The sequence below is a fragment of the Flavobacterium frigoris genome, assembly GCF_900111075.1.
GTDB lineage: Bacteria > Bacteroidota > Bacteroidia > Flavobacteriales > Flavobacteriaceae > Flavobacterium > Flavobacterium frigoris.
Genome location: NZ_FOFZ01000003.1, coordinates 1 through 57,671, shown reverse-complemented (window position 1 = coordinate 57,671; position 57,671 = coordinate 1). Strand labels below are relative to the sequence as shown.

Below are 57,671 nucleotides of genomic sequence, written 5' to 3'. Positions count from 1 at the left end.
TTTCCTGAAGTGGAATAGGAGAATTTTCCTGGGCTAATGCAGTGTTAGGAAGCGCTACAAGCATCATTATAAATAGTCCTTTTAAGAGAATATTTATAATGCAAATTCGATTTTTATATGCTGTTTGTGACTTCATAACTATAATTCAACCCAGGAAATTATCCTGATATTTTTGTTTAAGACCAACTAGCAATCTGCCTAGAAAAAGCAGTTCCGTTTTTGCCATCTTGATCCGTTGCGTTTCCGCTGCAAGTAACTTGACCGCTGTCAAATCCAAATTGAGCTCTAAAACTAATAATGTCAATTTGCAATGTTTGTAATCCTGCTTTAAATTCTACATTTGAAGCGGTTGGCTGCACTGGGGAAAGTGTGATTGACCCAAAATTTCCTGCAGGCGAAGTAAAAGTCGTAACCGATACTTGCATTCCTGAAATAATAGAAACTACAGTTGTTGATGTAATGCTGTTCACTAACATTGCATTTTGAGAATAAGGATAAGTTGCCATAATTCGTTTGTTTGTTTTCCTACTCATAAGGCTTTTCGGAATCCGCCCCGTTTTTTTTAATGGGTTCTGGCTCCACTTTTTTAATCTATTGTTTAACTAAAACATTTCAATAAACAAAGTTTTATAAATCCTGTAAGCAAATGCAGGTTATGTTATGAGAAACTAATTAGTTACAAATTTTGAAAATAATTTTACTAGTTTTTGTTTTCAAGACTAAAACTAAAAATAAGAATAAAGCCTTTCGTAAAAAATGTCACAAGGCTAGAAATCTCTGTCATGAAGCAGTCAAAAGAGGTGTGCGAAAAAGGATGATGGTGAAGTAAATTTTAAAAACCTCTCTATTAGAATTCCTTTGATTCGTAAGATTTGTAGTGCTCCGTTAGAAATGCTGAGCATTTCTCTTACTTCGGTGGATTTAAGCCACTTTTTTACTGGGATTGCTTTGGTGTTAAAGATTTCTTCTAAATCATTTAAAAGGAACAAACGAAACCCGATTAAATCATCTTGGGTAACCACTTGCGTTAGGTCCTTCCTTGTTTGTGAGTCCTATACCGTTTCCATTGGTAACTCGTTACCCTAAGTACTATGACTTCTACTGACTTCTTTACTTAACCAACTCGTGGATGTGAAGTCCTCCCTCGATAAGCACTTTCTCTTTCCGTCTATCCCCGACGCATCTAGTAAATAAACCAGTTGTCTTAAGGCTTTGCATTGCAGTGCATGCTTACCCAATTTAGCTAGCCTCTTATGCGCTTTGTGTTCCTCGGTACAGACAAAAATTAAGGAAGGTACTGCTTTCGTAATAATCTTTACTGCATGGATCACTCCAAACCAGCTTGTCACTTGCTAATCAGCTCAATATTAAACAACAACTTGTCGATAAGGGACTTGCACCCTATCGGTAAAATTGCTGCTTTTGAGGAGTTAGAAGTGCATGCAAGACACACACAGCACCTACAAAAATTGGCGGTTTAGTTGTTAAATGAAGCTTGGTACTTCGTATCAAGTTCAGTGGTGGCAGACAGCTTAGTGCTTCGAAATCGCCAACTTATTGTAGCTGAAAACCGTAAGGCTGTGAAAAAACCTCCTTTTATCATAATTTCACAAATAATACATCCTGATAAACGGCAATATAGTCGTTCTACCGCAAGCGCAGGCTGGCACAAGCGTCTCGCTTGTGCCCACAAAAAAAATCAATTAAGAAAATAATCCCAATGGTGCGGAATGGTATTCACTGTTATGATAGTTCTATTTATAAATTTTTGAACTATTTTACTTTTGTACCTCTGACCACCTTTTTTTTTGAGTATCTGAACTGAAAAACACCCTTTATCAAATCTATAGATTCTACAAAACCGTCTATAAACCGAACTTGATTGTCCGGAGGTATTGCGTCTTCTAAACTTGAAAAGCGAATTTGCTAACGGGAAATTTTAGTGATGTATTGCATTCTTAAAAATAAGAATAGAAAAAGAATTTAACTTGAATCATTTTTCGCTTTTATGACGATTTTTTGCTCAACATTTGGGCAAAATTTAAGTGTAGAATTAGGCAAATAAATTGCTCATTAACCGATGAAAGTGAAGTAAATAAAACAAACTTATTTACTATATTAAGGAAATTGATATAAAAACAAGTTCATTTAGTATCGTAATAATTACGTAGTAAACTACTAGATTTGGCTGTTTTAATCAAGATTTTTGAATTCAAATAAAAAAAAAGGTAATTTAAACTCAATATATAATAGTAGAAATAGAATCATATCGGAAATCGCAATACGCGATATGGGTATATCGACTCCTATTTAAGATTATTTAAACCAGTATAATCGGAAGTTATTTATTTAGAAAAAATAGTTGTTCAACAAAAGATCAAAATGCTTTAGTTCTAAGTAGCTTCCTAACTTCACATTTGTAAATTAAGTTCTCAATTTATTTACAGTATTAATTACTTCTTTTATGTTGATGGATTTATATGCTGCTGCTTCAAGGAATATTGTATTTTAAGGATCACTTTTCTTTTTTGACCAACTGATTATGGCTTGAGCTATCTTAGAGATAGGTAATATCTGAAGTGTTTTTCTAATTTCTCCAAAGATTACTTTGATTTTTTTATCAGGCATGATCCAAAATAGGATAACCATCGCTGGAATAAAAATAAAAATTTGTGTTGTAATTGTTATCATAACTATTTGCTTTATGGTTATACTGATGATTCATTAAAAAGTTGAGTTGCAATTAGATGCTTTTTCAGTTAATATGCTGTGACATGAAAGGTGCTATTGTTTGCAAGGTATTTAGATGGTATGAAATATAAAAGGACATGAAAAATCAGGGTTTAAAAACACCTTTAGATGTTAGATAGGGGTGAAGGGAAGAGGTTAATAGTTTTTAGGACTGATACTATAAGGAGGAATAAGGTACAAAAAAGAAAAAATTTGCAAATACAGTCGATTATATAGTGTTATTAAATGCACTATATCATGAATTTATTGCTAAAAATTATTAAAAAACACAAATTAGTGCTTTTTAATGCTCTTTTTGATATAATTAATATTATTTTTTATATATTTGTATAAAAAAGAGCCGTATAATGCACTTCGAAGAGTTAATAAAGTCTATAAAAGAGCGGAGGGAGGAACTCCAGGTCACGCAGGAAACTTTGGCAGAACTATCTGGTGTAGGCTTAAGAACGCTTAAACAGTTTGAAAGTGGAAAAGGAAATCCTACACTACTTACTTTATCAAAGTTAGCAGATGTCCTAGGTATGGAGGTTGGTCTTCAAGTTAAAAATTTATCCCGTAACGAATGAGAAAAGCAAAAATACTGTTTAAAGACGAAGAAGCGGGTTTATTGACACAACACGATAATGGATCGTTTACATTCCGCTATCATGATTCTTGGATAGCAGACAGTACTAAGCCAGGAATCAGCCTTACTTTGCCTAAAAAGGAACAAGAGTTTCATTCAGAATTCTTATTTCCATTTTTTTATAATATGTTACCAGAGGGACCTAACAAACAAGTTGTGTGTAAATACAATAGAATTGATCTAGACGATTATTTTGGACTACTGATGATTACCGCAAAAAACGACAGCATCGGTGCTGTTAGAGTTATTAAAATAGAAGATTTATGAGTCTACCTGAAATAAAATATTGTCCAGGTACATTGGCAGAAGGTTTTGATACGTATAGTAGAACCTGTTTGAACAGAGTGTTTCATGGTAAAAAAGTAAATCACGTATTGCCTTACGATTCTCCGGGATCGAATCCTGAAGCAGCTGCGCTTTTTGAAGAAAACCGCAAGCGTATGTCAATTTCAGGAGTGCAGGAAAAATTTTCTGTAGTGCTTGAAAAAAACAAGTTAAGGCTTATTAATGAAGGAGAACCTGGTACTTATATTCTGAAACCCATTCCCGGTGCGGGTAAAAAACTAGACCAAATGCCCGCTAATGAGCATTTAACTATGCAAATTGCCCGTCAGGTCTATGGAATAGAAACAGCCGAAAATGCATTAATATTTTTTAAGAATGGTTCTCCTGCTTACATAACCAAACGGTTTGATGTAAAAGAAGACGGCACAAAACTGGCTCAAGATGATTTTGCCTCTTTGGCAGGAAGGACACCACAAACCTATGGAGAACATTATAAGTATTTAGGAAGTTATTTAGAGTTATTTCAATTAATGAAGCAATATTTACCTGCATATAAGCTGGAAGCACCAAAGCTGATAAAAATATTGGTATTCAATTACCTGTTTTCAAATGGAGATGCTCATTTTAAAAACTTTTCTTTACTGCAAACCGCTATGGGAGATTATAGACTAAGTCCTGCTTATGACCTGTTGAATAGCCGTATTCACATTGAAGATAAAGAATTTGCGTTGGATGATGGACTATTGCCTAAAAATTTAGCTCAAGGAAAGATAAGGCAACAATTCTTTGTCCTTGCTGAGCAGATAGGGATCAGTGAAAAAAACTTTAATGATATCATGGTGTTAATGTTATCACAGTCAGAACTGGTAGAAAAAATGGTAGTTGCTTCTTTCTTAAACGATGCCACGAAAAGAAATTATTGGCAGTCTTACCAAGGACGTTTAAAACAATTGATGAAAGGATAAGCTTTCTATGTAGTATTATGTACCACAAAAATATAAAAAAGTGCTGCTGGTAGTTTTTGACCTAGGACTTTAAAAATTTAATTTGCATGATAACCCTAAAAACCTCGTTTAAAAGGATTTAAACGAGGTTTTTTTTAGGAAAATATTGTTTTTTTGAATCTTGTACAAAGACTTTTCTAAACTCTTTTAATATTTTCTCAAGCTCTAATGTTGCTTTACGAGCTCTAGGTCCTGCAGCTTTAACCCCTTTTTCTATTAGAGATTGAGATTCTGTTTTAAATGTTTCAAATTCTTCGTTGATTTTTTAGAAGTAGATTAAAAAATATTTTTAAAAGATTATGCTAAACTATTTTAGTTCGTAAGCAGCTTATACGACGTACTCCTACCACTTCCTTCTTGTATCAGGATACCTTTAGCTGTTAAATCTTGTATATCTCTAAGGGATGTATCTGTAGAAACTTTAGTAATTTTGGCCTATTTTGAAACAGTAAGCTTTCCAAAAAAGTCATCAAGAAGAAGATGAAGTATTTTTTGTTGACGTAGGTTAAAATCAGTTGTAAGATGCGTTTCCCAAAATTGTACACGCTTTAAAATTGTGGCAATAGTTTCATCGGTTTGCGCCATCGAATGCAATAAGCACTTCAGAAACCATTTCAAGCAGGTTGTAATATCCAAATTGCCTTTTTGGGGACTTTCTAATATATCATAATTCTGAGTACGTTCTATTTGAATCTGAGCTGACATAGAGTGAAATCTTTGTTTACTTTGATCGGCACGAGCCAGTTGCATATCGGTTATAGCCCTTGTTATACGTCCGTTGCCATCTTCAAATGGATGTATAGTAACAAACCACAAATGAGCAAAAGCTGCTTTTAATACATGGTCAATATCTTGATTGGTATTAAACCAATCTAAAAAAGTATTCATTTCCTGAAGTACTCTATCTGCGCTTGGAGCCTCAAAGTGGATTGTTTCTTTTCCCCATTGGGCCAGAAGTTACTTGTATGGCATCTTCTCGCCAAGCTGTTGTCTTTATTTTGTACATACCACTTCGTCCTGTTGGAAAAAGGACTGCATACCATCCAAACAAACGATCATCAGTTAAAGGTTCATTATATAGTTGAGTAGCATCCAATAGCATTTCGACAACACCTTCAACATTGCGTTCCGCAGGAACAGCACCCGCAATTTCAATACCTAAACGTCTTGCAATGGAAGAGCAAACCTGTTATGGACTTAATTGTTCTTTTTCAATTTCACTGGACTATAGTACATCCAATGTTAGCGTTTTGAGTACTGTTTCCTCTTGCAATCGAAAACCAAGTCCTTGCATCACCCCAAGTATTTTGCCTTGTCTATGCCTAACTTCTCCAAGCAAAGGAGTGATTGCATCTGGATCCCAAGTGAATTTTGGCCAATCTTTTTTTTGATGAATATACATATTTACCGCATATTAAATGATATGCGGTGAATATAAACTTTAATCAGCGCATAATTACAACAAATAGACTATTGAGTTCAAGCAATTCTAAGATCAAACCCTATTGCACATTTTACAGAAAACGATAAATCCTTAAAACGGGTAAGGATATAGGTGAATAAATAGTTACTAAGCCTTTTGAAAAGTAGTACTTTAATTTTGAAAACAAAAAAGACTTATGAAAAAGCCCATTACGAATGGGCTTTGTAATTATAAATTAAATTTATTTTTTGATTCTTCTACAGAAACTTTTCTAAATTCTTTTAATAGTTTCTCTAACTCTAAAGTGGCTTTACGAGCTCTTGCTCCAGCTGCTTTAACACCTTTTTCAGTTAGCGACTCGGATTCAGTTTTAAATGTTGCATACTCGGCATTAATTTTTTGAATAAGATCTTTCATGATTTTTTTTTATTAAGTTTTTACGTAAAAATATTGATTTATGCTGTTGTTTAGAGTATAAAACATGGGTTATTCTCTTGTTTAGAACACCACTTTCTATTCTTCTTTATTAAGTTGTGCTACATAAAAAGCTGCAGGCATATTGGCTCTTGCTTTAAAAGCATTCGCAAATCGTTGGGTAGAACTAAAGCCAATTTCTTCAGCCAGTGCTTTATTTGTATACTGTTGCAGAATTTTACTTTCTTTAAGTGCGTTTATAAGGTAATCTATTTTTAGGTCATTAACTTAGGTAACAAACTTCTTATGGCGGTGATGGTAAACAACAAGAGAAAGATATTTAGTATTAGAGTTAAAAGTAGCGGCTAGTTTTACTAAGGTAATTTCTTTATCTAGGAACTTCTTTCCCTGTTCCCATTTTTCTAATTGCCTAATTAATTCAGTAACCGCTACAGCATTGATGTCAGCTATTCCAGCATGTTGTATTGGGGTGATTTCTTTTATAGGCTGGATGCTTTTATTCATCAGTGCGTCATAATTTTTTTTGTATGTACTTTTGATTTTAAAGTTGCGATAGCTTACGAAAAGAAGAGTCAAGAATATTAGTGTTACAAGGACTATGAAAATTAAGTTGTTGGATTTTTGTCCATTTACTTGCTGCTCCAATTTTTGTTTTTGAATCAAAATGTTCTTATTATCATATTCCTTACTCACTTTGGAGACCAGGTAGCTGTTAGTTTCAAGCAGCAAATGATCTGCAATAAGTAGTTGGTCTATATAATACAAATGTAGCTTATCTTCTTTTTTTGTTTTGTAGTAGTTAATTAATAATGCAAAAGTTTCTAATAAATCTCGTCTTATAAATTGTTTACTGTTTAGAATCTGGTCCACTTTTTTAAAATAGGGGATGGCAGTTTCATGTTTTTTTAGTTCCCAATAACTTTTCCCAATGTAAAAATTCCCTACAGCCTCATTGGCAAAATCATTGTTACTTTCTATTTCAGGCATTGTACTTTTTAAGTTAGTAATAGCCTTTTGATAATTATGTAGAAAATATTGGTTTACACCTTCCGAGTGCTGGAAATAAGCACTCATTTCTGGACTAGCACGCTTTGCGCTTTCTTTGATTCCCTCCTCGTTAGTTATAGAGCATAAGCCGTAGTTCCCCACTTTATTATAAGACAGTCCCAGTGAATGGAGTGAATTCAGATATGCTCTGTCATGATTCTTTTTATAGTAGTTTACACATTCTCTCAATAAAGAGATGGCTTCGTCATAAAACCCCATGCTGTTCTTCAGCTGAGCAATGTTGTATTTTACTTTATAAATCAAGTATTGATCATTTGTTTTAGCTATATATTCGTTAGCAATCAGATAGTCATCTAATGCCTCTTTGTATTTCTTATTGGAAAACAAAACTATTCCTTTGGTTAAGAACGCACTACCTATTGCGGCATTGTCTTTCGCCTTTTTTGCTGCATATACCATGCTGTCAGCGTAAATTATCCGCATCGATGAAGGGGACAAGTGCATTAAGTTTTGATAACCGTTTTTAAGTTCCTGCCAGTTGTGTTCCCTTTTCGCTTTGTTGATATAAGTAAATAAGTATATGGCAGCTCTGGTACTGTCATCTTTAAACTGATCTATTCGGTCTTCCAAATAAACAAAATCTTTATTTTGAATGGAGTCTGGAACTTTGAACGAGGTATTCTGAGATTGTATCCACAGGGGTACAAATAACAGTAGTATAAAAAATCTCTTCATAAACACATCAATTAAATTCGGGGTAGTTGCAAAACACTCGTTGTGTATTAAGATATAGATACTGGAATCTTTTCAACAAAGTGTATTTCAAAAATACTATAATCTGCTGATAAATAGTGTCTTATTGGTTCAAAAAAACTGTATTGATTTCGTGAAAATCGATAGTTAAAATCGTGAAAACCCACCACTATATTGTTGTATAGGTACTTTAGAGCATATAGATTTGTTCCGAATTCAAAAGCAAAAAGTTTAGCATCGTGCTAAATAAAGGTTCTGCTTACCCGGGTAAATGAACGGAGATATGGTTCTCAGTCACATTTTATAACTAATAATTATGAAAAATTTATTTTTAGGTTTGTTTGTTGTTTTAGTAATGATTTCCTGTTCTACGGATGAATATGGAGATGTAGTTGAAGAAGTTAGTAGTGTTTCTGTGCAAGCAAGTACATTGAAACAATTGGGTCCAGCAAATGATGCTAATCCTTACGATGAAGTTGGGAAAAAATATGGTATTTGGCTTTCGGAGTACTATCAGATTCATGGATATTCTAAAACTATTGAAGATTTAGCGACTCAAGTAAATTTTATGGGAGCAAAGTTGAAGGCTCCAGATGTTTTTGGTAAAAGCAATATATTGATTACGGAAGACGGTATTAGTATCAGTATAAATAATCCTGAAACTGTGGTTATATCAACACTAGCTTCAGGTACATTGAGCGAAGCGGCAGAAAGTAGTTTACTCGGTTTTTTTGTATCTCTCATTCAAAATAAGGAAGCAGAGTATAATCTATTGTATGATTTCATTACCACATATGAAGCTGGAATAATGGACTCTTCTGATCTAACAAGCTTCGAATTGGAAACGATTTTAGGAATTACCTCAGTTACCAGATACGCACTTGATGCAGAAGGGGGGCATAAAGATCGAGATTGGGAAATCTCCGTTGGGAACAAAAAAGTAGCATCAGGGTTTCATCCTTTTCAGGCTTCACTCATTTCTGTAATTGCCCATCTGCGTTATTACTTATAATCAGATAATCTTTTTATAACAAAAATTGATCTTGTTACTGATGAAACTACCCATTTACTTTTCTTTAGTGTTGGTCATATTTAACCTTATTAGTCTCTATTTCATTATAGATTTATTAAGCTATGATGAAATAGTTGGCTATTGGTTTAACGGTCGCAAGAAAAATGTGAGTACTCAAACGATGGGGTATTTACTTTTTGTAGCAACCCTGATGAATCTGTATTTCATTTTTTTGATTGTTGTCGAAAAATCAAATAAGAACGATTAGTACGTCTTTAGTTTGCCAGCATTCCTTTTTATTTGAAACGAGTGAATTATGATAATGACTTTACTACATATCGATTTAAATGAACTTCCTGTTAAAGGCTTAGATGTTCAAATTCTAAAAGACTGTCCACTTAAAAAAGAGGGACATGAAGCTTTCCTTATAAGTAATACGGCTGTACTACTTATAAAATCAGGCAGTCTAAGAATTTCTTTTCATGACGTTTTTTTGGAGTTGTTCGCCCATGATTTAGTGGTCCTTTCTAAAGGGGCACCTTTAGTCATTTTAGAGACGGATCCTCAGCTAAAACTATTCTACCTTTCCTTCAGTACAGCCTTTGCGATAGAAAATTGTAACAAGCAAGACCTTCTTGACGCTTTTTATTTTCTTAGTGGTCAGAGTATTGGAAAGTTGAGTTTAGATCTTAAAAGTTATTTAGTGGTATCGCTAATCTATAAGTTGATGTATCAAGTGAACAGTGATAAAGCGATTCGGCATGTATCAACAGAGTTGCAGCGTATTAGTTTTAATCTCTTTTTATATGAACTCCGTTGTATTTATGGGCATTTTGTGAGTGATTACCACTTGAGTTTTACAAGAAATGAAAATTTGACCATTCAATTTTTAAATATTCTTGCCATTCATTTTAAAGAGCAGCACAGCGTGAAATTTTACGCAGGCGTTTTATATGTAACTCCTGGTCATCTGAATAAGGTAGTTAAATATACTACAGGGAAATCAGTAAAAAGAATCCTTGAAGAAACCCTTATCATGGAGGCGAAAAATGCGCTTGAAGACTACCAAATTACAATAAATTTCTTAGCAGAAGATTTGGGATTTAACTGTTCTTCCACTTTTAGCACCTTTTTTAAAAAGCATGTTGGAAAATCACCGACGGTCTACCGAAACAGTTTAAGCAAGTAGATCTATTTCTCCCCTAATCAATTGTTTTTCACAACCAATAAAAACAATTCTATGATACAAAAAAAATACCACTTAGAATGGTTCGATTGTTTAATAGTACAGGAACTTAATGCAAGGAGTGGGGTACTACAATCCATAACTATTGCTGAAAGTAAGGAGCTTGTTGCGCATATTTTAAAAGAATCCCGTAGGATTCAGATCCAGATTAAGGAAGAAATTTTTTCTATTCGAAAAAAGAGGCAATTTCGACATTTGGTTCGAAAATACCATTCCACTTTTATTTATCTTTTAGATTGTAGCATTGAAAATCAGCAGCATGATTTTTTTAAAGAACCCCATCTTCATAATATCGGGACTACAGTTATTGCTGTGTTAGAGGATTTATTATCTTTTGTTGAAAATCGCTTTTACAAGTACCTTAGTTTGGATGAGCGTGTTCCGATCACCTATCAAATAGTTTCCAAAAGAGAAATACTGTCCAAGCTGGATAGTATTAAAAAAAATATTTTGACGTCTTCTGATACACAAGAACCTTTACAACTTGTTATATCAAAACTATATCAAAAAGTGAGATCGGAACACACGCATAAAAGTACCTACAGGGAAATAGTGTATAGAAAGGAATTATTGAATGCCTTAGCTAGTGATGCACTACCAATTGTAAAAAGCACTATATATTCTGTAGCAGATCAAATATTGATAAGTTTTAATTTCAATTGCCAGGAATACAGTGCTTACTTGAAAAATAAGATACTAAACCAACTCGATCACTATGCTACACTTGGAGATAGGTTTGCTGCTATTTTATGTATTTATAAGGAATTTGGGCAGCTCAATTGTAAACCCAAAAGAATGTTTGACCCGCAAGAACCAAATTTGAAAGAGGTTTTATTAACGTGGTTTCAGCATGAAATTCGCTACTTGGAGCAACAAATAAAATCTAGAGAGGAAGAGGTAATTGACTCATCACCTAAAAATGACATAACGGCAATGGAATCCAATTTTAAAATGGAGTGTGATTTGTCGTGCGATCAGATAGCTCTTATTTTGAGAGCTGCAGATGAATCTCGTGTGGTAAAAGCCCGCTCCATGAGTCAAGTATTTAAAAGTATTGTACCTTATTTATCTACTCCATTTAAAAAAGAGCTTTCCTATCAATCTGTAAGAAGTAAGTCTTACAATGCAGAAGACCGTGATAAAGTAGTAGCAATTCGCACGTTAGAGAAGATGATCACAAAAATAAATAGCTATTAAATTTTGTGTAGGAAGCGTGTTATATTGGTCTTTTAATCAGGGGTACTAAAGGGTACAACTTAAAGTTGTACTTGTGAGCAAAGTTAACTAATTGTTCTTTTGACTTATGAAATCAAACATCAATTTTTTTTGTGTTTGAGGAAAAGAAAAAAAGGAAGTTGAACATTTAATTAAGAAACTATGTTTACAAACATTTCATGGGGCAATTACATCTTTGTGATTGTACTGCTATTAGCCAGTTGGTATCTAGTTATTGGATTTAGATATTATTTATTTGACATCACAGAAATTGCGACAGGAAAGCGGAAACTTCGGAATCACAGAATTAAGGATTTAGAAATTGATTATGATGTAGTTCATCCACAAAATTTTACGGATACTTGCAAACAGCCATCATTTGGAGAATCAGAAGAAACTATTGGTGATATAGATGCTTTTGCTGATAAGTTAAAAAATATGGTAAAGGATGCAAGTCAAAGAGAAGTCATCAAATCAGAATTTATTGGACATCTCAGTTCACTACTTACCGAATACTCAAGTATTAAAAAATCTCCTTTTAGATCCTTAGTCAGTGAGCTGATTATTTCAGAATGTGAAAAACTAGATACAATGAGTTTAAGCCATGTAGAGGTCGAAGACTTGTGGAACGAATAAAACAATATTATAAAGTAGAGGAATTGCCCCTGTCCATTTCAGTGCGGTATGGCTTGATGTGACAGGAAGGAGAAATTGAGACAGTGGGATGCTCTACATTATTTAAAACGAATGGAATTTTAAAACAAGGAATTATGAAAGAGTACAATTGGAATATTCGAAGAATGAGCCGACAAAAAATGGTGATCTGCGTTAGTATAATCGTATTGCTGGTATTTAGTTACCAAGGATATGGACAGGATGGCCTCGCTGGGATTAATGAAGCCAATCAAAAAGTGAGAAGTTATTTTAATGCAGGTACACAATTGATGTACGCTGTTGGTGCATTACTAGGGCTGATAGGAGCTGTTAAAGTCTATCAGAAATGGAACGCGGGCGATCCTGATACAGGAAAAGTAGCAGCAGCATGGTTTGGCAGCTGTGTCTTTCTAGTTGTTGTAACCACCGTAATCAAGTCATTTTTTGGAGTTTAAAGCTTTGTAAATATGGGAAATAGCATCTATCATATTAATAAAGGAATTAATAAGAGTATCGAATTTAAAGGGTTAAAAGCGCAGTACATCTGGTATTTTGGAGGAGGAATAGTAGTGTTAATGATTCTTTTTTCGATGATGTATTTTATCGGTTTACCCTCTTTTATCTCGTTGGGGATTATTGGCATAGCAGGAACGGTGATGGCTGTAAAGATTTATAAAATGAGTCACAAATACGGAGAGCACGGAATGATGAAAGAGCTAGCAAAAAGACAATTACCTACAGTAGTTAAAACTCAAAGTAGAAGGATTTACAAAATGGCAAAGTAGAGGAGAACGGAATCAAGAATCAGTTAAATATAAATGAAGATGGAAAAGAGGATGGAAGCTATTTTACCGATAATGGATATAGAACATGACTGTATTCTATCAAAGCAAGGAGATATTACCGTGGTATTCAAAGTAGAGCTACCGGAGATATTTACATTATCGGATCAGGAATACGAGGCATTTCACCAAGCATGGGTGAAAGCAATAAAGCTATTGCCAAAGTTTAGCGTTTTTCATAAGCAAGACTGGTTTATTGATAGCAAGCATCAACCACATTTTGCCAACGACGACCATAGTTTTCTTAGCCGCTGTAGTGAGCGATTCTTTAATGAGCGTCCATTTCTAGATCATTCTTGCTACATTTTTTTGACTAAAAAGCCAGTGGGAAGAAAAACCTCTAGCTCGCTATTTTCTAATTTAATTAGGTCTTCAATTGTCCCTGAGGAAACCTTAAAAGAACAAGTGCGTCAAGATTTTGTCGATAGCACTGGACAATTCAGGCGAATATTGGAAGACAGCGGATTTGTAAAGTTACAGCGTCTTAGCGATGATGAAATACGAAGTCACAGCAGAAAGATTGGGATCATAGAACGCTATTGTTGCTTGTCTGAGAAACCAGAATCCTTTGTATTCAATGACATTGCTTTCAAGGATAGTTTACAGGTGGGAGACAAACATTGCCAGATTTATACTCTAGGAGATGCAGCCGATTTGCCTGCGTTATGTGGTTCTAGAATTAACTATGACCGGTATTCAACCGATAGGACTAAATTTAGCATTGGTTTTGCTTCAACTCTAGGTCAGTTACTTTCGTGTAATCACATTTATAATCAATACATTTTTATAGAAGATTTCCAAAAAACCTTGAAGAAGTTGGAAAGCAAAAGACTGCGACTACAATCTCTATCAGCATATAGCAGGGAAAATCTAATTGCTCGCGATGCTACAAATGATTTTCTTAATGAAGCCATTAGTCAGCAACGGCTTCCTGTCAAAGCACATTTTAATGTCTTGGTTTGGACCGATCGAAAAGAAGAACTGAAAGACATTAAAAACAAGGTTTCTTCTGCGCTAGTACAAATGGATGCAGCAGCAAAGCAAGAAACAGTGGGAGCAGCCCAGATTTATTGGGCAGGTATTCCTGGAAACGCCGCTGATTTTCCGATGAATGATAGCTTTGATACGTTTGTGGAGCAGGCAAGCTGCTTTCTAAATATGGAAACGGGTTATCGTTCGTCGCTAAGCCCAATTGGGATCAGACTAGGAGATCGTTTGACTGGAAAGCCAGTACATGTGGATATAAGTGATGAGCCAATAAAGATGGGGATATGCACCAATCGAAATAAGTTTATACTAGGACCTTCTGGAAGCGGAAAATCTTTCTTCACCAATCATATGGTTAGAAGCTATTATGAACAAGGAACCCATGTTGTACTTGTCGATGTAGGTCATAGTTACAAAGGGTTGTGTGATATGGTCAATGGATACTATTTCACCTATGATGAAAAGAATCCAATCAAGTTCAACCCCTTTTACATCAGTGAAGGCGATACTTTAGATACGGAGAAAAAAGAAAGTATAAAGACCTTGCTTTTGGCACTATGGAAAAAAGACGATGAGACTTTCAATCGGATTGAATATGTTGCCTTATCGAATGCTTTGCAATTGTATTATGAGAAACTGGCTGTAAATACCCAACTGTTTCCCAGCTTTAATACATTTTATGATTTTCTAAAAGAGGATTTTGTAAAAATATTGGAAGGGGATAAGGTAAAAGAAAAGGATTTTGATGTAAATAATTTTCTGTACGTATTGCGTCCGTATTATCAAGGAGGAGAATTTGACTACTTACTCAATGCTACTCAAAATTTAGACTTGTTGCAAGAGCGATTTATAGTATTCGAATTAGACAATATTAAGGATCATCCGATACTTTTTCCAGTGGTTACTATTATCATAATGGAGTTGTTTATTAGTAAAATGCGCAAGCTAAAAGGGATTCGTAAAATGATACTAATAGAAGAAGCGTGGAAGGCTATTGCTAAGGAAGGTATGGCAGAATATATTAAGTATTTATTTAAGACCGTTCGAAAGTTTTTTGGTGAAGCAATCGTGGTTACTCAAGAAGTGGAAGATATCATTTCGTCACCTGTAGTGAAGCAGGCCATTATCAATAATAGCGACTGCAAGATATTACTGGATCAGAGTAAGTATCAAAATAAATTTGAGCAAATTCAAGAACTATTGGGGCTCACAGAAAAAGAAAAAGCATTGGTATTATCAGTGAATAAATCCAATGATCCAGACAAGAAATACAAGGAAGTATTTATCTCCCTTGGCGGAATGCTTTCTAAAGTTTACCGAACAGAAGTTTCCTTAGAAGAATATCTCGCTTATACCACTGAGGAAACAGAAAAACTAAAAGTCCAAGCCTATTCGAAAATGTTTGGAGGTGATATTCAAAAAGGAATTGCTGCTTTAGCTGCTGATTTGCGATCCGAAGCAAATGGATGAAAAAGAGACAATAACGCTCTAATAGAGGAAAAAGGAAACCTAAATTAAATGCATTATGAAAACATCGAGAAAAATATGCTTGTGTATGCTTTGTGTACTGCTGGTCAGTAGTCCTGCAAGGCCTGCAACAACAGCGGCTTTGCCTATAGTTGGAGTGATAACTGCCGCAATTAAAAAAGTGATTTTGGCGATAGACTTGCGAATACAGCGGTTACAAAACGAAACTATCTGGCTGCAAAATGCGCACAAGAAACTGGAGAATACGCTTTCTGAACTAAAACTAGGAGAGATTTCTCAGTGGACACAGAAGCAGAAAGACTTGTATAAGAATTACTATGAGGAGCTGATGAAAGTCAAATCAATAATTAGTTATTACCAGCGCATTAGGGATATTACGCAGAAGCAAGTACGGCTAGTAGATGAATATGACAGCGCTTGGAATCTCATTAAACAAGACACACATTTTAATGTGGCAGAATTGGAGCATATGCATAAAGTGTATTCGGGTATAATAAACGAGAGTTTAAAAAACATAGACCAGATTTTTTTAATTCTGGATTCTTTTACGATCCAAATGAGTGACGCCAAAAGATTGGAAATCATCAATACCGCCGCTGATCAAATTGATGCTAACTATGATGACCTTAGACTATTCAATAGTCAAAATAGGCAGCTCAGTTTACAAAGAGCAAAAACGAAGTATGATGTAGACAAGATTAAGAAGCTTTACGGAATTCCTCACTAAAATAATAAGTCCATGAAAAAAATATTTTTATATCTACTATTTATAGGCTTGTTCACCAATAATTTACAGGGACAAGCTAAGCAAAGAAAAGTGTTGCTGCAGCAAATTGCTGCTTTAAGGATCTATACTGATTATGCACAAAAAGGATATTCTGTAGTCAAAAATGGACTAACGACAATAGGAGATTTCAAGCGAGGGGAGTTTAATCTTCACAGCAATTATTTCAGCTCATTAAAAACAGTCAATCCAAAAATAAAAAACTATTTCAAGGTGGCCGATATTATTGCGCTACAGCTAAAAATCATTCATAGTTCCCGTTTCATTATTAAGCAAGTGCACCGGGATGATCTATTTCACGGAGATGAAATAGCGTATATCAAAAGAGTAGTAGATCGATTAATTGAAAATTGTGAAGCTAATATGGAGGAACTCGTGACTATAGTAATGGATGGTCAACTTGAAATGAAAGAAGAGGAGCGAATCAAACGTATAGACGCAATATATCTCAATATGTTAGATAATTACAGTTTTGGTGAAAGCTATAATAAGCAAACACAATTATTGGCTTTGTCAAGAGCTAAAGAAAAGAAAGATCTGAAAATAAGCCGTAACATGCATGGCATTAATTCCAATTTCTAATGAAAAAGATAATAATTATAGCTGTTCTTTTGATGAGTTTCTTTTGTCCGCCTCGGATTTCAGGCCAATCACAGGAAATGCAGCAACTACTGCTCAACATAGAAAAATTGGCGCAATTCAAGCAGATTCTTAGTGAAATGAAAAAAGGGTATCAAATTGTTAGTGGAGGATACAACACGATCAAAGATTTATCTCATGGTAATTTTAGCCTCCATGAAACATTCCTTGACGCATTGATGCAGGTAAGTCCAACGGTACGTAAATATAAGAGAGTTGGTGAGATTGTGAAATACCAATTGCTTTTAGTAAAAGAATACAAATCCGCATTTGAAGGGTTCAGAAATGGTGGCAATTTTAGTCCTGATGAAATAGCCTATTGCGCAAGAGTGTATGATAACTTGCTGCAACAGAGCCTCCGAAATTTAGACGAATTGGTCACGGTTATTACTGCTAATACATTAAGAATGAACGATGAGGAAAGGCTTGCAGCTATTGACAAGATTTATGCTGATATGCAGGAGAAAGTTTTATTTCTGCGAAGTTTTAATAACAATACTAGTGTATTAGCGATCCAGCGCGCAAAAGAGCGTAATGATGTACGTGTTTTGCGTAACATTTACAAGACGAATAACTAAACAAAGAATAGTATGGCAAAGACAAGTAAGGGACTATTATTTACAGCCCTAGGAATACTATTGCCCTTTGCGATTCAGGCGCAAAGTGTAGGGGACGACATGAACAGTTTGCATGGTGTACTGGATCAACTCTACGAAGAGATGATGCCTTTATGTAATAGTTTATTGGGCGTAGGTCAAGGAATTGCTGGTTTTGCAGCTATTTGGTATATCGGCTCAAGAGTATGGCGACATATTGCTAATGCAGAACCAATAGATTTTTATCCGCTGCTACGGCCTTTTGTTATCGGTTTCTGTATTATGATTTTTCCTTCGGTCTTGGACTTGATTAACGGAGTAATGAAGCCTACTGTTACAGCAACAGCGGCGATGGTAGAAGGATCTAACAACGCTATTGGATTATTGTTGCAAAAGAAAGAAGAAGCTATTAAAAGTACCAATTCCTGGCAGATGTATGTTGGAGAATCAGGAAGTGGTGATCAGGATAGATGGTATAAATATACACACGATAATGCAAACCCTGATAGTCAAGGAATGCTTGAAGGGATCGGAAACGATGTCAAATTTGCTATGGCGAAGGCATCATTTAATTTTCGCAACTCGGTTAAGGAATGGATGAGTGAAGTACTAAGAGTATTGTTTGAAGCAGCTTCACTGTGTATCGATACCCTGCGAACATTTCAGCTGGTGGTTCTATCCATATTAGGTCCCTTAGTATTTGGAATCGCTGTATTTGATGGTTTTCAACATACTTTGACCGTTTGGCTGGCCAGATACATCAATATTTACCTGTGGCTTCCTGTTGCCAATATTTTTGGCAGTATCATCGGTAAAATACAGGAGAAGATGTTACAACTCGACATTGCTCAGGTAAATGATTATGGAGATACTTTTTTTAGTAGAACCGATATGGCGTATCTGGTATTCATGATTATTGGGATTGTAGGTTATTTTACAGTTCCCTCGGTAGCAAATTACATAGTTCATGCAGGCGGTGGAGGAGCATTGAGTCAAAAGGTAACCACCATTTTTAGTAATACTACAAATTCTGCAGTAAGTAGCGTGGGTACTGGTGCCAGTATGATGGCGGATGCGATGGGAAATGCGGCAAGTCGTATGTCTCAAAGCATGTCGGGCTCTAGTAGTTCCACTCCGTACTTCAATGACAAGAATAGTCATATGGGTGATAAATTAAAAGGCAATTCTTAATCTCTAAATTTAAATATCATGTTTAGCAAAATGAAAAATATTGACACAGCCTTTCGATATGTTCGAGGCTTTACAATGCTAGTTGTATTTGGATGTGTGATTCTCTGTTGCTTTGCTCTTTACAAAAGTTTTAGTCTGGTTTCGCAAATGCAGGATAAGGTTTATATACTGGCTAATGGGAAAGTATTGGAAGCATTTTCATCGGATAGAAAGGATAATATTCTAGTTGAAGCAAAGGATCATGTAAAAACCTTTCACAGCCTGTTTTTCAGTCTTGACCCTGATGATAAAGTAATACAAATCAATGTCACCAAGGCTCTTTATCTGGCGGATGATAGCGCAAAAAGAGTGTATGATGATTTAAAAGAAAACGGTTATTATTCTGGGATTATATCCGGTAATGTCAGCCAAACTATAGCTGTGGATAGTATAACAATTAACATCAATGAATATCCTTATCAGTTCCGTTGTTATGCAACTCAAAATATCATAAGACCCACAAGTATTGCTTATCGAAGTCTAATAACAGAAGGCAATCTTCGCAATGTTTCACGAAGCGACAACAATCCACATGGTTTTTTAATAGAGCGGTGGAACACTATTGAAAATAGAGATTTAAGTTCAAAAAACAGAAAATGATAAAAAACTGATTATGAAATTCACATTTAAAAAAAACAGCAAAAACAGTCCTGAAAGTGTCAAGTACAAAGAACGATTTCCAATGGGACGATTCAACGAAGCCATTTTTTTGTTGCAGCATAAATGCGCTCAGTGGCTGGAACAGAAGACGGCACATTTATCTGCAAAAAGCTGGATCGTAATCTTATTTTGTTTTGTAGTATTTACGGTCGGAGGGAACATTTATTTAATTGTAGATGGCCTAAATGAAAACTCAAACAAGATAGAACGTAGCATAATTAGTAGGCCGACCAATACAGTAGCATTCGATACTAAAAGTACAACGCTTAATACATCATTAAGTAAAACCCAAATAGAACGAATGGCTCGTTTCCAGATGTATATGGATAGTTTGGGACGCAGTCCTACTGGAAAGCTGGTACAGGACAGTATACTAAGATCTCGCCCTGGATTATTAGACAGCCTTGTTATCGTAGAGAATTATTATCGCTCATAATTTAAAAATCAATAGTATGGAACGAAAAACAGAATCACTAAAAATGCAAAGACAACGCAAGATGCTTATGGTATTGCCGCTCTTGATCCTTCCCTTTATTACAGCTCTATTTTGGATTCTAGGAGGAGGTAAAATGGATGCCGCTACTTTAGAGGCAGTCGAAAAAACAGGTTTTAATACAAAGCTTCCAGATGCAAACGGGAGAGAAGCACTTTTCTTAGATAAGATGAAATATTACGAACAAGCTGCAATCGATTCAGTAAAGCTGGATGAACTTATCAAAAATGATCCAAATTATCTGAGTCAATCTTTTCAGAAAAATGGAATGGAAACTGAAACGGATACCGATTTTCAAGAAAGTAATTATGCCAATGGAAACGGCGGATTAAATACATCGGTTTATCGAGATTCAAATGAAGAAAAAATTCATAAAAAACTGGAAGCATTACAGAAGGCTATAAATGGTCCAACGATAGTTATGGAACAGAATCATGGTTCGAATCAATATGCAAAACCCACTACTTCAGAAATACATTCTGATGATATTAATAGGTTAGAACACATGATAAGTACTATGGATGGGCAGAAAGGAGATCAGGATCCCGAATTGAAGCAACTCAGTGGAATGCTAGAAAACATACTTGATATTCAGCATCCTGAAAGAGTACAAGAGAGACTGCGAAAAGTTTCGAAAGAAAATCGTGGACAAGTGTTCACGATCAGCAGTAAAACGACGGAAGGGATAGTTTCATTAGTACAAAACAGTCTCATAAATCCTTTGGTCACTAATGGACAATCCAAGGGTAATGGCTTTTATTCTTTTGATGAAAATGCTAGTAGTGTCGATATGCAAAATACGATATCGGCTGTGATTCATGAAACCCAAGTAATCGTTACTGGTTCGACAGTAAAACTGAGGCTAACCAATGCGATTTATATTAATGGAGTCGCAATACCAAAAGATCATTTTCTATTTGGAATAGCTTCTTTACAAGGAGAGCGATTGAGTATCAAAATAAATAGCATTAGATATAATAACTCCTTGTTTCCAGTAGCACTTTCAGTCTACGATATGGATGGATTGGATGGGATTTATATTCCAGGCACTATTAATAGAGATGTTGCAAAAACAACTGCAGATCGTTCGATGCAGAGCATTGGAATGGGAACTCTTGACGATTCCTGGGGAGCGCAGGCTGCGGGAGCTGGAATAGAGGCTGCCAAAAGCCTGCTAAGCAAGAAAGTTAAGTTGGTTAAAGTGGTTGTAAAAGCTGGCTATCAAGTATTGCTTCTCGATGACAACCAAAAACAAAATGATTCCAATTAAAATCAAAAAATTATAAACATGAAAAAAATTAATGTATTACTAGTGGCTTTATTATGGATGTTTTCCAATGGAGCCTTTGCACAACAAACGGAAGGGAATTATTTTGAAGAAGTCGCATCGGACTCGCTTTTTATCGGGTATTCGAAAACTACGACTATCGTATTTCCTTATACTATTAAAACCGTAGACCGAGGGAGCCAAGATGTATTAGTGCAGAAAGCGAAAGGACTAGAGAACGTATTGCATATTAAAGCGGCACAGCAGGGATTTATTTCTACCAACCTTACGGTGATCACCTCAGATGCCAAGCTGTATTCGTTTGTGGTAAACTACGATGACGAATCACCGCAATTAAATCTCAGTCTACATACAACTAAGGCAGAAAGTCCAGAAATGTACTTTACAGCGGAGGGTGCGAACGAAGAGGAGGTAGAAAAATATTCCAAAGTTGCTTTTTACAATGGAAATAAGATCTCCGGTGCAAAGAAAAAAAAGGATCAGATTAAATTTCAACTCACTGGAATCTTTATAAGAGATGATGTGTTGTATTATAGGACAAGAGTTCTCAACGATTCTAAAATAAATTATGATATCGACCAGCTCCGATTTTTTATACGAGACAGCAAAAAGGTAAAACGTACCGCTTCCCAAGAATTGGAAATCGTACCGATAATGAGTTATAATAAACCAACTGCTATAAAAGGAGAGTCTGAGAACACGGCGGTTTTTGCGCTGCCCAAGTTTACGATTCCAGATAAGAAACATTTAGTAATTCAACTAATAGAGAAGAATGGTGGTCGGCACCTTGAACTTAGGTTGAAGAATAAAAAGCTTTTACAGCTTACTGTTCTACCGAAATTATAAATAGTAATCATTTAAATATAAGAATCATGAACGAGAAAAATTTTGAATACTTGCGTAACCAGGTTAAGTACACTGGTTTTGGAGAAGGATTGGACAATGAATTAAAGGAGAAAATGCAGCAGCAAACCTCTAATTTTACATTGAATCATGAAGTACTGTACGGAGTTGATCGTGCCAAAGCAACACTAAGTTTTAAAAAATCAGATCAGAGTGAGATGTATTTTTTTAATTCTTACAAGGTGGATTTGCAGAAAGACAATTCTAAAGAATCGCTGGAGCAAACTTTCTATATTAATAAAGGAAGTAATATTACGATGAAGGAAGCTTACAATCTAATGGAAGGTCGAGCAGTAAATAAAGAACTAACTAATAAAGAGGGACAGCTTTATAATTCTTGGCTCCAAATGGATTTTAAGAAAACGGACAGTAATGGGAATTTCAAACTCAATCAGTACCATCAGAATTATGGATACGATCTTGAGGCTAGCTTGAGGAAACTGCCAATAAAAGAACTAGAAACTCCAAAATACAAAGAAGATTTGATGGATTCTCTCAAGAGAGGAAACTTGCAATCTGCTACATTTTTGAAGGATGGTGAGGAAGTTAAGCAATTTGTTGAAGTTAATCCTCAATTCAAGACAATGAATGTATACGATACAAACATGAAGCGTATTGACAATATAGAGGCTAAAGTAGAAAAACAGTCGGAAGGCGAAAAGGCTTCTGTTAAACAGAGCAATAAAAAACAAGGGGCAAGCGCAGATAACGAAGAACCTGATATACCAAAGGAAGTAAAGAAAAGAGTAAGAAAGCAATCTAATTCAATTTGATAAATAATGGAAAGTCTAAAACCCTTATCAGATTTCTTTTCAGCTATTGAGAAGGATTACCGTATTAGTATCACGCATATCGGTGTTTATGCCGCATTGTTAAAATATAGTGGGGATAGGGGTTTTACCAGTCCGATCCAGGTTTTTAGCTATGAAATTATGCATATAGCAAAAATATCTGCATCAAGCACTTATCATAAATGTGTCAAAGAATTAAATGAGTACGGCTATATTAAGTACGAACCTTCTTTTAAGAGAAATCAAGGGAGTAGGATTTATTTTAAATATATATAGAATTTAAATAATTGTATCAACATAATAAAAAGCCCCTTATCGGGCTTTTTTTGTTAATAAAAATAGGGTAATAATGGAAAATGAATTAAATGAAAAGGGAAAAATTACTGCTAAAAAAACCATGAAAATACTTAATTCGGGGGGAATATGTGTTACTCTTGAAGAAGCTGAAGCAATTTTGGTGTTTATGAAAAAAATAGCTAATATAGCGGTAACTAAATATTTACAAACATGAAAAAGGTAGCTGATTTATATATACGTGTAAGTACAGACGAGCAGGCGGATAGAGGATATTCCCAGCGAAATCAAGAGGAAGTTCTTCGGAAGTATTGTGATATTAATTTTATTGCGGTACGAGATGTAATTTACGAAGATCATTCAGCTAAAACATTTAATAGGCCGCAGTGGAAGAAACTTCTACTAAATTTAAAAAAATATAAAAATAAGACGGATTTTATACTTTTTACAAAGTGGGATAGGTTTAGTAGAAATGCGGGTGATGCATATCAGATGATTAGTCAACTTCGAAAGTTAGGAGTAGAACCTCAGGCAATGGAACAACCATTGGACTTAGCGGTTCCTGAAAATAAAATGATGCTGGCATTTTACCTTGCGGCTCCTGAGGTCGAAAATGATCGTAGAGCCCTCAATACATTTCATGGTATGCGACGAGCAAAGAAAGAAGGGCGCTATATGGGAATAGCTCCATTCGGTTACGCAAATAAATCTAAAGAAGATGGGCAAAAGTATATAAGTCAGATAGAACCTAGGGCTTCAGTAATGCGATGGGCATTCGAGGAACTATCAAAAGGTGTATTCAGTACAGAACAAATATTTCTTATGGCCAAAAAAAGAGGTTTTACAAGAGGTAAAAGTAATTTTTGGCTTCTAATCAGAAATCCTATTTACTGTGGAAAAATTTTTATTCCAAAGTATAAAGATGAAGAAAGTATGTTTGTAGTAGGGCAGCATGAGGCAATTATTTCAGAAGGATTATTTTATAATGTTCAAGATATTTTAGATGGTAAATCCCGAAATTATCGAGCAAAGATTGAAACTATAGAGGAGTTTCCTTTACGAGGATTCTTTACATGTCCTAAATGTGGGAAAAAATTATTGGGAAGTAAATGTAAAGGACGCACTAAATACTATTACTATTATCATTGTGTATCGGAATGCAAATATCGTATAAATTCAGAAGTTGCTAATGAGCTATTTGTAGAGAATTTAAAAGCATATGAGCCACTCCATGAAGTGAAAAAAATCTATACAGCCGTCTTAATAGAAACGCATAGAGATTTGACGGATAATGCAAGAGAAATGAAGCGGCGAATTTTAGAACAAGTAAAAAATTATGAAAATAGATTAAGCAATGCGCGAGACTTACTTTCAACAATGCAAATTGATCCGTCAGACTACAGGCTGATGAAGCTTGATTATTCTGAAAAGATAACTAAGTTAGAATCTGAATTATCTGAAATAAGTAGCGATAAACAAAGTATAGCTGGACTATTGAATAGTGGTATTGAAAATCTTATTAGACTGAACAACAGCTACAATGATGCTAGCTTAGCAGACGCAAGGGAATTAATTGGTTTAATTTATCCCGAAAATTTCACAATTCGTGGGGAGCAAGTACAAACCACTAGAATCAACAAGGTTATCGAGTCTATATACATGATTAACAATGAGTTAGGTCTAAAAAAAAACGGGACAAAAGAGAATTTTTTCTCTTTGTCCCGTAAAGTGACCTTGACTGGATTCAAACCAGTAACCTCTTGAGCCGTAATCAAGTGCGCTATTCAGTTGCGCCACAAGGCCGTATTGCGGGTGCAAAGTTAGGAATAAATGTGTAATTTGCAAGTCTTATTTAATATAAAATTAAAAAAAATGTCTTTAAAAAAGTATATACGTGATATTCAAGGATTTCCAAAAGAAGGAATTTTGTTTAAAGACATTACTCCTTTGTTAATTGACCCAAAAGGAAGAGCGGAATGTTTAAAAATATTGGTCGATTCCTTAAAAGGAAAGCAAATCGATAAAGTGATAGGAGTGGAGAGTAGAGGATTTTTCTTCGGAATTCTGATCGCACAAGAATTGAATGTTGGTTTTATTCCAGTAAGAAAACCCAATAAATTGCCTTTTGACACTATTTCGGCAAGCTATGATTTAGAATATGGAACCGATACTTTAGAGATTCATACGGATGCGATCCAAAAAGGAGATAGGATACTGATTCATGATGATGTCCTTGCTACTGGAGGAACGGCACAAGCAGTGTGCGAACTAGTAGAACGGCTGGGAGGTGAAATCGTTCAATTGAATTTCTTAATGGAAATCTCTTTTCTAAAAGGAAGAGAAAAAATTAAGGAATACGAGATTTTTACGGCGATTACATATTAACCTAAAGCGCGGGTTGTAACATAATAGCGGTAGCCAATGATTGCCATTTGCCACTTTTTGGCTTTGGTTAAATCTAATCTTTGCGCAGTAAAACTAGGTAAAATTACTTTGTTGATTTGGGCTAAAATTCTGTACATAAGGATTTTTATTTTCGGCAAAGATATAAAAAAAGACGATCATGGTGATGACCGTCTTTTTTGGGTTTTAATAGTGCTATGAAGTTATTTTTTAGTTTCAATTTCTATAGCTCCATTAGTAGCTTGCGCGCCATATTTTTTAACTGCAGTTTTTCCTTTTAAAACATTTACTGATGTTATCGTTTTAGGATCAATATCATCTATATTAACTTCAGGATTAGCTTTTTTACCATTTATGATTAGTATTGGTTTTTCATTACTGTCATTTATTTTAGGTTGCTTTGTAATATCTAAATTATTATTTGACGATTGTTTATTGTCTTTAGTAATAATTGTAACTGTTTTTTTATTAGAATCATTTTTATTTACATCCATCTTGCTTATTAAAGTAGGATCTAATAGGTCTAGTTCTTTCTTAGTGGATTTAATACCATCTATATAAATATCGGTATCTAAAGTTAATCCATCTTTCTCTCTTTTTACAACGGTAATAGTACGTGTAGTTTTTGGTTTTTGTACGCCATTAAGGTTGGTAGGGTCTGTTTTCTCTAACTCTAATTGAGTTGCATTTCTATTCTGTTCAAAAACCATTACCTTATCCTCGTCAGGAATCTCTGTTAGTTTATTATTGATCCACACTTTGCTTTCGGGGCTAAGACTATTTTTTTTGGTTATAATGGTAACGGTCGATTTATAATTCGTTTTAGAAACATTCATCGTACTAATGTCATTTGGATTAGTATTATCCATCTCTTCTTTAGTAACCTTTTTTCCATCAATAAAAATTTCAGTATTGGCATCCAAACCTTTGTTTTGGGCTTTGTTTACCATGATAGTTCTATATTTCTTAGTACTGTCTTTTTCTTGATGCAGTACATCATTAGCTGTAGAATGATCATTTGAACTCACTTTAATAATCTCTTCTTTTACCTTTTCTTGTGCAACTACTTTAACTTGAAATAGGAACACAAAGGCAATTAATGCAGGTACTACACTTGCATACTTCCAGGAATTCCTTTTGTTCGATTGATTTTTGTTTAACATAACGATTCGTTTTTTGATTAATGATTGATAAAAATGATTAGTAATGGCAACACAATTCTCTTGTGTTGTTATTTTTAAAAGCGTGATTTGGTAGGCCTTTTTATCTGAAATTTTTTTAGAAGCTTCGCTGTCTGCAATGAATTCTAGATTTTGTAGGATTGCTTTTTTGTAAAACCAAACGATGGGATTGAACCAAAAAACAACACAAAATAAGCGCGAAATCAATACATCTATGGTGTGATGCTGTTCGCTGTGGACTTTTTCATGCTCTATTATACTTTCAAGCTCAGCAGTACTGTATAAAGCCGAATTATAAACGATAGTATTAAAAAAGGAGAAAGGAGCCAGGTTTTCCTTGATGTCAATAAATTTAAAATCGGCTTGCCGTTGAATCGGCTTTCCTTTAAAGACTTTTTGAAGACTGTAAAAATCAAATCCAAATTTAGCCAACAAACTCAACATCGCAATACAGTATATTAATGCAAGTCCGAGGTAAATATATTCTTCGGTGTGATCTTCTTCAATAACAGCGCTCATTGGCAATGAGGACCAATCATAGTTTACAGAAGTAGGTTCTATCCAAATTATTTTTGTAAAAACCAGTAGCGGTAACAAAGCAGAAGTGACTAATCCAGCCAAGAGAAACCATCGGTTGCTGGTAAAAAACGTTTCTTTTCGCAATAAAAAATGATAGGCAATAAAGAACAGCAGCAGTAAACCGCAGGATTTTACTAAGTACAGTGCTATTGATTCCATAAATGATAGTTTTAGTGTAGCTTTCTTAAAATTATAAAATTAATTCTCTTGTTTTGGAGCTTCAATCATCGCCAAAATCTCCCTTAATTCAGCAGCCGAAATCTTTTCCTCTTTTGCAAAAAAGGACACCATATTCTTATACGAACTATTAAAATAAGTATCAATTGCCGTACTCATGAAACGTTTTCTATAGTCCTCAATAGGTACTATTGGGTAGTATTGATGCGTATTTCCATAAGCGTTATGCGCAACATATCCTTTTTCTTCTAGATTCCGCACGATGGTCGAAAGCGTGTTATAATGTGGTTGATCTTCCGTTATTTCGGCCATGACCTCCTTTACAAATGCCTTTTTTAGCTTCCATAAAATCTGCATGATCTCTTCTTCTTTGTTCGTTAATTTTTGCATAGCATAGTATTTATTTGGGCGTTTCCCTGCGGGTCAGGCTATCCGGCTGTATCTCGTTGTCCCTAAAGGTCGGGACCACGAGGATGTCGCCTACTATCCTTAACGCAATTCAAACTTACAACTAATTTAGTAGTTAATAAACTATAAAAGTAGTTAATTAACTATTTTTTAAGTTTTATCTAATTTGTGGCACAAAAAATTGCCTTTCAATATTGTTAAAGGGAAAAAGACAAACAGAAGTAGGAATTTAGGCGAGGCTGTTTTCGACCTTTAGTAGTTTTTGTATCCAGATGCAACAAAGAGCTGCAGATACACCAATGGTTCCCATTAAAAACCAGTTGATTTGATAGCCAAAATAACCAATGACTTCCATACCCATCTTCGAACTTACAATGTGAGCTAAACTAAAGCTCATCGTGTACAAAGCCATATAACGACCTTCATGACCTTTTGGTGCTCTACTCAAAGCAAATGTATTCGAAAATGGAAAAGCTAGTATTTCGCCAATTGAGATAAAAATCATACTGATGATTAAAATCCCAGCCCAAACATTGATTAACAAAGTGTAAAAACTTAGAGACATTAAAAGTGAACCCCAAAGAATTACTTTTAGTTTCTGGACTTTTTTTCTTTCAAAATAACTGACAATTGGCATTTCTAGAGCAAAAATCAACAGTCCATTCAACGTCATCAACAGACCGGTTTGAAACTCGCTTAAACCAAACATCTCACTGTGATACAGCGGTAAAGTGGTAAAGAGTTGAAAGAAAATCATAGCAGTTACAAAACTAACGTATAGGAATAACCAGAATATTTTATCTTTAAATACAGAAACTGCCGCTAATATAGATGCATGTGGATCTTGATGTGTTCCTTTTTTCTTTTCCTTAACCAATAGCGCAAAAATCAAAATCGCTACAATACAAGAGGTTCCATCAACCCAAAAGAGTCCTTTGTATCCCATTCCCATAATAATTAATCCACCTAAAGCTGGTCCGGCAGCAAAACCAAGATTCACCGCTAAACGCACTAAAGTTAACGAACGGGTTCTGTTTTCGGGTTTTGCATAAGCGCCAAGTGATACAAACATTGCCGGTCTAAACATATCAGCCAAGGTCATGATACTGAACATTCCGAAACACAATCCCCAAAAACTAGTAATGTATTGTAAAACAAAAAAGAAAACCCCACTGCTAAATAAACTAAAGACCATTACTTTATAGAAACCTATTTTGTCAGATAGTTTGCCGCCCAGCCACGAACCTAACATGGATCCCATTCCAAAAGCAACCATAATCCAGCCCACTTCACCATACGAAAACTGTAAATCTTCTTTTAAATATTTAGATAAGAAAGGAAGTACCATCGTTCCCGCTCTGTTTATAAACGTAATAATGGTAAGTATCCAGATCTCTCTTGAAAAGCCTTTGAAGTTGTTTATGTAGCGGTTAAAAGCGGTTTTGAACATTAGTTTTAGTTAGGAACCGTAAAGGTAAAAAACTTTGTTAGTTTAAGTCTTTGCGGCTTTGTAACTTTTAAACTATTTTTGCTAAAATGAAAATGATGAAAAATAGCCTACTCCTTATTCTTTTATTGCAATTAAGTTTTGGTTTTGCACAAGAAAAATTTCAAATCAGTTCTACAGAGAAATTTCAAAAAGAAATTAATGCGGAATATGCCGATGGTAAAACTAGTCCGTTAATGGCCGAAGATTTGACAAGTTTCAAAACATTGGATTTTTATCCAATAAATGAAAAGTATTATGTGGTAGCCCAATTTACAAGAACAGAAAAGGAGAAACCATTTGAGATGAAAACGTCAACAGACAGAAAACCAATCTATGTGAAATATGGAGAAGCAACATTCACGATCGATGGAAAAGCATTAAAACTGAATTTGTACAAGAATATAGAACTTTCGAAACAGAAAAAATATAAAAACGCCTTGTTTCTGCCCTTTTCAGATCTTACATGTGGGAACGAAAGCTATATAGGCGGAAAATATATAGATTTGGAAATACCTAAAGGCAATACTATCGCTATCGATTTTAACAAATCGTACAATCCATATTGTGCCTATAATCATAAATACTCCTGTCCTAAGGTTCCTTTAGAAAATGATTTGGATATCGAAATTAAGGCGGGCGTTAAAAATTTTCATAACTAATGAAATTCTTTAATTTCCATACCCATAATTTTACTAATCAAGCTGATGTGCTTGAATTAGTCAATCAATATCCTCAGGAGTTCGACGCGACGATTCCATTTTATTCTATGGGGATTCACCCTTGGTATATTGTGGAGGATAGAGTGGAAGCAGATTTGGGAATTATCGAAAGTAAATTGCAAGAAAAAAATTGCCTTGCTATAGGAGAATGTGGATTAGACAAAAGAATAGCAATACCTTTGAAGTTGCAACAAATGGTTTTTGAAAAGCAATTGCTTTTGGCCCAAAAACACAATAAACCAGTTGTAATTCACTGTGTAGCGGCTTTTCAGGAAGTAATGGATACTAAGAAGAGATTGAATATTTCAGTTCCTATGATTATTCATGGGTATTCTAAAAATAGGCAATTGGCCAAACAATTACTGGAGAATGGATTTTATATTTCTTTTGGAAAATATTTATTACGTAATCCAGAATTGGAATCGGTTTTTAAAAGTATTCCAAATAATCGTTTTTTCTTAGAGACTGATACTGTCGAAGAAAAGATTAACGAAGTATATGCGTTAGCAGCAAAATATAAGAATACAACTGTTGCTGAATTACAGAAAGAGATAAATGCAACTGTTTTAGACGTTTTTAAAATTGAATAATGAAGTTGCAGAACTTTAAACTTTAAAGAAAAAAATATGGCAGAGTGGACAGAAAGAGCGGAGCTTTTATTTAAAAAAGAAGGATTAGATAAACTACAAAAAGCGAATGTATTGGTCGTAGGCCTTGGTGGTGTAGGATCTTTTGCAGCTGAATTTTTGGCTAGAGCAGGAGTAGGGACCATGACGATTGTAGATGGAGATGTGGTCGATATTACCAATATAAACAGGCAGTTACCAGCTTTACATTCGACAGTAGGACAACCTAAAATTACCATTGTAGGCGATCGATTGATGGATATTAATCCAGAATTAAAATTGACACGAATACAGGAATTCCTTTCCCCAGAGCGTGCATTTGAAATCGTTGGTGAAGAATTTGATTATGTTTTAGATTGCATCGATAGCATAACACCTAAATTGAATTTGATCATTGCAGCCAAAAGAAAAAGAGTAAAGATAATAAGCAGTATGGGTGCCGGTGGAAAAATGGAAGCCTCAAAAGTAAAAGTATCTGATATTAGTACAACTGTGAATTGTTTTCTAGCAAAAACAATTCGAAGACGCTTAAAGGAGGTCAAAATTGATAAATTAAAAGTGGTTTTTTCATCAGAAATTCAAGATGATACCAGTTTAAAAATGACTGATGGTTCAAATTTTAAAAGATCATTTTACGGAACCAACAGCTATATGCCAGGGCTATTTGGCCTTTATGCAGCTGAAACCGTGATTCGTTATCTACTTAAAAAAGAGTAGCCTAATATTAAAGTTAAGCATATATAATAACTAAAAAAAGACGTTCTGTCTTTGCGCCTTCGGGGTAAAATAAAAATGATACAAACAGTAATTTTCGATATGGATGGGGTAATTGTAGATACTGAACCGGTACATCGTTATGCTTATTTTCAGCATTTTGACGAACTCAATATCCCTGTAACCGAAGAGATGTTCACTTCCTTTACTGGAAATTCTACGCGAAACGTATTTCAAAATTTGAAAAATATTTTTAATCTGGATCACGATGTTGAAGATTTAATTCAAAGAAAAAGAACTATTTTCAATGATGCTTTTGATACCAAAGAAGATTTGGAATTACTGGAAGGAGTAGAAAAGCTAATCATCGATTTTCATGCTAAAGGAATGCAGTTGATTTTAGCGTCATCCGCTTCGAAAGTGACAATTGAGCGCGTTTTTGGGCGATTTAAGTTGCATAATTATTTTACACATATTGTGAGCGGCGAGGACTTTCCAAAATCCAAACCGGATCCAGCAATTTTTGTGCATGCAGCCTCATTGTCAATCGCTTCTAAAGCAAATTGTATCGTAATTGAAGACAGTACAAATGGTGTAAAAGCGGCTAAAGCTGCCGGGATTTATTGCGTAGGTTACAATAGTATTCATTCTAAAATGCAAGATTTATCAGAAGCAGATGTGATCATTAATCATTTTTCGGAATTAGATTTCGAAAAAGTTACGGCTATTCAATCCAAATTAGGGAATAATTAACATATAAAACTATCTGAATTTGTAATTTTGAAATTCACAAAAAAAAACATATAATATGAGAAAAATACTAATTGCTTTAGCCATCATTATCACTCAATTTACAATCGAAGCACAAATTAAAACACCACAGGCAAGTCCGAAGTCAACTATTGACCAGGTTGTAGGTCTAACTGATGTAGAAATTGTTTATTCCAGACCATCTGCAAGAGGCAGAGCAGTTTTTGGTAACTTAGTTCCCTTTGGTGAAGTTTGGAGAACAGGAGCCAATGAAAACACTACAATATCGTTTAGTGATGACGTTATGATCGATGGAAAGACATTGAAGAAAGGGAAATATGCACTATATACGATTCCAAATATTCAAAGTTGGGAAGTTATTTTTTATACTACGACAGACAATTGGGGGACACCGAAAGAATTTAATGAAGCAAATGTAGCACTGCGAACTACTGTAAAAGAAGAATCTACACCAAAAGCAGTAGAGACCTTTACAATTGGAATAAATGGTTTAGATACCAATTTTGCATACTTAGAAATGTATTGGGAAAATTCTCGTGTCGCTTTAAAATTTGAAGTACCTAGTCAAAAAAATGCGATTGCAAGCATAGAAAAGGTATTAGCTGGTCCTGCTGCTACAGATTATTTTTCAGCAGCTCAGTTTTACTATCAATCTAACGGAGATATCAGTACAGCAAGAACCTACATTGATAAAGCATTAGAATTAAGTGCGGAGAAACCGTTTTATTTTTTACGTCAGAGATCATTGATCCAAGCGAAACAAGGAGACAAAAAAGGAGCTATTGAAACTGCAAAACTATCGCTTAAAGCTGCCGAAGTAGCTGGAAATATGGATTATGTTAAGATGAATAAAGACAGTATTTCAGAATGGAGTAAATAATGCAAATTAGATTTATTTTGTCTAATAAAGTGCTAGTATAAAGCCGATATAGTTTGAAAACAGTCTATTTTTGGAATGTATAGAAAAGATAAGTGGTGTGAAATAACTGCTTTTTTACTAATAAAAAATCCCGTCTAACTTTAAAAATTAGACGGGATTTTTTATTTACTATAGTCAAATATTATGCTTTTTCTTTTCTAAAGACAGTCCATTGCAGCAATGAAGAAAGTACAATGGCAAGCATGGCACCAATGAAATTTAGCCATAAATACCCTAGTTTTTCTTCCCCACTTGGATAAATAGCAATAGCGTAATAGTAAATAATGAAAATGGTAATTTGACTTATTAGCGCACTATAAAAGATAGCCTGGGCTTTTATAAATTTTATATAAAACCCTACCAAGAAAATCCCCAGTACCGTTCCGTAGAAGATGGAACCAATGATATTTACCAATTGGATTAAGTTTTCAAACAGGGTACCGATGCAGGCAAATAATATGGCAACAATTCCCCAAAACAATGTAAAAAATTTCGTGGCATTAAGATAATGTTTATCTGATTTGACGCCTTTTACATTTCGCTTATAAATATCGATTGCCGTGGTAGATGCCAAGGCGTTAAGACCAGAGGCGGTAGAAGACATAGCTGCCGAAATTATTACGGCTAATAATAGTCCGATAAGTCCTTTGGGCAGGTAGTTCAATATAAAGTGGAAGAAAACATAATCTTTATCATTAGTTTCACTGTCGCTATCTGCTTTTAAAATTATTTCTTTAGCACGATCTCTTAAATCTTTTTCTTTGGTCGATAAAGCAACTAATTCCTTTCGTAGAATTGGATTGTCATAATCTTGATTGAGCTGATCAATATACAGCAGATTAATTACTTTTTTATCTTCTGAAAGCGCATCTAGTTTCTGTTCTAAAACATGATATTCTGCTTTGTACGGTGATTTTTCAATGGTAACTTTATTATTTGGATTGAAATTTAAAGGGACTGGATTGAATTGGAAAAAGACAAAAACCATTACTCCAGTCAACAAGATGAAAAATTGCATCGGTACTTTTAAAAGCCCGTTCATAATTAATCCCATTTGGCTTTCGCGAACGGATTTTCCAGATAAATAGCGCCCCACCTGTGATTGGTCTGTTCCAAAATAGGCTAGAGCCAAGAAAAAACCACCTGTGATTCCGCTCCAAATCGTGTATTTTTCTTCTGGATCTGTTGAAAAGCTGACGATATTCATTTTATCATTTGCACCAGCAATATGAAGTGCATTACTGAAGGTCATTTCATTTGGTAAAAAGTGTAGGATAAGGAAAAAAGTAATCAGCATACCAGACATAATCACAAACATTTGTTGTTTTTGTGTCACGTTTACTGCTTTTGTACCTCCTGAAAAAGTATAGATAATTACCAGAACACCAATGACAATATTCATATACGTGAGATTCCATCCCAGTATCGCTGATAAAATAATCGCTGGCGCATAAATAGTCAGTCCTGTCCCTAATCCCCTCTGAAAAAGGAATAGAATTGCGGCGAGCGATCGGGTTTTTAGATCAAATCGCTGTTCGAGGTATTCATAAGCGGTGTAAACCTTGTATTTATGATATATAGGAATAAAAGTCAAACAGATCACAATCATGGCAATAGGCAAACCAAAATAGAACTGTAAAAAGCCCATCCCGTCGTGATAGGCTTGCCCAGGAGTTGATAGAAAGGTTATGGCACTGGCTTGCGTTGCCATTACAGAAAGTCCTACCGTATACCAAGGTGTTTCGTTACCACCGAGAATAAAATCCTCTACGTTTTTACTTCCTTTCGTTTTCCAGGCACCGTAAACCACAATAAAAAGCAAGGTGCCTATAAGTACAATCCAATCGAATAATTGCATAGCTTAAGAGTATAATTTCATTATTAGATAAAAAACTAAGATATAAATAGCGTTAGCTACAAGTACCATTGTATAATCCTTTTTCCAAGGTTTCTTTTTCTTTGGCTCCATATTTATTTCTTTAGTTTTTTAAGTTTTGGGAAGGAACTGATACGGGCGCTTTCAGCGAAATCATATTCGACAAAAGGCGGTAAGCACCTGGCACTCCTTCCGGCAATTCTCTGAACAAGCTTAAACCGGTATAAATATAGTATCCTTTTCCATAAGGAGCAACCAGTAGAGCTCCATTTGTTGGGCTTTCTCCTTTGTCATTTGAAGATAAAATAGGAGTGAACGCCTTGTCAAATTCGTTTGGATAATACAAGCCCTGTTCTTGAGTCCAACCTTCAAAATCTTTAGCGGTAATTTTATTGGGATAATTCAAAATAGGATGGTTTGGGGCTAAAAATCGTACTTCCGCATTTTCTTCGGTTACCCTGTCGCGGGATATCTTCAATGGATAAGGGGAAATATCAGCAGGAATTGCGTCGTCTGGGGTATTGTATTGGACAATCATCGTTTTTCCAGATTTCACAAAATCAAGAAGTATTTTTTGTTTATTTTCCAATGTGGGTAACACATTATAGGCTCGAATTCCCGTAATAATGACATCAAATGATTCTAATTTTTCAGGCGTGATTTCGTCAGGATTTAATAAGGTCACTCTATATCCCATTTGAGTAAGTCCTTCGGGAACTTCGTCACCTGCACCCATAATATAACCAATTTTTTGATTATTTATTTTAAGGTCTAATTTGATGAATTTGGCTTCAGCTGGTTTCAATATCTGTTGCTTAGTGATATGGGGGTAATCGATTATTATCTGGTCTTTTTCATATCTTTTATTGTCTACAATAACAATACTTTTAGCAATAGCTTCATCAGGCTTTACTGGAGGAGTTACTTCAAAGTAAAACAATTGCTCCATTCCTTTTTTATCTAATGTGAAGGGAATAGACTGAGGAGAAACAGACCAATTTCTAGGTAATTCGAGTTGTAAATTCCCTTTTATGTTATCTTTTCCTGCCTTAACTTTTACTGCGATAGGTTTTTTATTTTCGTTATTAAAAAACGAAACATGATCTGGAATACTTGTAGTAACTTCGGGAACAATATCTAGATAATTATACATTTCCCCCTTTACTTTATCATTGTATTTATAGACCACGGCCCGCTCAAACGGGATTTTTATGCCATTAATTTGAACATTAAAAATCACCTTTACTTCTCTAATAATATCTGGAATTCCTATGTTTTTCTGGTCAGCAACAGTGTACATCCCTACGGTTCCTTTCTCTTTTAGCCAGTACGGTTGTGTATATTCTATAGTTGAAGGTAATTGTAAATCAAGCGCTATGTTTTCTGAATTGTTTTTCTTTAATAGTTTATTGAATACCGTATTTTTTTGTGTAGGCAAAGTGGTTACGCTTACTAATTGCATATCAATACTGCTTCTGTTTATGGCTTCGAGTTTTAATTGTACTAGGCTACCTGGGGTAGCTTCCTGATTCGAGGATACTGCTTCAAGATATAAACCAGAACAGTCAGCAATTATTTTTTCAATTTCTCTCATTTTTAATGCTTTCCAGTGGTTGTCATTCAATGATTGAATCATCAAATAGGCTTTGGACAGCTCAGAAATACTTGATGAAGGGTTTGAAAAATCATATTTTGAAGCAATTTGAGATAGTAGTTCGCCAACAGGTTTTCCACCGGGAACACGATTCCAAGTAGTATCAATTCCTTCAAAAATATTAGCGGTGTTGTTTAATTTTTCTCCATTGATAAGTTCTAGATATTCTGATTCTTCCCCGCGACTTCCTGTACTACCAAAACCTTGTGACTGATGACTGCTTCTGCTTAAGGCTGCAGTTTCTTGGTTTGATTTTCCTAAGTTAGGATAGTATACTCCGGTTTCAATCGTAGTCAAATTTGTTTTATCGGCAGCATCGAATTTTTCTTTGCTACCATAGAACCACCAAGACGTATTGAAAAACTGGCGTTTGGGTTTCCACGTTTGTACTAGTTTCAATTGCTCAGGAAAAACGTTGGCATCATTGGTTAAATTAAAACTTTCAGTGCTTAGTATTGCTGAGGCTGTATGATGTCCATGCGTTGTGCCTGCACTACGGTGGTCAAATCTGTTTATGATTACATCAGGCTGAAATTTTCGTATCGCCCAAACTACATCAGAAAGTACTTTTTCTTTATCCCAGATTTCAAGTGTTTCATCAGGGTTTTTCGAGAATCCAAAATCATTGGCACGGGAGAAAAACTGCTCGCCACCATCAATTTTTCTGGCCTCAAGTAGTTCCTGTGTTCTAATCACTCCTAGCAATTCCCGTAATTGAGGACCGATTAGGTTTTGGCCTCCATCACCACGCGTCAATGATAAATATCCTGTTCTTGCTTTTTTTTCATTGGATAAATAAGAAATTAAGCGGGTATTTTCATCATCAGGATGTGCTGCAATATAGAGTACAGATCCTAAGAAATTTAATTTTTGAATGTGGTTGTAAATTTCAACTGAATTTGGTTTTTGAGGCTGTTGAGCTAGTAGTATTTGGAAACAAAAAAGAAAAATTAAAATATATTGAATTTTATTTTTGAACATTTTTTTAAAGTTTAATTGCAATTAGGCCAAATGTAGTAATTAAATGTTTTTTTTAAAAGGTTTCTTATTTTCTTTGTTTGAAAAGAAACTGATATAGCTATAAAAAGAAAGGAGAACACTGTTAAAGCGCTCTCCTTTTTTAATCTAAGTACTACTTGAGATTAACGTCTCCCATGGTTATTTTTTTCATTATTCCCACGGTTTTTATTATTGTTGCTTCTGTGATTATCAGATTTTCTATGATTATCGGAATTGTTATGGTTTCCAGTGTATCTATGGTCATTTGAAGATCTATGATTTTTTACATATCGGCGATTATCATATGTTCTATGATTGCTTTTCGCATATCTATTTCCAATGGTTCTTTGATGGTGACTTCTATAATTTGGACTATATCTTTGTCTGTGGTTCCTGTAGTGAGTATAAGGTCTGTGACCATGGTAGCCGTTTAACACTACTTTATAACCACTGTATAAATCATAGTTTCTGTATTGTCTTGGTAAGTATCTTGATCTAACCCATCTTCCATTTCCAAAATAAACAAATTGTGAAGCTCTAATGTCATAATAAGCTTGAACATCTGGCAAATAATAGTATTCTGCTTGTGCGTATCCTGAAGGACCCCAGGAAGGAGCTGTCCCTATATTTAAACTTACTGAAACTTGGGCTTGAATTGAACTGGATACGAGTAGAATTATTCCAACGGCTAATAGTTTTAATGTTTTCATCTTTTCTGTTTTTTTGTATTTGTTTTAATATTGTATTGGCTAGCACAATACTTTTATCCTAAAACCAACAACTGTGCCAAGATGATTTTATTAACATATAGTTAGATGTTAATGTAGGGTCAAAAAAAAAGAGAAACGCAGTTTGCGTTTCTCTTTTCTCTCATTATGAAATTGAAATTAATGTTTTCCTTTTCCATGACCATTGTTTCCGTGGTTCTTATTTTCTTTACCGCGATTATGTTCATTATCGTTGTAATTTTTATGGTTGTCTTCTCTATGCCCAATTGTTTTTTGGTAATGACCTTTGTATCCTTTATAATATTTTGCTTTGTGTTTTTTATAATAGGTATAAGGAGCTCTACCATGATAATCGTTTAATACCACTTTATATCCACTATATAAATCATAGTTTCTGTATTGTCTAGGTAAGTATCGTGATCTTACCCAATTACCGTTTCCAAAATATATAAATTGGGAAGCTCTTATGTCGTAATACGCTTGAACATCTGGTAAATAATAATATTCTGTTTCGGCATATCCTGAAGGACCCCATGAAGGAGCACTACCAATATTTACATTTACAGAAACTTGTGCACTTGTGGATCCTGCTATAAAGAGAACTATTCCCAAAGCAAGTAATTTAAATTTTTTCATTTTTGTTATATTTAATTGATATTCGAATTATAGTATTTATATTTTCAATACGGTACAGTTATAGCCAACTATTGTGCCATACTAATTGCGTTAACATTTATTTAAGTTATTTCAAAAAAAAAAGAAACGTAGGTTTACGCTTCTTTTTCTTTGCAAATTTAATAGGGATTTATTATAATAATAAAATCAATAAAAGGATTATTATTATTATTGCTCCCACAGAAAAATAAACACCATTTCCAGATGCTTTTAATTCTTTTTTAATTTCGCGAACTTCTTTACGTAGTTCTTTTTTTTCTGAAGATTTTAAAGAAGACTTATCCATTTCTTTAATTTCTTCTAAACGATTAAGCATCGTTTGAACCTCAGCAGGAACTTCTTTAGTAGTTGGGTTTTTTTCAGCTGCTAACATTGTAGTAGGAACGGCACATAATGACAATACCATTATCATTAAATAGAGACTAAGTTTTTTCATTTTTTTTGGGTTTTAATTGGACTTGATTATTTTTATAAAGGTAATAACAATTTGGCAATCAGAGTTGTATAATTAATCGCTATTTTTACAAAATTCACACTTTTGTTAAGGGATTAGTATTTCTAAGAGCATGTATTTGAGTTTTTTAACATTTTAATAGACTTTTTTATCTATTTATACTGTACTGTTTTAGGTTTGGCTAACTCAAAATTTTGCAATCCAAAATCTGATGTTTCAAAAGCATTAGTGCTAAATATATTATCTCCCTGGAAAGGAATTGTAGGATAATAAGAAAGTGATAATTGAAAAGATCTAAAGACTAAATAATCATTGTTTATGATCACTCCAATCCCGATTTTGGAATACGCTTTATTTGTCATTACACCATCTACTTTATTTCCTAATAATGCGATAGAATAGTTGAAATAAGGATTCATTCTAAATCCTCCAATATTTTTTGGAGCATACGCTTGTGTTTGTAAAGTCAGTAGCATTTTACGGGTTCCATAGATCGCACTATTGAAGCCTTGAATTCCATAATTTTCATTAATGCTCAATCGGTCACCTACTGAATTCTGTCGATTGATCCCTACAATTATTTGAGGCTTGATAAATTGTCTTATTTTCCAATTCCCAAGTTCCATCAGTTTTGTAAAATAGTTGGCTTGAAAAGAGAAGGCAGTTTGTTCTGTTTTTGAATTATTAAAAAAGGTGCCCACTTCAAAATTAGTACTTAAAAAACCCCATTTGCGGTATTTTCCAAAGGAAACCTGAGCACCTAAATACGGTCTCCAACTTGAATTTTTATATTGGTACCCAAATGTTACACCGTAGATTCTTCCGATAGGTACGTCTTCAACTATTCCGTTTCTGAAAATATAGTGATCTTGAATAAATTGACGAGTGTTAATACCAATACCAGATAAAATCAATTGCTCTCCCGAATAGAAATTGATAGGGTCAAATTCCACAATCGGACTTTCAAGATAATTAATGTTTAGAAAGCGTCCAGATAAAATTAAATTTGTAGTTTGATCATTGATTGTATTTTCTTTAAAAATTTGAAATGCTTTTCCAACCCAAAAATCATGGGAACTAAATTTAAAATTTTGTGAAACATACGATAAATCAGGAGTTTGCAAAGTGTCTTTTCTAAATTGCTGATCTAAAGAAATACCCCCAGCCCATTTCGCAAGGGGAGAGAAGAAAGGGCGTTCAACCGCAATGCTTTTCGTATAATAGTTATCTAGATCATTTTGATATTTAAATACTGTTCTAACGAAGGTGTTCCTAATATTAGGAACAATATACGCTAAATTATTAGCATTTTTTCCATCGTTGGATCGATGAGTATAGATGTAATCTAATTGATGACCGATACCAAAAAAATTTCTTTCATTAACGCCTAATGACATTTTCGTACCTGAAACTGAAAATTTTGGGATTGTGCTCCAAGAATCTAAAACCCGAATAGATACGTCGATAGAATCAGATTCAGTAGTGATCGGTTCCGCAGAGATAGTGACTCTATTTACAAACTTTTGCAGCCTGATGATACGCTCAGATTCTTTTATTTTGAAAGCATTATACGGTGCATTTTTTTTGAAAAGTAGTAGGTTTTTTATAGCTATTTTTTTAGTTTTCAGATGCAATCTATTTCCTGTTCTTTCTCCCCAGTTGCGAGGATTTGTGGTAGTATCAGCGTCAGAATGACCAAAAGGGTCTAATGTTACGATATTGATGTTCCTAATGATTTTTCCTTCGTAGGATGTTTTTTTCGTAGGTATTACAACTTTTTTTTTCTTCTTTGAATTGTTAGATTTAAAAATAACGCCATGTAAAAACTTAGTGAATTTATTTTTTTTGGAATAGGTTTGAATATCTTGATATACGTCAGAGCTGTCTTTTTCGTTTTTTTTAATTTGCGAAAAAGAAAGTTGATAGCAAAAAACCATCAAAATAAATAGTACTATTTTTAGGTGTGAAGGCATTTAAAAATATTTTAAAATAAGAATTAAAGCACAACATTTTTTTAGGTTACTGCAACACCTCGCAGGAGTTGTGTGGTCAAAATGGGAGCAAAATACTGCTGTTTGAATTATCAGTTTGTATTCGATTCAGTTATAGGTGCTGTAAAGTCGTCATCAGAAATTTCAATTTCTACTTGATTGGTATTCGATTGATTTTCAGGCACTAACTGGTTTTTATTTTTCCAAATAAAATTTTTAGGCAAGTTATCTCCCATCAAATAGCCCCATGCTTCTAAGGATTCGATTCGGTCAAAGATGATTTTAAGAATGGCTAATATCGGAATGGCTAAAAACATCCCTGCAATCCCCGCAATTCCTCCTCCTAATATAATCCCTACAATGGAGACGAAAGCATTTATTTGAACTTTTGTATTTATGATAAGTGGCACAAGGATATTATTATCTATTATTTGCACCACTACATTTACTCCTATTACTCCCAGAATTATTGATAACTCTGGCGTGCCTGTTAATGAAGATAAAATTGTCAAAATTCCTGCAACTAGAATTCCAATGTACGGAATCAAATTTAGAATACCGGTAATAATACCTAATAAGATGAAGTAGGGAACGTCAATAATATAAAGCCCAAGGCTTGTTAAAATAGAAACGAATATCATCTCGATAATTAAACCTGAAATATAACTCTGAACAGAACCTTTAATCTGAGTCAAAATTTCCTGTAATTTTGGATGGTGTTCTTTTCTGAAAAGCTTGGTTAAAAATAAGATAAAATGCGTTCTATATAAAAGAATCAAGAAAGTATAAATAGGAATTAGTGTAATATCCAAAAGTGTATCCGTAACAGACATTAATGTAGTACCGATGGTTTCTTTTCCCTTTTTGACAGAATCTTGGGTGACATCTTCAAGGTATTTTCTTTGTTCCCAAATGCTTACTTGAAAATTGGTTCGTATGTATCTTTGAATATCAGCTATAAAAAGATTAATATTTTTTCTAATATCTTCAAAGTCACTTGCAATATCACTAATTTGATAAGATATAAACGCAAGTATTGCGATGATTAAGGAAACAAATAGTATTACGGTTATTGAAACAGCCAGTACATGTGGAAAACGGAATTTAGAATTTAAAAAATGCACCATAGGTAGCAATAATACCGCAAATAGAAAGGCAAGTAATATTGGTATCAACACACTTTTCCCCATATAAAAAATATAGGTGATAGCAATCAAACTTACTAGTGAAAAAGTAAGTCTAACATAAAAAGGAATTTTTATTAAGGTATTCATACAAATTTATATTTATAGAAACTAAATGCTATAGTGTTGTTTACTGTTTGACCTGCAAATTTGATATTATATTGCTTTTAGTACGTTATATGTTTTTTATTATTTGTTACATAATTACTACTTTTATAACATAAATTTAAAACAAATAAATAGCACTATTTCATTTTTCATAAAATAAAACTAGTCAATAAACTCATTATCATCAAAATGGTGCTTCATTATTGAAATACCTTTTTGGAAAAGTAAGTTATTCGGGTAGATAATCATTTCTCCTTCTTTAGTCTTTAACGAGACATGGAAGGCGCGAATATCTTCAATTTGTGCTACGATAGGAAAATCTTTATCATGAATTCTGATTATATCTCCAATTTTAAAAGGAAAGGAAAAAAACAGAATAATACCTGACGTAATATTACTTAAAATCGACCATTGGGCGAACATGGCCACACCTATAACGGTTGCTACAGAAGAAATAGCGATGATAATATCCTTAGGTTGAACACCCCAGATTAGTATTAAAGCAATTATTGCCAGAATAGTGGTCAATAGATGCAAGTATTTTACAACTAAATTAGTTCGATGCTCTATTTTATGAGTTACCCGTGCAAAGCGTCTAACTAGTCTTGAAGTGATTATTCGTAATGCAAAAACAAGTAGTGATAGAACCCCAGTTCCAATTATTTCTTTGGTAAAATCATTAAAAAAAGACATATTTTTCTGTTTTACACTAAGTTACTTAAATATTCGTATACCTTGTCCACAGGCATACCCATAACATTAGCATAGGAACCTTCAATTTTCGAAACAGCTATAAAACCAATCCATTCCTGAATTCCGTAAGCTCCCGCTTTATCGAATGGTTTGTAATTGTCAATATAATAGTAAATTGCCTCATCACTGAGTGCGTTGAAAGTAACTTTTGTTATTTCGTGCAACAAATCTGTTTTTGAATTGGTTTTAAAACAAACAGATGTAATTACTTCATGAGTAGTATTGGACAGGGACTTTAAAATTTCAAAGGCGTCCTGCTCGTCGGTTGGTTTTCCTAAAGCTTTATTATTATGCCAAACAATGGTATCACTCGTTACTAGAATTTCATTTTCCTGCAATCCACCTTCAAACGGGCTGGCTTTTAATTTGGCTAAATAATTCGTTATTTCTTCTCTTTTTAGCTCAGGCGGATATATTTCTTCGATTTCTTTTAATCGAATTTCAAAATCCAATTCCAGATCTTTAAAGAATTGTTGTCTCCTGGGAGAACCGGATGCTAGTATTAACTTGTATTGTTTTAATTTATCTTTAAGCATTGTGTTTTATATTTAAGGTAATGATTACTATGGATAGAATTCCGAAAAACAAGATCCATTTTAGTAGTATACTCAAGGTGCAAAATTCCTCTTTAGACTTAGCTGTCCAAATTTTAATCGTAAAAAAAATGAGTGGAGCCAAAACGAACATAAAGCTATAAAGCGTAGCAATAAATAGATTATTGTTCACAAAATAGGTTTTAGTATAAACGAAGAGTGCGACTATCGATACAAGCCCCAATGCAAAAATTAATTTTGTTGTTTTCGCAATGCCTAGAGCGATAGCCAGAGTATTCATACCTTGGTTAGTATCGCCTTCTATATCCTCTAAATCCTTAACGATTTCCCGAATAAAATTAATTAAAAAAGCAAAAAGTGCATAATCTAAAAGTACAGAAAACAAATTAGCCATTAAAAGCTGATTTTCAGCATCAATAGCAGGATACAAATCGAAAATACCAATGATTACAACACTAAAGGCCAATAACAGTGCGACAACAATATTGCCTAATACCATCATTTGCTTTAAACTAGTCGCGTAGATGTAAAGAGTTGCGGCGATCAGAATAAAAATAGCGGCAAAAGAAGGCTTTACAATTACGTTAGACAGATAAAAACCAATTGCAACTCCACTTATATTTAGAACTGCATAAATGTTATAGGCACTGGATTCACTGATGGTTTTACCAATGATAACCCGATCCGGCTTATTCTCTAAATCCGTATCTTGATCAAAAATGTTATTGATGACGTAACCAGCCGCCGCAATTAAAACGGTACTTAGAATTAATAATCCGTATTGCCAATCGCTTAACGCTAAAGGAATATTTTGTAATTTCAAAAAACCGTATCTAAAGATCAATTGCATAAAGGCAAGCATCAAAAGGTTTTGGTATCGAATAAGTTTTAGGTATTTCATTTATTCAGTGATCAGTAATCAGTGTTTGGTTTTTTTAGATCTTGACTTGGCTCCAATTTTCGCCTGATTTTATTCTTCTAATTTGCATTTCGCTTACGCCAAATTGTTTTGCGATCATTTTTAATCTTGTTGTTTGTTCGGGTTTTGCTAATATTTTTTTTATCAGTATCACTTTTGTGACCGTAAGTTTTTTGCCGTTTGAGTTTAAGTTATGCTCAATTAAATTTAGTTTCGCTTGAATTACAAAGGGACTTTTTCTTGTATGCTCAGCCAATTCGTCTTTAGTTGCCCATTTCAAATTTCTGTGATCGTCATTATCACGTTTTCTGTCTAAATGTAAAATGGAAGTTTGTTCATCGGAAGGTTTAGGGATGAAATATTTTGCTACTAGCTTGTAAACAAAAATATGTTTATTTTTAATTTTTCCATCTTTATAAAGCTTGTATCTGAACATTTTGTAACCATCAGTCATTCCGCCTTTTAATTCTCTTCCAAATTTTATATTGTCAACAAAGCTAATAAGCCTTCCTTTGTTTGAAATGGCGTAACGTAATTTTAGTTTATCCTCAATTATTATTTCTTTAAATTCTTCATTTGGATAAAGCCTAATTGGTTTCATTTTTTCAAGTTTCATATGAATAATGTTTTAAAAATTTAACTTGTCTTGGTTTTCAGCGTTGCGTTAAAATTACGGATAACTTACTGAAAATCAATACTAATTTCCAGAAACTGAAAACGGAGTAACGCTAATTATTAATCAAGCTTTCCGTCAAAATGAGTCATCCATTTTCCTTGCACTTTCATTACTTGCTCGATTACGTCGCGAGCGGCTCCCTTTCCACCATTTACGTGTGAAATGTATCTCGAAATCCCTTTAATTTCAGGACTAGCGTCCTGTGGACACGTGGGTAAACCTACTAATTTCATCACATGATAATCAGGGATGTCATCTCCCATGTACAGAACCTGCTCTGGATTGATATTATACAATTCAACATATTCTTTAAACGTTTCTACTTTGTCAGGGGTGCCCAAATGGATATCTGTGATTCCCAGATTACGCAATCGTACGCGTACGCCTTCATTACTTCCTCCCGAAATAACACAAACATTATAGCCGCTTTCTACAGCCGCTTTCATAGCATAACCGTCACGGATATTCATTGTTCTAAGAATTTCTCCCTCAGTGGTTACAAATACCGCGCTGTCTGTAAGAACACCATCAACGTCGAAAATAAAAGTGGTGATGTCGTTCATTATTGTTTTATAACTTTTTGCCATGATCTTGTATAGATTGTGTTATGATTTTATAAATAGTGGATTGATTTTCGTCGGATAAAAATAATTGATGTGCTTCAATTGTCTTTAAATCATTTCGTTTTGCTGGCCCTGTCTGAGCGTCTTTGGGCGAAATGGTCATTATCTTTTGGGCTGTTTCCAGAATCAAAGGTTTTAAAATATCGAAAGGAACTTGATTCTCCTGACAAATTTCATTTCCAATGGTGTATAAATGATTGGTAAAGTTATTTACGAAAACTGCAGCCACGTGCAATGCCTTGCGTTGTTCAGAGTTGATAGCAAATACTTTATCAGAAATCATTTTAGCCACTTTCTCCAACAATCGGAAATCAGTCGAGTTTTCGCTTTCTAAGCAAATGGGAATTATCTTAAAATCCACTGCTTTGTTTTTAGTAAAAGTTTGCAGCGGGTAGAAAACCCCTCTTCTGTTGTTGTCATCTAAAACGTCTAAGCCCACACTACCAGAAGTATGTACCACCAATCGGTTTTTAAAAGCTAGTTGTGCAGCAACAGCACCAATGGCGTCATCTGAGACCGCGATGATGTATAAATCGGCTTCTAATAAATCAGCTAAATCTGTAGCGATGAGATCAGCGTTGACCACGTGTGCAAGTGTGTTTCTATTTCTTGAAAACACTTGGACCAATTCAATTTCATCTCCTGTATTCGTGGAGTTTTGAAAAGCGGCAATTAGATGTTGCGCTACATTTCCGGAGCCTATAATAATAACTTTAACCATTTGGCAAAATTAGCAAAAAAAAGTGAAGCCATTGTACGAAATAATAGCTAGTATCTTTTTTGAGAAAAGGGTAGATGATACCCTTTAAAAACAGCGATTTAATAAGTTTGTAGTTTGATTAGTAATTATCATTGCAATTAATCAGCTTAAAGGTTTCGCGCGATAGCGGTGCTTTGTTGTTGTGGGGATAGAAAAAAGAACACTGTACTAACTTTTTTTAAAGCTGTGCAGTCAGATATGTTTGAAATAATTAAATTATGTCACTATTTGGATATTCTCTTTAAATTCGCTCAGTTCTATTATAAATAACTCTAATTATAAAAACAACACGTCACTTTTAGTGGGTTTTGCGTGAGGGGTAGAAGCTGGCTACCGCAGTAGCGCGTATGACCCGACAGCTTCCCGAAAAAGGGCGTATCTAGACAAAGTGAATTAGCCCTTTTTTTGGGACGGTGGCACGCCCAGATAATTTGGTATCCTAATTTATTTATTTCAACAAATCAGGATTGCTGAGGATCAATTCTATTTTCTTTATGATTACAGTTATTTGATTCATTTGTGTTTCTATATTTCTAAAAAAGAGACTAATATCTCTGTTAACCCAGCTTTCAGAAATAACTCTTGCGCCCAAACTAATTCTTAAAACAGCACTTTCAATATCGTTGCCATACTTTACATTAACGGCTTGTCCTATATGGCATTTCTGGGCAGCAAGCCTTATAATTTCTAGTGAAGAATCTTCAAACTGATCAGATATATCCGAATTTAGTAAAGTGTATAGTTTTTTCACATTATCAACTGATAGTACTTCATTGTTTTTAAGGATGAAGAAAGGGAAAATGGTACGGATATTTCTTATTCCAAATTCTTGACTATTATAACTATTCGCTTTTGTATCATCAGCATAAATGGGTTCTAAAAAAGTAGCTTCTTTTATTGAATCGTCAATAAAATTACAGAACATCTCAATACCCATGTTTCTATATAAAACAGGTGTTTTATAGTAGCGATCCATTTCAACTATGGCCGCGTTCCAGCGCATGTAGGAACCATAATTATATCCATCTGATAAATCATTTGAACAGAACCATGAAGTAGGCCAATCCGAATGATTGTAATATTGGGTTAATCCTTCTGGCAACTTATTTTTTGCAGAATGGATTGATTTACTAACACTATCGGGTAGAAGTAAGGCTCCTGAATAGGGAGGCCCAGTAAAGTATTTGCTTCCTGTTACGGTAACAATATATCCTTTATTTAAATAATTTTGTATGTCTTTAGGATCTAATCTAAGTTGCGAACCGTCCACAATAATCTGCATAGATAAGGCATCGATTGTATTCAGTTTTTGAATTAATGCATCACTAGGCGATTGATATCCTAATTTCGATTGATCCATAGTATGCAGTACTACGTGTCTGCCTGATTCATTGGTTTTAGATATGGCATTATAGACTTCCTCGTCTAATTGACTGGATGATTTTAGCGCACCATTTTCATCTCTGAAAGTAATTTTAATCAAATCAACATCTCTAAATCCTTCAATTTTATCGCCCTTTTTAATGGGGTAATTTAAGGCGGTTGTGTTTTCAAAATGACATCCTTTTAATGCCGCAGGTATACCACTACCAGTTTCATCAGATGCTACTAAAATATGTGTAATGTCTTTATCAGACATAATTTGAGTTATGGCTGCTATTTGAAGTGAAGAATCGGTTCCTGATGGTGAAAAAATTATTTCACACTCCTCATTTAATTTAAATATTTTTCTGAGGTTGTCTTTTAGTAATTCAGAAAATTCGATGGTCGTGTTTTTAAAACCATTTTTCAAGCTGTTTCGAATTAAAATACTTCTAACTTTATCTGTTTTATCAAATGCAAAATTAGAAACACTTGTTCCGGTTGATGAGGCAAAAGTAAATGCATCGGGTCTTGGAAATGGTCGGCAACCATATTTATTTAACAAATCAATTTCATCAATATTCAATCTAAGGTCACCACCTGACATTAATAAATATTCTGTTGGTTTTGCTAGGTTTTCAATAATTGGTTTCCAGGATTCCTTAAATGTTTTGTTGACAGTATTGATACCATGAAAAGCTTGTAGTTCTTCATATTGCAATACAGAGGCAACATTTAAATCTTTATCTTTTTTAATCAAATCAATTAAAAAATAATCAAGATTTTCTAATTTTTCCTTATCGTCTTTAGGTAATAATTTATAAAATATTCGAGTCACTTCAAGCGCCGCTATATCGCATAAAACAGTATTCTGTTTTTCGTTATCCAAAGCTTTATACCAAAGCTGCCATTCAATACCATATCTTAAATAAACTAAAGCTAAAACGGGTTTGCTCAATAATGACGAACCAATTATAATTGATTTGTTTGGTACGATTTTAAATACATTAGGCTCAGTAGTAGAGGTGATAATATTTATGTTGTTTATCTTTGGTACTGTATTAAATCTTTTTAAAACACGAACCAGATAATTCACATTTTCTTTTTCAAATATACTGGTTCTTTTATATTGATTTTCAATAAGTATATTATTTGTCATAGGTATTATAATTTATAACGTTCATCAGAATGAAGCTCTTTACTAGGAATATTTTCTTGATTATCTAACAATCCAAAGATAGTGTTTGTTCTAATATCAAACTTTGCAAAGAACGGCTTTATATCAATAAGAGTAACTCAATTTAATACATCAACCATTTTTATTTGAATAGAATTGTTTGCGATTTCTAAAACTTTATCTGTAAAATGCTTGATCGCAGCCAGTCGCTTAGCTGGTTTGTTGGCAAATGTGACTTTGTGCCATAAAACGTTTTTTTGTTAATTTATAAAAATAGGATTACAAATAGTTCTAATTGTAAAAGTAAGACATCATTTTCACGCGAATTTGCGTGAGGGGTAGAAGCTGGCTACCGCAGCTTCCCGAAAAAGGGTATGTCTAGATAAAATGAAGCAGCACTTTTTTAGGGACGGTGGCACGCCCAAAAGAAAGGCATTGTAACTGGTTTAGTCCCCTTAAATTTAGATTAAATTAACAATTGTGCGAATAAAGAACTCAACATTTTTAAGTACTTTTGTGGCACTTTTATAAAACGTAATTCCTTACAAATGGATAAAAAAATATTCTCATTTTTGTTTTCTACTCGATTAATGGCACTTCTTTTCCTCTCTTTTGCAATAGCAATGGGCGCAGGGACTTTCATCGAAAGTAAATACAATACAGATACAGCTCGCATTTTAATTTATAATTCTTGGTGGTTTGAAGCCATAATGGTGTTTTTCTTGATTAACTTCATAGGAAATATTAAGCGTTACCAACTACTAAAAAAAGAGAAATGGGCAACTTTATTGCTTCATTTGTCTTTTATTTTTATCCTTTTGGGCGCATTTGTAACCCGATACATCAGTTATGAAGGAATGATGCCTATCCGTGAAGGAGCTGCTGAAAATCAGTTTTACTCAGACAAAACTTTCCTTACTGTTTTTATCGATGGGGAATATAAAGGGGAAATGAAACGTAGGGTTTTTGAAAAGCCATTGTTGCTTTCTCCAGTGACCAATAATAATTTTTCTATCTCTGATAAATTTGCCGATACTTCGTTTAAAGTGGAGTACGAAAATTTTATTATGGGGGCTAAAGAATATATAAAAGTAGATCCGAAAGGAGTTTTATATTTAAAGTTAGTGGAAGCTGGCGATGGCGGACGTGAAGAACACTTTCTAAAAGAAGGAGAAGTTCAAAATATTCATAATGTTTTGTTTTCCTTGAATAAACCAACGGAAGGGGCTATAAATATTACCACCACCGGAGATAGCTATACAATCCAAACACCATTTGAAGGAAATTTCATGAGAATGGCTGATAAACTAGAGGGAGCAGTAACTAAAGATATTGTGCAGCCGTTGATGATGCGTTCGCTTTACAGCATAGGAGAGAAAAGATTTGTTTTTCCTGATCCTGCTGTAAAAGGAGTGATTGCTTATGAGTCAAGCAATGATTTTAAAGCAAAAAATCATACTGATGCTTTAGTACTTAAAGTGAAAGCAGAGGGACAAGAAAAAGAAGTAACTGTTGTGGGTTCTAAAGGGAGAGTAGGAGATTTCCAAACAGTAAAAATTGGGAAGTTAGATTATACTTTTTTCTATGGAAGTAAAGCCTACGTTTTACCTTTCAAGATAAAACTGAATGATTTTATCGCTCAAAAATACCCAGGTACAGAAAAAAGTTACTCTTCTTTTGAAAGTAAAGTGACAGTTCAAGATTCTACAGAGGTATTTGATGCAAGAATTTTTATGAATAATGTTTTAGACTACAAAGGATATCGTTTCTTTCAATCTTCATTTGACCCTGACGAAAAAGGAACAGTACTGTCTGTGAATCATGATTTTTGGGGGACAGCCATTACGTATGCTGGTTATTTTATGTTATTTTTTGCAATGATGTCTATTATGTTTACAAAACACTCTCGCTTTGCTGATTTGAAACGAAAATTAGAAGTGGTTAAAAATAAAAAATCAAAATTAATTACAGTTTTGGTTTTAATGATAAGTATGAGCGGTTTTGCGCAAACTCATAATCACGACCATGATGAAAATGGAGATCATGCAGATCATGCAGAAGGAATGGCGCATACAAAAGTAGCACCTACCGCCAAACAATTGGATTCCTTACTGAATAAGTTTAAAGTAAGAGAGGAGCATGCAGCAAAATTTGGAAGACTTGTTATTCAGGATGCTGGAGGTAGAATGAAACCGATAAACACTTTCTCTTCTGAGTTATTGCGTAAAGTGAGTCATTCAAATTCGTATAAAGGCATGAACCCCGACCAAGTATTTTTATCAATGTCTCAGTACGCACAGTTATGGATTGAAATTCCGATTATCTATCTAAGAACAGGAAACGACAGCATTCGTAAATTGATAGGTGTTGATGTTAAGGATGGAACAGCCCCTTTTATTGCCTTTTTTGATGCAAAAGGAAATTATAAATTAGCACCATACTTGGATGCTGCGTACAAAGCAGCTAATCCTAATCAGTTTGAGAAAGATTTTATTGAAACGGATAAAAAAGTGAATTTAATGGAGTCGGCCTTGAGCGGACGAATATTAAAGATTTTCCCTATTCCGAATGATCCGAATAACAAATGGGTTTCATCATTAGAATTGAATGAAGCAGGACTCAAAGGCATGGATTCTACTTACACTAAAAGTGTTTTGCCATTATATTACGGATCACTAAATAACGCATCAATTTCAAATGATTATAAAAATGCAAATGATTTAGTTGAAAGTTTAAATGGTTTTCAAAAGAAGTTTGGAGCCAAAGTAAGGCCTAGCGATGATAAAATCTCTCTGGAAATCACCTACAACAAATACGACTTGTTACAAAAACTGCCTTGGGCATATCTAACTGCAGCTCTATTAATGATGTTGTTTACTATTTTACAGATTTTCAAAGATCGTAAAGTACTGCGTATTTTGGTAAATAGCATGCATGTTATCATTGCAATTTTGTTTGCTTTGCACACAATAACTTTAGGAGCTCGCTGGTACATATCCGGTCATGCGCCATGGAGTAACGCCTATGAAGCGATTGTTTATGTGGCTTGGGCAACCATGTTTTTTGGGTTAGCTTTTGATAGTAAATCCAAATTAACTATTGCATCGTCTGCCTTTGTATCGGCTATTATTTTATCAGCAGCCTATATGAATTGGATTGATCCTGAAATTGCAAATCTGCAGCCTGTTCTTAATTCGTATTGGTTAATGATCCATGTTGCTGTAATTGTGGCGAGTTATGGTCCATTTGCATTGGGAATGATTTTAGGTTTTGTATCGTTATTATTGATCTTTTTTACCAATGAAAAGAACAAAGCTAAAATGGATTTAAACATTCAAGAGATTACCTATATTAATGAGATGGCATTAACTGTTGGTTTGATTATGCTAACTATTGGTAACTTCCTTGGAGGTCAATGGGCCAATGAAAGTTGGGGACGGTACTGGGGATGGGATCCAAAAGAAACTTGGGCTTTGATTAGTATTATGGTCTATGCTTTTGTAATTCATGCTCGATTTGTTCCTTCTTTAAGAGGGAAATGGACGTTTAACTTGATGAGCATGTTTGCTTTTGTTTCTATTCTGTTTACTTATTATGGTGTAAACTTTCACCTAGTGGGATTACACTCGTATGCAAGTGGTGAAGCCCATTCTCTAAGTTGGATTTGGTATTCATTAGGAACAATCACTTTCATAGGAGCGATTACGTATCCAAAATATAAAAAGTATTATAAAAAATAATATTTTGACATAAAGTAAAAAAGGTTCAACTTAACGGTTGGACCTTTTTTTATGTGTATTAGCTATTAAATGACATTGTTGTCACCCTTAATATATTTTGAATAGGGGGTAAAAAGTTATAATTTAATCAGCGACTACTTGCAGCTTGTCACTTTATCCTGATTGCTGCAGGAGGCTGGTGTCGTTAAAAGGGGGGTTCTGACACGTATTTGCTTTGTGTTTTGTTGCTCTATAAGTGGGAAAGTCATAATAATCTTATGGATCGACAATTTGTGCTAAAGGAGCACAAGTTGCTAAAGCCTTTTCAAAGGAGTTATTTACCTTTGATGTGACATACACTCTATGGTAGAAGTTAGTTTTTTCGTTCCATAAGAAAGGTTCAATGATGGAAGGGTACTCAGTCGTGTTTGTTAAGACAGGGTCGTTTGTATTGCTATTTTCTTAGTAAATTCCTGGCAGAATATGCGCGGTGTAACACCTGCAACTTCTTTGAAACTAGTAAAAAATGTATTGTAAGAAGTAAAACCAACTTTTTTTGCCAAACAATCCAATGTGTTTAAATTTAAATAATTCATTTCTATTAAATTAACTGCATCCAAGATTCTAACTGTTTTCCTAAATTCTATAAAACTAAATTTAGAATGGTATTTAAAGATATAAACTAAATGACTTTTAGGAATCTCTAGTTGATGTGCAAATTCACCTAAATTAACTGTTTCTTCCCTAAGTAGATGATTTGTTAAAGAGGCTGTTTCAATATCGCGAATGTAAAGTGTTATTTTATCTCTAATTTTTTTATTAAGTTCCAAATCTTGCCTGTTATGGATGGCTAGATTTTTTTCAAATACCCAAATTTCTTTTAGTACAAATTCAAGAGTTCGTTGTTCTTCTACTTTTTCAATAAAAAAGTTATATCCATATAAAATTTCAGGAGTTACTAAAAGTTTAATATAAAGTGCCCAAGTAATAATTAGACTTACAAACAAATATGGTCTTCCGTAGGAATTTTCATCTAAATAAAAATCTATAATTATTGTAACGAGTACTCTTAAAATCAATAATAAACAAATAATAAAGAAGAAAAGCGACCAGTTTTTTATTAGTGTGTTCTGCTTTTGGATATGAATAATAGAGGCTTGTTTATTCCAAAGCTTATTTTTTAATAAAACGTAAGATAGAGAAACGTAATATAACCCAATAATTGTAAAAAAAACATGTCCAATTAACCTAAAATAGACAAAGTAGTGGTTGAATACAAGTGCTATCACACCTGCCATAATAGGGCTAACAAAATGTCTTAGTTCATTAAATTTAAAAGTAGTTGTGTAATAAACTAAATTTTTAAAATACAAATAAACACAAGGAAAGATAATGCTGAAAAATGAAATAAGATGATACTGGGTATTTGGTAGTGGATTAGTTAAAGAAAAATACCCGAAACTTATGGAACGAAGTGAAGAAAATAAAATTAAAATGACCAAATAAATATTTAGGATTCTATTTGATTTAAAATGAGTAGAAATAATGATTAACGTTATAATTCCGAATAATCCGGTGATAAAAAAAAGGATACTAATTGGGATTATCATAATAAATTATTTATTAATCAAACTTAGGTATTTAGTTTAGTAAACAAGTATAAAAGATCAATTAAGTGCAGATAAAATCGGCAAGACGCACATTTTATTTTTATTGATAAATATAATCTTACAATAAAATATTTTAAAACTTACTAGAACCTTAAAATTAGTTACTAAAACACTTTACTTCCTTGTATATTCTTAGAATGCGTGTTAAAACAGGAAGCGATCTATCGACATTTATAAAAAAAAACAAATGAAATACTTTTTTTTACTTTTTTGTTCTAGCTTTTATGGGCAGGTTTTGCATCATCAAATGATTTCTTCACAAGGAAAATCAGCTGTTTTACCCAATGGGATGCTTGTTAAACAAACAATAGGCCAACAAAGTGTATCTGGAAACTCTAAAGGAGACTATATAATCCAACAAGGATTTCAGCAAAATCACTGGGCTAAAATTTTGGCTGACTCCCCACTAAAAAGTGATGTAACCGTAGTGGTGTATCCCAATCCCTTTGTTTCGAATGTGAATTTTGAATTTTCTAAACCTATTACAAATGAAATTTCAATAGCTATTTTTGATGTGAGCGGCCGTTTGGTTTTTCAGCAAAATAAAAAGGTAGAGGACAGCCTTTTAACTATTGATTTATCGATATTATCTGGTTCTGTTTACTTAGTGCGATTAAATAACAATGAAGTTAATTATTATATGAAAATCACAAAATCTTTATGAAAATAAAATTACTCTTAATCATCTGCTTTCTTACGTGTCAATGGATGTCTTCGCAGGAACTATTCTTAGTTTCTGGAAAAAATTTAACTTCTTACGATTATAAAAGTGCTAATGGAGCATCAGACTTTAATTTAAAAAGCAAAACTGGTTCTTACTATGAGTTTGGTTACGAACACATTTTTAATAAAAAGATATCTTATATTGCAAGTATCACCTTAAACCAATTCAATAGTTTCAGCACAAATGAAGTAAAGAGCTATTCTTGGAACACCAATTATCTTGGAATACAAAATGCAGCTGCCTACACGTTATTTAAAACGGAAAATGAAATTGAGTTAAAGCTAAAAGCAGGAGTCAATATTGCCACTATAATTGATGGTAAAGAACAAATTAACGGCGTTATTTATGATGTAAAAACAGAGCCTGAATTTTCAGGGATCTTCTTTCAACCACTAATTGGGCTGGATTTAAGATACGTCATAACGGACTATGTTACTTTAAGCATGGGCTATAATTTTTCCAAAGCCTTTAAGTTCTCCCACACTACCGATGAGAAACTTTCCTTTACAAATAATCAAGTTCAATTAGGAATTCATTTCCCGCTATAACACTATATTATGAAACAAATCTACTTACTGCTGCTTTTATTAGCCAGCACCATTGGTTATTCGCAAACAAACGGAATTAGCTATCAGGCGTTAATTTTAAATCCAAACCCTCAGAAGATGCCTGGTATTAATGAGGCAAATACGGCACTAGCCAATCAAAAAATTTGTTTGCAGTTTGTCATTCAAGATGAACAAAAACAGGTAGAATATCAAGAAACCCTTAGCACGACCACGGATGAGTTAGGGATGGTTAACGTTATAATAGGCTCTGGAAGTCAAACTGGAGGTTACGCTATCGATTTTAAGAGCGTCAGCTGGAATGCTGCTATAAAAACACTAAACGTGGGTGTGAATATTAGTGGAAGTTGCGGGGCTTTTACCGAAATTAGCGATCAGATATTTAATTCGGTTCCCTTTGCCTTCTCAGCAGAGAATGTAACTGGAATTGTCGCTATTGAAAATGGAGGTACAAATGCTTCGAATGTTATCGATGCGAAAATTAACTTGAATTTAGGTAATGTTGATAATACGAGCGACCTTAATAAACCTGTTAGCACTGCTGCTCAAACAGCGTTAAATTTAAAGGAAAACGTAGCAAATAAATCAACAGCTATAATTACGGATGGGGCTTCTAATACCAAATATCCCAGTGTAAAAGCGATTAAGGATTATGTAGATGATAGTGTATTTGCATCCTATAATACTATTAGTGATGAAGTAGACGCTACCCAAGCAGGAGCTGGATTAGCAAATGACGGAACATACATTAAAAATACTACTGCTAATTACATCGCTGCAGCAACTGACTTAAACGATGCAGATAATAAATTAGATCTACAAGCGAAAGCAAATGCAGATGCCATTGCGACTGAGAAGACAAGAGCTACAAGCGCTGAAACTACACTTCAAACTAATATTGATGCTGAAGCTACAGCCGCAAGAGCTGCTGAACTGGTTAATTCAGATGCAATTGGAACAGAAAAAACGAGAGCCACAGGAATTGAGGGAAACATTCAATCAGAATTGGATATAACTCAAACAGGAGCTGGATTAGCCGCTGACGGAACTTATAGTGCAAATGGCGCTACCAATTATATGAAAACATCAGCCTCTTTGGTTGCTGCT

At 34.1% G+C, this 57,671-nt stretch carries 61 protein-coding genes and 1 tRNA gene (1 of these 62 running past the window's edge); 33 read left to right on the top strand and 29 right to left on the bottom strand.

What is annotated here, in order from left to right; all coding sequences use genetic code 11:
* From BMW63_RS05795 to BMW63_RS05785, 3 genes are all read right to left on the bottom strand, one after another.
* Window positions 1-136, bottom strand: partial view of a hypothetical protein gene (locus BMW63_RS05795; protein ID WP_139174202.1) — the start only. Its footprint begins 335 nt before the window's first position; 136 of the gene's 471 nt are visible here — the first part of the coding sequence; its start codon is at window positions 134-136; its stop codon lies off the left edge, out of view.
* A 40-nt stretch (window positions 137-176) separates the two neighbouring features.
* A complete protein-coding gene (locus BMW63_RS05790; RefSeq protein ID WP_139174201.1) occupies window positions 177-533 on the bottom strand; it encodes a hypothetical protein in 357 nt (118 codons plus the stop codon).
* 1,975 nt (window positions 534-2,508) lie between these two features.
* Entirely contained in the window at window positions 2,509-2,691 is a 183-nt protein-coding gene (locus BMW63_RS05785; protein ID WP_074722200.1) for a hypothetical protein, read from the bottom strand.
* A gap of 407 nt (window positions 2,692-3,098) precedes the next feature.
* On the opposite strand from BMW63_RS05785, the gene BMW63_RS05780 reads away from it, so the two are divergent.
* From BMW63_RS05780 to BMW63_RS05770, 3 genes are read left to right on the top strand one after another with little or no spacing between them, the layout of a single operon-like run.
* Window positions 3,099-3,317 (top strand): helix-turn-helix transcriptional regulator, encoded by a 219-nt coding sequence (locus tag BMW63_RS05780; RefSeq protein WP_074722198.1) that lies wholly within the window; start codon window positions 3,099-3,101, stop codon window positions 3,315-3,317.
* Window positions 3,314-3,643, top strand: a complete 330-nt coding sequence (locus BMW63_RS05775) for a HipA N-terminal domain-containing protein (protein WP_074722196.1) — start codon at window positions 3,314-3,316, stop codon at window positions 3,641-3,643. Before BMW63_RS05780 ends, BMW63_RS05775 begins: the two co-directional genes overlap by 4 nt.
* Window positions 3,640-4,626, top strand: coding sequence for a type II toxin-antitoxin system HipA family toxin (locus BMW63_RS05770; protein ID WP_074722194.1), 987 nt, complete (start codon window positions 3,640-3,642; stop codon window positions 4,624-4,626). The genes BMW63_RS05775 and BMW63_RS05770 overlap by 4 nt, the downstream gene beginning before the upstream one ends.
* Window positions 4,627-4,744: 118 nt before the next feature.
* Here BMW63_RS05770 and BMW63_RS05765 read toward each other — a convergent pair whose 3' ends face one another.
* From BMW63_RS05765 to BMW63_RS05750, 6 genes are all read right to left on the bottom strand, one after another.
* On the bottom strand, window positions 4,745-4,927 hold the full coding sequence (locus BMW63_RS05765; RefSeq protein WP_074722677.1) for a histone H1: 183 nt from the start codon (window positions 4,925-4,927) through the stop codon (window positions 4,745-4,747).
* A gap of 173 nt (window positions 4,928-5,100) precedes the next feature.
* Window positions 5,101-5,553, bottom strand: a complete 453-nt coding sequence (locus BMW63_RS18365) for a Fic family protein (protein WP_245744884.1) — start codon at window positions 5,551-5,553, stop codon at window positions 5,101-5,103.
* 31 nt (window positions 5,554-5,584) lie between these two features.
* On the bottom strand, window positions 5,585-5,761 hold the full coding sequence (locus tag BMW63_RS18360) for a hypothetical protein (RefSeq protein ID WP_245744882.1): 177 nt from the start codon (window positions 5,759-5,761) through the stop codon (window positions 5,585-5,587).
* Window positions 5,762-5,890: 129 nt separating this feature from the next.
* Window positions 5,891-6,067: a DUF4172 domain-containing protein gene (locus BMW63_RS18355; protein ID WP_245744880.1), complete on the bottom strand. Its 177-nt coding sequence runs from the start codon at window positions 6,065-6,067 to the stop codon at window positions 5,891-5,893.
* Window positions 6,068-6,316: 249 nt separating this feature from the next.
* A complete protein-coding gene (locus BMW63_RS05755) occupies window positions 6,317-6,505 on the bottom strand; it encodes a histone H1 (RefSeq protein ID WP_074722192.1) in 189 nt (62 codons plus the stop codon).
* A 285-nt stretch (window positions 6,506-6,790) separates the two neighbouring features.
* Complete coding sequence (locus tag BMW63_RS05750) at window positions 6,791-8,266, bottom strand: tetratricopeptide repeat protein (protein ID WP_245744878.1); 1,476 nt, start codon at window positions 8,264-8,266, stop codon at window positions 6,791-6,793.
* Window positions 8,267-8,600: 334 nt separating this feature from the next.
* Between BMW63_RS05750 and BMW63_RS05745 the strand changes: the two genes are divergently transcribed.
* The 20 genes from BMW63_RS05745 to BMW63_RS05655 all read left to right on the top strand — a co-directional run bounded on the left by BMW63_RS05745 (window position 8,601) and on the right by BMW63_RS05655 (window position 25,170).
* Complete coding sequence (locus tag BMW63_RS05745; protein ID WP_074722190.1) at window positions 8,601-9,296, top strand: hypothetical protein; 696 nt, start codon at window positions 8,601-8,603, stop codon at window positions 9,294-9,296.
* Between the two features lie 40 nt (window positions 9,297-9,336).
* Complete coding sequence (locus BMW63_RS05740; RefSeq protein WP_074722188.1) at window positions 9,337-9,564, top strand: hypothetical protein; 228 nt, start codon at window positions 9,337-9,339, stop codon at window positions 9,562-9,564.
* A 48-nt stretch (window positions 9,565-9,612) separates the two neighbouring features.
* A complete protein-coding gene (locus BMW63_RS05735; RefSeq protein WP_074722186.1) occupies window positions 9,613-10,485 on the top strand; it encodes a helix-turn-helix domain-containing protein in 873 nt (290 codons plus the stop codon).
* A 51-nt stretch (window positions 10,486-10,536) separates the two neighbouring features.
* The gene (locus BMW63_RS05730) at window positions 10,537-11,739 is read left to right on the top strand and encodes a hypothetical protein (protein WP_074722184.1); all 1,203 of its coding nucleotides are present in this window, start codon (window positions 10,537-10,539) and stop codon (window positions 11,737-11,739) included.
* A 180-nt stretch (window positions 11,740-11,919) separates the two neighbouring features.
* Window positions 11,920-12,393: a hypothetical protein gene (locus tag BMW63_RS05725; RefSeq protein ID WP_074722182.1), complete on the top strand. Its 474-nt coding sequence runs from the start codon at window positions 11,920-11,922 to the stop codon at window positions 12,391-12,393.
* Between the two features lie 179 nt (window positions 12,394-12,572).
* Complete coding sequence (locus BMW63_RS05720; RefSeq protein ID WP_449403942.1) at window positions 12,573-12,866, top strand: DUF4134 domain-containing protein; 294 nt, start codon at window positions 12,573-12,575, stop codon at window positions 12,864-12,866.
* Window positions 12,867-12,878: 12 nt separating this feature from the next.
* A complete protein-coding gene (locus BMW63_RS05715; RefSeq protein ID WP_074722178.1) occupies window positions 12,879-13,196 on the top strand; it encodes a DUF4133 domain-containing protein in 318 nt (105 codons plus the stop codon).
* 39 nt (window positions 13,197-13,235) lie between these two features.
* On the top strand, window positions 13,236-15,710 hold the full coding sequence (locus BMW63_RS05710; protein ID WP_074722176.1) for a TraG family conjugative transposon ATPase: 2,475 nt from the start codon (window positions 13,236-13,238) through the stop codon (window positions 15,708-15,710).
* Between the two features lie 55 nt (window positions 15,711-15,765).
* Entirely contained in the window at window positions 15,766-16,455 is a 690-nt protein-coding gene (locus BMW63_RS05705) for a conjugal transfer protein TraI (protein ID WP_074722174.1), read from the top strand.
* Window positions 16,456-16,467: 12 nt separating this feature from the next.
* A complete protein-coding gene (locus tag BMW63_RS05700; RefSeq protein ID WP_074722172.1) occupies window positions 16,468-17,094 on the top strand; it encodes a hypothetical protein in 627 nt (208 codons plus the stop codon).
* Window positions 17,094-17,729: a hypothetical protein gene (locus BMW63_RS05695; protein ID WP_074722170.1), complete on the top strand. Its 636-nt coding sequence runs from the start codon at window positions 17,094-17,096 to the stop codon at window positions 17,727-17,729. The genes BMW63_RS05700 and BMW63_RS05695 overlap by 1 nt, the downstream gene beginning before the upstream one ends.
* Window positions 17,730-17,741: 12 nt before the next feature.
* Window positions 17,742-18,938, top strand: a complete 1,197-nt coding sequence (traJ, locus tag BMW63_RS05690) for a conjugative transposon protein TraJ (RefSeq protein WP_074722168.1) — start codon at window positions 17,742-17,744, stop codon at window positions 18,936-18,938.
* Between the two features lie 30 nt (window positions 18,939-18,968).
* Window positions 18,969-19,577: a conjugative transposon protein TraK gene (traK, locus tag BMW63_RS05685; protein ID WP_245744875.1), complete on the top strand. Its 609-nt coding sequence runs from the start codon at window positions 18,969-18,971 to the stop codon at window positions 19,575-19,577.
* 13 nt (window positions 19,578-19,590) lie between these two features.
* Window positions 19,591-20,073, top strand: a complete 483-nt coding sequence (locus BMW63_RS05680) for a hypothetical protein (RefSeq protein WP_074722164.1) — start codon at window positions 19,591-19,593, stop codon at window positions 20,071-20,073.
* Window positions 20,074-20,089: 16 nt separating this feature from the next.
* The gene (gene traM / locus BMW63_RS05675) at window positions 20,090-21,400 is read left to right on the top strand and encodes a conjugative transposon protein TraM (RefSeq protein ID WP_074722162.1); all 1,311 of its coding nucleotides are present in this window, start codon (window positions 20,090-20,092) and stop codon (window positions 21,398-21,400) included.
* A gap of 18 nt (window positions 21,401-21,418) precedes the next feature.
* Window positions 21,419-22,264 carry a conjugative transposon protein TraN gene (traN, locus tag BMW63_RS05670; RefSeq protein ID WP_074722160.1) on the top strand — a complete coding sequence of 282 codons (846 nt, stop codon included), beginning with the start codon at window positions 21,419-21,421 and terminating at the stop codon, window positions 22,262-22,264.
* A gap of 26 nt (window positions 22,265-22,290) precedes the next feature.
* Window positions 22,291-23,094, top strand: coding sequence for a hypothetical protein (locus BMW63_RS05665; RefSeq protein ID WP_074722158.1), 804 nt, complete (start codon window positions 22,291-22,293; stop codon window positions 23,092-23,094).
* 6 nt (window positions 23,095-23,100) lie between these two features.
* The gene (locus tag BMW63_RS18345; protein WP_074722156.1) at window positions 23,101-23,388 is read left to right on the top strand and encodes a hypothetical protein; all 288 of its coding nucleotides are present in this window, start codon (window positions 23,101-23,103) and stop codon (window positions 23,386-23,388) included.
* A gap of 73 nt (window positions 23,389-23,461) precedes the next feature.
* Window positions 23,462-23,623, top strand: coding sequence for a hypothetical protein (locus BMW63_RS18095; RefSeq protein WP_159086048.1), 162 nt, complete (start codon window positions 23,462-23,464; stop codon window positions 23,621-23,623).
* Complete coding sequence (locus tag BMW63_RS05655; RefSeq protein ID WP_074722154.1) at window positions 23,620-25,170, top strand: recombinase family protein; 1,551 nt, start codon at window positions 23,620-23,622, stop codon at window positions 25,168-25,170. Before BMW63_RS18095 ends, BMW63_RS05655 begins: the two co-directional genes overlap by 4 nt.
* Here the strand turns inward: BMW63_RS05655 and BMW63_RS05650 are convergent.
* Window positions 25,136-25,209 (bottom strand) — tRNA-Arg (locus tag BMW63_RS05650). The two genes, BMW63_RS05655 and BMW63_RS05650, sit on opposite strands and share 35 nt — an antisense overlap.
* A 69-nt stretch (window positions 25,210-25,278) precedes the next feature.
* On the opposite strand from BMW63_RS05650, the gene BMW63_RS05645 reads away from it, so the two are divergent.
* Window positions 25,279-25,791: an adenine phosphoribosyltransferase gene (locus tag BMW63_RS05645; protein WP_074722152.1), complete on the top strand. Its 513-nt coding sequence runs from the start codon at window positions 25,279-25,281 to the stop codon at window positions 25,789-25,791.
* Here BMW63_RS05645 and BMW63_RS05640 read toward each other — a convergent pair.
* The 4 genes from BMW63_RS05640 to BMW63_RS05625 all read right to left on the bottom strand — a co-directional run bounded on the left by BMW63_RS05640 (window position 25,788) and on the right by BMW63_RS05625 (window position 29,604).
* Window positions 25,788-25,928 carry an SsrA-binding protein gene (locus BMW63_RS05640; RefSeq protein WP_074722150.1) on the bottom strand — a complete coding sequence of 47 codons (141 nt, stop codon included), beginning with the start codon at window positions 25,926-25,928 and terminating at the stop codon, window positions 25,788-25,790. The genes BMW63_RS05645 and BMW63_RS05640 overlap by 4 nt on opposite strands.
* Before the next feature lie 84 nt (window positions 25,929-26,012).
* Window positions 26,013-27,728: a M56 family metallopeptidase gene (locus tag BMW63_RS05635; protein WP_074722148.1), complete on the bottom strand. Its 1,716-nt coding sequence runs from the start codon at window positions 27,726-27,728 to the stop codon at window positions 26,013-26,015.
* Window positions 27,729-27,767: 39 nt separating this feature from the next.
* A complete protein-coding gene (locus BMW63_RS05630) occupies window positions 27,768-28,136 on the bottom strand; it encodes a BlaI/MecI/CopY family transcriptional regulator (RefSeq protein WP_074722146.1) in 369 nt (122 codons plus the stop codon).
* 247 nt (window positions 28,137-28,383) lie between these two features.
* Entirely contained in the window at window positions 28,384-29,604 is a 1,221-nt protein-coding gene (locus BMW63_RS05625; protein ID WP_074722144.1) for an MDR family MFS transporter, read from the bottom strand.
* A 92-nt stretch (window positions 29,605-29,696) separates the two neighbouring features.
* Between BMW63_RS05625 and BMW63_RS05620 the strand changes: the two genes are divergently transcribed.
* The 5 genes from BMW63_RS05620 (at window position 29,697) to BMW63_RS05600 (ending at window position 33,353) form a co-directional block, all read left to right on the top strand.
* The gene (locus BMW63_RS05620) at window positions 29,697-30,302 is read left to right on the top strand and encodes a DUF1684 domain-containing protein (RefSeq protein ID WP_317040261.1); all 606 of its coding nucleotides are present in this window, start codon (window positions 29,697-29,699) and stop codon (window positions 30,300-30,302) included.
* Window positions 30,302-30,952 (top strand): TatD family hydrolase, encoded by a 651-nt coding sequence (locus tag BMW63_RS05615; RefSeq protein ID WP_074722142.1) that lies wholly within the window; start codon window positions 30,302-30,304, stop codon window positions 30,950-30,952. The genes BMW63_RS05620 and BMW63_RS05615 overlap by 1 nt, the downstream gene beginning before the upstream one ends.
* Before the next feature lie 36 nt (window positions 30,953-30,988).
* Window positions 30,989-31,705 (top strand): tRNA threonylcarbamoyladenosine dehydratase, encoded by a 717-nt coding sequence (locus tag BMW63_RS05610; protein ID WP_074722140.1) that lies wholly within the window; start codon window positions 30,989-30,991, stop codon window positions 31,703-31,705.
* A 75-nt stretch (window positions 31,706-31,780) separates the two neighbouring features.
* The gene (locus BMW63_RS05605) at window positions 31,781-32,455 is read left to right on the top strand and encodes an HAD family hydrolase (RefSeq protein WP_074722138.1); all 675 of its coding nucleotides are present in this window, start codon (window positions 31,781-31,783) and stop codon (window positions 32,453-32,455) included.
* 55 nt (window positions 32,456-32,510) lie between these two features.
* Window positions 32,511-33,353 carry a DUF2911 domain-containing protein gene (locus BMW63_RS05600; RefSeq protein WP_074722137.1) on the top strand — a complete coding sequence of 281 codons (843 nt, stop codon included), beginning with the start codon at window positions 32,511-32,513 and terminating at the stop codon, window positions 33,351-33,353.
* Window positions 33,354-33,534: 181 nt separating this feature from the next.
* Here the strand turns inward: BMW63_RS05600 and BMW63_RS05595 are convergent, their stop codons facing one another.
* The 14 genes from BMW63_RS05595 to BMW63_RS05530 form a co-directional block, all read right to left on the bottom strand.
* A complete protein-coding gene (locus BMW63_RS05595; RefSeq protein ID WP_074722135.1) occupies window positions 33,535-35,250 on the bottom strand; it encodes a sodium:solute symporter family protein in 1,716 nt (571 codons plus the stop codon).
* A 121-nt stretch (window positions 35,251-35,371) separates the two neighbouring features.
* Window positions 35,372-37,903, bottom strand: a complete 2,532-nt coding sequence (locus BMW63_RS05590; protein ID WP_074722133.1) for a PIG-L family deacetylase — start codon at window positions 37,901-37,903, stop codon at window positions 35,372-35,374.
* Window positions 37,904-38,064: 161 nt separating this feature from the next.
* A complete protein-coding gene (locus BMW63_RS05585) occupies window positions 38,065-38,631 on the bottom strand; it encodes a hypothetical protein (protein WP_074722131.1) in 567 nt (188 codons plus the stop codon).
* Between the two features lie 177 nt (window positions 38,632-38,808).
* The gene (locus BMW63_RS05580; RefSeq protein WP_074722129.1) at window positions 38,809-39,285 is read right to left on the bottom strand and encodes a hypothetical protein; all 477 of its coding nucleotides are present in this window, start codon (window positions 39,283-39,285) and stop codon (window positions 38,809-38,811) included.
* A gap of 172 nt (window positions 39,286-39,457) precedes the next feature.
* The gene (locus BMW63_RS05575) at window positions 39,458-39,760 is read right to left on the bottom strand and encodes a hypothetical protein (protein ID WP_074722127.1); all 303 of its coding nucleotides are present in this window, start codon (window positions 39,758-39,760) and stop codon (window positions 39,458-39,460) included.
* 170 nt (window positions 39,761-39,930) lie between these two features.
* Window positions 39,931-41,751, bottom strand: a complete 1,821-nt coding sequence (locus BMW63_RS05570; protein WP_074722125.1) for a BamA/TamA family outer membrane protein — start codon at window positions 41,749-41,751, stop codon at window positions 39,931-39,933.
* Window positions 41,752-41,861: 110 nt separating this feature from the next.
* A complete protein-coding gene (locus tag BMW63_RS05565; RefSeq protein ID WP_074722123.1) occupies window positions 41,862-43,043 on the bottom strand; it encodes an AI-2E family transporter in 1,182 nt (393 codons plus the stop codon).
* Window positions 43,044-43,223: 180 nt separating this feature from the next.
* Entirely contained in the window at window positions 43,224-43,754 is a 531-nt protein-coding gene (locus tag BMW63_RS05560; protein ID WP_074722121.1) for a mechanosensitive ion channel domain-containing protein, read from the bottom strand.
* 11 nt (window positions 43,755-43,765) lie between these two features.
* Window positions 43,766-44,350 (bottom strand): Maf-like protein, encoded by a 585-nt coding sequence (locus tag BMW63_RS05555; protein ID WP_074722119.1) that lies wholly within the window; start codon window positions 44,348-44,350, stop codon window positions 43,766-43,768.
* Window positions 44,343-45,269, bottom strand: coding sequence for a geranylgeranylglycerol-phosphate geranylgeranyltransferase (locus BMW63_RS05550; RefSeq protein ID WP_074722117.1), 927 nt, complete (start codon window positions 45,267-45,269; stop codon window positions 44,343-44,345). Before BMW63_RS05550 ends, BMW63_RS05555 begins: the two co-directional genes overlap by 8 nt.
* A 34-nt stretch (window positions 45,270-45,303) precedes the next feature.
* A complete protein-coding gene (locus BMW63_RS05545) occupies window positions 45,304-45,903 on the bottom strand; it encodes a hypothetical protein (protein ID WP_245744873.1) in 600 nt (199 codons plus the stop codon).
* A 119-nt stretch (window positions 45,904-46,022) separates the two neighbouring features.
* The gene (locus BMW63_RS05540; protein WP_074722115.1) at window positions 46,023-46,550 is read right to left on the bottom strand and encodes a KdsC family phosphatase; all 528 of its coding nucleotides are present in this window, start codon (window positions 46,548-46,550) and stop codon (window positions 46,023-46,025) included.
* The gene (locus BMW63_RS05535; RefSeq protein ID WP_074722113.1) at window positions 46,534-47,307 is read right to left on the bottom strand and encodes a Rossmann-like and DUF2520 domain-containing protein; all 774 of its coding nucleotides are present in this window, start codon (window positions 47,305-47,307) and stop codon (window positions 46,534-46,536) included. Before BMW63_RS05535 ends, BMW63_RS05540 begins: the two co-directional genes overlap by 17 nt.
* 487 nt (window positions 47,308-47,794) lie before the next feature.
* Window positions 47,795-49,867 carry a hypothetical protein gene (locus tag BMW63_RS05530; protein WP_074722111.1) on the bottom strand — a complete coding sequence of 691 codons (2,073 nt, stop codon included), beginning with the start codon at window positions 49,865-49,867 and terminating at the stop codon, window positions 47,795-47,797.
* Between the two features lie 566 nt (window positions 49,868-50,433).
* On the opposite strand from BMW63_RS05530, the gene ccsA reads away from it, so the two are divergent.
* Window positions 50,434-53,625: a cytochrome c biogenesis protein CcsA gene (gene ccsA / locus BMW63_RS05525; protein ID WP_074722109.1), complete on the top strand. Its 3,192-nt coding sequence runs from the start codon at window positions 50,434-50,436 to the stop codon at window positions 53,623-53,625.
* Window positions 53,626-54,035: 410 nt separating this feature from the next.
* On the opposite strand, the gene BMW63_RS05520 is transcribed toward ccsA, so the two are convergent.
* A complete protein-coding gene (locus tag BMW63_RS05520) occupies window positions 54,036-54,902 on the bottom strand; it encodes a helix-turn-helix domain-containing protein (protein WP_175460263.1) in 867 nt (288 codons plus the stop codon).
* Between the two features lie 559 nt (window positions 54,903-55,461).
* On the opposite strand from BMW63_RS05520, the gene BMW63_RS05515 reads away from it, so the two are divergent.
* The 3 genes from BMW63_RS05515 to BMW63_RS05505 all read left to right on the top strand — a co-directional run.
* On the top strand, window positions 55,462-55,938 hold the full coding sequence (locus BMW63_RS05515; RefSeq protein ID WP_083380358.1) for a T9SS type A sorting domain-containing protein: 477 nt from the start codon (window positions 55,462-55,464) through the stop codon (window positions 55,936-55,938).
* Window positions 55,935-56,546, top strand: a complete 612-nt coding sequence (locus BMW63_RS05510) for an outer membrane beta-barrel protein (protein ID WP_139174200.1) — start codon at window positions 55,935-55,937, stop codon at window positions 56,544-56,546. The genes BMW63_RS05515 and BMW63_RS05510 overlap by 4 nt, the downstream gene beginning before the upstream one ends.
* A gap of 9 nt (window positions 56,547-56,555) precedes the next feature.
* A partial coding sequence (locus BMW63_RS05505; protein WP_217643720.1) for a hypothetical protein occupies window positions 56,556-57,671 on the top strand: 1,116 nt, incomplete at its 3' end.

Excerpts from the sequence above, each read along its gene's own strand:
- BMW63_RS05790 (WP_139174201.1), bottom strand. The coding sequence starts at position 533 with ATGAGTAGGAAAACAAACAAACGAATTATGGCAACTTATCCTTATTCT.
- BMW63_RS05785 (WP_074722200.1), bottom strand. The coding sequence starts at position 2,691 with ATGATAACAATTACAACACAAATTTTTATTTTTATTCCAGCGATGGTT.
- BMW63_RS05780 (WP_074722198.1), top strand. The coding sequence starts at position 3,099 with ATGCACTTCGAAGAGTTAATAAAGTCTATAAAAGAGCGGAGGGAGGAA.
- BMW63_RS05775 (WP_074722196.1), top strand. The coding sequence starts at position 3,314 with ATGAGAAAAGCAAAAATACTGTTTAAAGACGAAGAAGCGGGTTTATTG.
- BMW63_RS05770 (WP_074722194.1), top strand. The coding sequence starts at position 3,640 with ATGAGTCTACCTGAAATAAAATATTGTCCAGGTACATTGGCAGAAGGT.
- BMW63_RS18365 (WP_245744884.1), bottom strand. The coding sequence starts at position 5,553 with ATGAATACTTTTTTAGATTGGTTTAATACCAATCAAGATATTGACCAT.
- BMW63_RS18355 (WP_245744880.1), bottom strand. The coding sequence starts at position 6,067 with ATGTATATTCATCAAAAAAAAGATTGGCCAAAATTCACTTGGGATCCA.
- BMW63_RS05755 (WP_074722192.1), bottom strand. The coding sequence starts at position 6,505 with ATGAAAGATCTTATTCAAAAAATTAATGCCGAGTATGCAACATTTAAA.
- BMW63_RS05750 (WP_245744878.1), bottom strand. The coding sequence starts at position 8,266 with ATGAAGAGATTTTTTATACTACTGTTATTTGTACCCCTGTGGATACAA.
- BMW63_RS05745 (WP_074722190.1), top strand. The coding sequence starts at position 8,601 with ATGAAAAATTTATTTTTAGGTTTGTTTGTTGTTTTAGTAATGATTTCC.
- BMW63_RS05740 (WP_074722188.1), top strand. The coding sequence starts at position 9,337 with ATGAAACTACCCATTTACTTTTCTTTAGTGTTGGTCATATTTAACCTT.
- BMW63_RS05735 (WP_074722186.1), top strand. The coding sequence starts at position 9,613 with ATGATAATGACTTTACTACATATCGATTTAAATGAACTTCCTGTTAAA.
- BMW63_RS05730 (WP_074722184.1), top strand. The coding sequence starts at position 10,537 with ATGATACAAAAAAAATACCACTTAGAATGGTTCGATTGTTTAATAGTA.
- BMW63_RS05725 (WP_074722182.1), top strand. The coding sequence starts at position 11,920 with ATGTTTACAAACATTTCATGGGGCAATTACATCTTTGTGATTGTACTG.
- BMW63_RS05720 (WP_449403942.1), top strand. The coding sequence starts at position 12,573 with ATGGTGATCTGCGTTAGTATAATCGTATTGCTGGTATTTAGTTACCAA.
- BMW63_RS05715 (WP_074722178.1), top strand. The coding sequence starts at position 12,879 with ATGGGAAATAGCATCTATCATATTAATAAAGGAATTAATAAGAGTATC.
- BMW63_RS05710 (WP_074722176.1), top strand. The coding sequence starts at position 13,236 with ATGGAAAAGAGGATGGAAGCTATTTTACCGATAATGGATATAGAACAT.
- BMW63_RS05705 (WP_074722174.1), top strand. The coding sequence starts at position 15,766 with ATGAAAACATCGAGAAAAATATGCTTGTGTATGCTTTGTGTACTGCTG.
- BMW63_RS05700 (WP_074722172.1), top strand. The coding sequence starts at position 16,468 with ATGAAAAAAATATTTTTATATCTACTATTTATAGGCTTGTTCACCAAT.
- BMW63_RS05695 (WP_074722170.1), top strand. The coding sequence starts at position 17,094 with ATGAAAAAGATAATAATTATAGCTGTTCTTTTGATGAGTTTCTTTTGT.
- traJ (WP_074722168.1), top strand. The coding sequence starts at position 17,742 with ATGGCAAAGACAAGTAAGGGACTATTATTTACAGCCCTAGGAATACTA.
- traK (WP_245744875.1), top strand. The coding sequence starts at position 18,969 with ATGAAAAATATTGACACAGCCTTTCGATATGTTCGAGGCTTTACAATG.
- BMW63_RS05680 (WP_074722164.1), top strand. The coding sequence starts at position 19,591 with ATGAAATTCACATTTAAAAAAAACAGCAAAAACAGTCCTGAAAGTGTC.
- traM (WP_074722162.1), top strand. The coding sequence starts at position 20,090 with ATGGAACGAAAAACAGAATCACTAAAAATGCAAAGACAACGCAAGATG.
- traN (WP_074722160.1), top strand. The coding sequence starts at position 21,419 with ATGAAAAAAATTAATGTATTACTAGTGGCTTTATTATGGATGTTTTCC.
- BMW63_RS05665 (WP_074722158.1), top strand. The coding sequence starts at position 22,291 with ATGAACGAGAAAAATTTTGAATACTTGCGTAACCAGGTTAAGTACACT.
- BMW63_RS18345 (WP_074722156.1), top strand. The coding sequence starts at position 23,101 with ATGGAAAGTCTAAAACCCTTATCAGATTTCTTTTCAGCTATTGAGAAG.
- BMW63_RS18095 (WP_159086048.1), top strand. The coding sequence starts at position 23,462 with ATGGAAAATGAATTAAATGAAAAGGGAAAAATTACTGCTAAAAAAACC.
- BMW63_RS05655 (WP_074722154.1), top strand. The coding sequence starts at position 23,620 with ATGAAAAAGGTAGCTGATTTATATATACGTGTAAGTACAGACGAGCAG.
- BMW63_RS05645 (WP_074722152.1), top strand. The coding sequence starts at position 25,279 with ATGTCTTTAAAAAAGTATATACGTGATATTCAAGGATTTCCAAAAGAA.
- BMW63_RS05640 (WP_074722150.1), bottom strand. The coding sequence starts at position 25,928 with ATGTACAGAATTTTAGCCCAAATCAACAAAGTAATTTTACCTAGTTTT.
- BMW63_RS05635 (WP_074722148.1), bottom strand. The coding sequence starts at position 27,728 with ATGGAATCAATAGCACTGTACTTAGTAAAATCCTGCGGTTTACTGCTG.
- BMW63_RS05630 (WP_074722146.1), bottom strand. The coding sequence starts at position 28,136 with ATGCAAAAATTAACGAACAAAGAAGAAGAGATCATGCAGATTTTATGG.
- BMW63_RS05625 (WP_074722144.1), bottom strand. The coding sequence starts at position 29,604 with ATGTTCAAAACCGCTTTTAACCGCTACATAAACAACTTCAAAGGCTTT.
- BMW63_RS05620 (WP_317040261.1), top strand. The coding sequence starts at position 29,697 with ATGATGAAAAATAGCCTACTCCTTATTCTTTTATTGCAATTAAGTTTT.
- BMW63_RS05615 (WP_074722142.1), top strand. The coding sequence starts at position 30,302 with ATGAAATTCTTTAATTTCCATACCCATAATTTTACTAATCAAGCTGAT.
- BMW63_RS05610 (WP_074722140.1), top strand. The coding sequence starts at position 30,989 with ATGGCAGAGTGGACAGAAAGAGCGGAGCTTTTATTTAAAAAAGAAGGA.
- BMW63_RS05605 (WP_074722138.1), top strand. The coding sequence starts at position 31,781 with ATGATACAAACAGTAATTTTCGATATGGATGGGGTAATTGTAGATACT.
- BMW63_RS05600 (WP_074722137.1), top strand. The coding sequence starts at position 32,511 with ATGAGAAAAATACTAATTGCTTTAGCCATCATTATCACTCAATTTACA.
- BMW63_RS05595 (WP_074722135.1), bottom strand. The coding sequence starts at position 35,250 with ATGCAATTATTCGATTGGATTGTACTTATAGGCACCTTGCTTTTTATT.
- BMW63_RS05590 (WP_074722133.1), bottom strand. The coding sequence starts at position 37,903 with ATGTTCAAAAATAAAATTCAATATATTTTAATTTTTCTTTTTTGTTTC.
- BMW63_RS05585 (WP_074722131.1), bottom strand. The coding sequence starts at position 38,631 with ATGAAAACATTAAAACTATTAGCCGTTGGAATAATTCTACTCGTATCC.
- BMW63_RS05580 (WP_074722129.1), bottom strand. The coding sequence starts at position 39,285 with ATGAAAAAATTTAAATTACTTGCTTTGGGAATAGTTCTCTTTATAGCA.
- BMW63_RS05575 (WP_074722127.1), bottom strand. The coding sequence starts at position 39,760 with ATGAAAAAACTTAGTCTCTATTTAATGATAATGGTATTGTCATTATGT.
- BMW63_RS05570 (WP_074722125.1), bottom strand. The coding sequence starts at position 41,751 with ATGCCTTCACACCTAAAAATAGTACTATTTATTTTGATGGTTTTTTGC.
- BMW63_RS05565 (WP_074722123.1), bottom strand. The coding sequence starts at position 43,043 with ATGAATACCTTAATAAAAATTCCTTTTTATGTTAGACTTACTTTTTCA.
- BMW63_RS05560 (WP_074722121.1), bottom strand. The coding sequence starts at position 43,754 with ATGTCTTTTTTTAATGATTTTACCAAAGAAATAATTGGAACTGGGGTT.
- BMW63_RS05555 (WP_074722119.1), bottom strand. The coding sequence starts at position 44,350 with ATGCTTAAAGATAAATTAAAACAATACAAGTTAATACTAGCATCCGGT.
- BMW63_RS05550 (WP_074722117.1), bottom strand. The coding sequence starts at position 45,269 with ATGAAATACCTAAAACTTATTCGATACCAAAACCTTTTGATGCTTGCC.
- BMW63_RS05545 (WP_245744873.1), bottom strand. The coding sequence starts at position 45,903 with ATGAAACTTGAAAAAATGAAACCAATTAGGCTTTATCCAAATGAAGAA.
- BMW63_RS05540 (WP_074722115.1), bottom strand. The coding sequence starts at position 46,550 with ATGGCAAAAAGTTATAAAACAATAATGAACGACATCACCACTTTTATT.
- BMW63_RS05535 (WP_074722113.1), bottom strand. The coding sequence starts at position 47,307 with ATGGTTAAAGTTATTATTATAGGCTCCGGAAATGTAGCGCAACATCTA.
- BMW63_RS05530 (WP_074722111.1), bottom strand. The coding sequence starts at position 49,867 with ATGACAAATAATATACTTATTGAAAATCAATATAAAAGAACCAGTATA.
- ccsA (WP_074722109.1), top strand. The coding sequence starts at position 50,434 with ATGGATAAAAAAATATTCTCATTTTTGTTTTCTACTCGATTAATGGCA.
- BMW63_RS05520 (WP_175460263.1), bottom strand. The coding sequence starts at position 54,902 with ATGGCAGGTGTGATAGCACTTGTATTCAACCACTACTTTGTCTATTTT.
- BMW63_RS05515 (WP_083380358.1), top strand. The coding sequence starts at position 55,462 with ATGAAATACTTTTTTTTACTTTTTTGTTCTAGCTTTTATGGGCAGGTT.
- BMW63_RS05510 (WP_139174200.1), top strand. The coding sequence starts at position 55,935 with ATGAAAATAAAATTACTCTTAATCATCTGCTTTCTTACGTGTCAATGG.